Here is a 57,671-nt window from a genome sequence, read left to right on the forward strand (position 1 = left end):
ACCGCCAGATATGTGTATCTTCATCTAGCCCAAAAAACTCGCCGATGAGCTCCATTGCAATCACTTCAGGATCAGAAAGGGAAGGCATAGTCCCTCGTTCACGTAATCGCTGGCCTTTAAGTAAATCATTAAAGGTATCATCAACCCAGCAATAAACTGCTATGATAAACTCTTCTACTGACATCCCCTGTCCCTTTGAATTTGTTTCGGCAAAACAAAGGTTGGGGTCAGGGGTTGTCATTTCAAACTAATAAAAGTCGAGCATCGCGTTACTTTAAATTACTTATGTACAAGACGCTACTAAGACTTAGGTAGTTATATTTGCCTTTGGCAAAACAGAAGGCTCTAGTGAAATATCAATGATTTTTATATCCCATAATGAGCATAGCGTTAATCGATTTATACCTGTAAGTGAATTAATAAAAGGGAGCATTCCTATTAAATACTGATTATCAATGATATGCAAAAGCTAAGCATAACTCTAAGTTATCTACTGCTGCCCTCTTAGTAGTAGCACAATCAATTACAGCAATGGTTAGGAAAATACGATTTGTCTCTCGTCCAAAACTGTAGTTAAAGAAAGTCATAGGTAGCTGGGATAAGAAGTCTGATCTCCCCCACACTAAAAAGATGCCAGTACAATACTCAACGCAAAATGAAGTTGCCTTGATTCAGTTGTAGCTTAAGTATTAACAAGGGGAAACTTTTCAGGATCTGGAAAAAAACAAAAAATGTCGAAGATATCATTTCAACTCAAATCACTACTAAGACGTAGTTTAAGAAAAGTCTTATTCTTATGGGTTAAAACCAGGCACATAGGGAAGTTACCCCTATTACCACCCTTACAGGAAAATGATGGAATATGCTATATTCTCGCCCGCCAGTCCTTATTTGACACACTAGTCCTTGAAGAGATTTGTCAGCGCGAAGGGCTCCCGCCCCCAAACCAAAAACTCATTGTCACGCACAACCAGCTACTACCCAACTGTTTGCATTTAATTCAACAACCCACTATTTGGCGAATCTTTCCGCCACCAAAACCTTCAGAACAATTACACCAGCTTATCACTTTCCTTCAACGTCACCCAGAAAAAAATATTCAACTGATTCCCGTTACGATTTTGTGGGGACGCTCTCCACTGAAAGAACAGTCAGCATTCAAACTGTTATTCACCTATGATTATGCCGTGGGAGGGCGGTTACGCAAATTATTTGCCTTACTGATCCATGGCCGACAAACAATGATTAATTTCAGTACACCATTAGCGACAAGAGAGCTGGTTGATGATCAGCTTTCAACAAGTCGTACGGTACGGAAATTAGCGCGAATTCTTCGTGTCCATTTTCGACAACTGCGTACAGCTTTAACAGGCCCTGAGCTTTCCCACAGAAAAACGCTGGTTAATCAGCTGTTGCATAGTCAACCCGTTAAGCAAGCTATTTTAGATCAAGCGAATGCGACACACGACAATATTAGTCGGCTAAATAATAAAGCGCGTAAATATGCAAATGAAATTGTCTCTGACTTTCGTTATCCAGCAATACGTTTTCTAGATATTGTACTAACATGGTTTTGGAATAAACTCTATAATGGCATTCAGGTAAATCACGTAGAACCCATCCAGCATTTGGCCAAAGACCACGAAATCATTTACGTACCCTGCCACCGCAGTCATATCGATTATTTACTTCTATCCTACGTGCTCTATAAGCAAAATTTAAGCCCTCCCCATATTGCAGCAGGAATAAACCTAAACATGCCTCTGATTGGTGGTTTACTGCGTAGAGGTGGTGCATTTTTTATGCGTAGAAGCTTTAAAGGGAATAAACTTTATACGACTGTATTTAACGAGTACCTGCATACTTTACTGACCAGAGGCTTCTCCACAGAATACTTTATTGAAGGTGGACGTAGCCGAACAGGCCGATTACTACAACCCAAAACAGGCATGCTAGCCCTCACGTTACAAAGCTACTTCAGGGATCAGCGTAAGCCTTTTTGCTTTGTACCTGTATATATTGGCTATGAGCGAGTACTAGAAGGAAATACTTACCTTGGTGAGTTACGCGGAAAAACAAAAAAAGCCGAATCACCTCTTGATATCTTACGTATACTTTCAGCCTTGAAAAAAGAGTTTGGCGAAGTATGGGTGAATTTTGGTGAACCTATTTTGCTTAATCAATTTTTATCGCAACAAGAACCAGATTGGCAATCTAGTATTTCATCAGAATCATCTAGCTACACGCGACAATCGTGGTTTCGCAACCTTACCCAACAGCTGGCAAATACAATTAATTGTCATATTAATGCCGCTGCTGTCGCTAACCCTGTGAACCTCATTGCAACCGCCCTACTCTCTGCACCTAAACAAGCAATGAGTGAGGAATCACTAAAAGAGCAAGTGACATTTTATAATTGGTTACTAGAAAAGCTGCCGTACAGTGAACGTATAATATCGCCTCTCAAAACACCCACTGAGACCATTCTTTACGTCGAAAAATTAGGCTTTATCCGACGACAAACTGACTCTCTAGGTGATGTAATTTATACGGAAGGTAAACATGCTATTTTACTGACTTATTACAGAAATAACACATTACACCTTTTTGCAATACCTTCTCTAATCAGCTGTTTCTTTAATAATAGCTCTCGAATTAAAGAAGCAGATCTTGTTCCGATGTGTAGTCAAATATATCCTTACTTGCGCACAGAGCTTTTTTTACCTTGGCAACCTGATGAGTTTAAAATCCTGCTTAAACAGTGGTTGGACATACTTGTTGAGCACTCAATATTGCAAAGTGAAAATGGCTGGCTACAAAGTCCAAACCCTGACTCTGTCACCTCAGTCACTTTTAACTTTCTGGGTAAAACCATCATGCAAACGTTAGAGCGCTTTTATATGGCACTCAGCTTGTTGATTCGAAGTGGAAGTGAGCAAATAGATAGAGATACCTTGGAAAAGCAGTGTCATGAGCTTGCACAGCGGCTTTCATTTATACAGGGAATAAATGCTCCAGAGTTTTTTGATAAATCACTTTTCAAAAACTTTATAGAAACACTTCGTCAGCAAAACTTAGTTCATTCTGACTCTCAACAAAACTTATCATTTAGCCATAACATCCATGTTATTCTAAATAGTGCACGTTATGTACTTCCCAGTGAAGCCCGACGGGCTATTCAGCAATTAGCAACAGTACACTTAAATAAACAGTAAGTGGTGTATTAAGGCATAGCGCGTTAATGCGGTATGCCTTTTTTTACATAAATATCGAACCGATTAGCTTTTCCCATTAGTTGTAAAGTAGGCTTTTTTGCTGCCAGTAATGGTGCTAACCGTGGTCTTTTCACAACAACTCGATAGCGTGCAGCATTATAAGCATCAGAAAATAACTGGTCAGCATCACTGTCTCCATCTAACAGCTTTTGAAAGAGCTGCATTTCTTTCTTTGACAGTGCCGACTTTTTATCTTGATGTGGAAACATAGGATCAAGGTAAACACAGTCAAAGCTATCAGACTGACATTTTGACAAAAAGGATTTTGCATCTTGAAGCGGTTGTAATGTCATTTGCTCAATATATGATTGAATTTCCTGGCACTGTAATGCTCTTCTTAAACCATCGCGTAATAAACAATATACAACAGATGATCTTTCTAATAGTGTTAGTTGACAACCAAGGGTGGCAAGGATAAATGCATCTCGACCTAAACCAGCCGTTGCATCTAAAACTGAAGGCTTAAACTGTTTTTTAATCCCTATCGCCTTAGCAATAGCCTGTCCTTTACCTCCTCCATGAAGCCTTCGAAAAGCCAGTGGTCCATGGACAAAATCGACATATACTTTGCCCATTTTTTTCTCATGTAAAGCTTCCAAACTGACTTTATCTTGATCAACGACTAAAGCAAGCGTTGTGTCCAAGTCCAGCCCCTCACTGCTCTCCTTTAGCGGGAAAGCAAATTCTTCTGCTAACGCTTTAGCATCAGGTAATCCTTCAGGGGAAGCGGGTAGTACTATAACCTTGTTTTTTGAGCACATAGTGAGGCTTACCTACAAGCATCTTCAAAGAGGGTAGCTGGTTGTTTTTTAATGTGTGCTAAATAATGGCCAGCGAACAAAGAAGTTATAACGGGAGGAAAAGTAACAGATAAATCGACTTAAGGAAATCTACACATAAATATCAATACCAAATAATTCAGTACTACTAGCCTGCTCTAGTTCAAACTCAGCCACTTCCGAGTAAGTACGAATACTTTTAGGGAGGGGGTTAACTTGATATGGACGTGTTTGAAATGGCTGTTCAATTTGATGGCTTTTGTTCACTCGCTGGGTTTGAGCAAGTTTATACATTGCATCAGCTTGTCGTTCACTTTCATTTTGTGATGAATAATGAACATTTGCCACAGGCTGGATAGCTTCTACTGTTTTTGGTGTCGTATTTGAACTACTGGGTAACAGATACTGTGCACCTAATGTCAAATGACCAACACTGGAAACCACACCCCAACTCCTCTCACATTCACTGAACTATTGCTACGTTTTATATGTATACCCTTCTCGAATTAGTTTTATGCACCCATTCCATAGCGTTTACCCTAACAGACCAGCGAAGTTGCTTTAATGTGTTCCCAACACATTTAATTAGAACAATCATTAAAATATATTACATATCCTTACTTAATTTTTTACACCGGTATTACCTTACTAGTAGTATAACAGGTTGCTCAGCAAAAAAATGAAAACAAGCGCCCAAAAGGACGCTCTTAATTAAAAAACTCAGATCTTTGATAAAGCTGCTTATCTCTCATACACTTTATTACACACTAAATGCTTGTGAAGTAAACAAAAAACAATGCTGCGCTCAAAAGTACACGATAAATAACAAAAGGCATCATTCCCATTCGTGCAATCATACTTAAAAATAAATGGATACATACATAGGCACTAATTCCCGCCACAAACACGCCTACAAAAATCGCGTCCCAGGCAACTGGCTCTGTAGCCATTACAAGATCTTTGGTTTTTAATAATCCTGCCGCAAAAATGACGGGTATTGATAATAAAAATGAAAATCTTGCGGCTGCATTCCGGGTGAAACCCAACATTAATCCAGCGGTAATAGTAACACCTGATCGCGATGTGCCAGGAATAATAGCCAGCGCCTGAGCAATACCAATAATTAGTACTTGTTTCCAGGTTATCTCTGTTAGTTGTCGCTGTTGAGTTCCTGTACGATCAGCCCATCCTAGTAAAACCCCAAAAATCAATGTAGTACAAGCAATAATAAAGATTGAACGTAATTGATTTTCAACATCCATAAGGCTAATGGCCAGGCCAAACAATACAGCAGGTATGGTGCCCAAAATAATGTACCAACCCAAGTATCCTTCAAAAGACTTTTGCTTTCCAAACAGTCCTTCCAGCATACCTTTCATTACAGCCCATAAGTCGTCTCTAAAATATAAAACAACAGCAATCAGCGTCCCTATATGTACAGCCACATCAAATGCCAAGCCCTGATCAGGCCAGCCTAGCAGCTGCGCTGGCAGCACCAAATGGGCTGAGCTTGATATAGGAAGAAACTCTGTTAGTCCTTGTATCAACGCCAGAATAATCGCTTGAATCACATCCATAAATGCACTACCTAATCTAAAAACTCAATTTAACGATACACTGGTAAATGTTACACAGTTAAAAGTGTGCCAAACTATTCACTGATAACCTGAAAGAGGCATATAAACCCACAGCGAAGGATTTTTTTGTGTGGCTAATCTGGTCTTTTAAGTTTAGCGCCAACAATAATAGCTGTTTTAAACGTTCTAGCTGGGCCGTCACATGATTCTGATACGCTCCCCCTTTGTAAAACCAAAACATTATATGCCAAGAACTGTAACTCTAACGAAACTTTTTCCCATTTAAGACACGCGCATCAACAGCAAAATCTACAAAGTTCACATTATTAAACCATTGATGCATCAACTCAGATTAATATATTGGGATAGGCACAATAAGGAGATGAAAGATAACCTGGTTGGCTATCTTTCTTGTTTTTTCTTGGCGACGTTGTCACGCAAGTAAACAGGAATCGCTTGTTCTGGAGGTACTGTTTCTCCACATTTCCATGCCAGTTCACCCAACAAAGCAATATCCTGAGCATGAGGCAATATATCTTTGTAAATAACCTCAGGTTTAAAAGGAATTCTTGGCGAGTAGCTCCATCCACTACCTACACCTACCCACCCAATCATATCCTCATAACCTGTTGCATTTTCTGGACTGATGACGGACTCTGGAATGACGAGTGCTAATTTGCCTTCAGTATTTACGGTATAAGCAGCAAAGTAGATCTCATCCATTCTTGCATCTATTGCCGTAAATACCTTTTCATGTTGATAAACCCGAAAAGCATAATGTGCAAGTGCAGCTAAATTTGAGATACCAATAACAGGTAAATCTGCCGCATAAGCCAGCCCCTGAACAATACCTGCCGCAACTCGAACCCCCGTAAAAGCACCTGGACCCTGTCCAAACGCAATGGCGTCTAGCTGTTTTATACCCAGGCCTGCACTAGAAAGTAACTCATCAACCATAGGTAAAATGCGCTCGTTATGTTCTCTAGGTGCAACAACAAACGACTCTTTGACATCGCCCTCAATAAGTAATGCAGCAGAACAAGCTTCTGTTGCTGTATCAATAGCTAATATGCGACTCATAGTGTACCTAAATAATGCACTTATTTAACACGACAATACCCTTTGGGTTGGGCATACACTTAAAAATGAATGACTTCAACTGTGACTAAAAGTACTTTTTCTTAATACACCCGTAAACACTTTTATTTGCAATAATAGCAGAACCCACCTCTATATATCAGATTAGTGCTTTAAAGGGCCAGGTAGCAAACCTATAAACATACACAAACATTTTTAAGATTAAGCCCGTGGGAGAGAAAGAAGAAGAAAGACTAAGGAGTGTATTGAAAGCAAATCTGGGTAGAAGTTTTAGAGTAACTCAAAAAAATATAGATGCCATCCTGGCATCTATTTAAGCTCAAGCTTGTTAAGTACAATAAATTTGTACTTAACCCACCTCTACAAGACTAAGCTTGTTTTTTAGGTGGACGACCACGACGTTTAGTCGTTGTAGTTTTAGCTCTAGTAACTTTTGCTTTAGTGGTTGAACCTGCTGGACGTCCGCGACGCTTGGGTGCTGCCGTGCCAGTAGCGGTTGTTGTAGCAGCTGCTGCCTTTTTAGGTGGGCGACCACGACGCTTTGGAGTCGCACTAGTTGTTGCTGTTGTAGCAGCTGTTGCCTTTTTAGGTGGACGACCACGACGCTTTGGTGCAGTACTCTTAGCCGCGGTTGTTGTCGCTGTTGCTTTTTTAGGTGGACGACCACGACGCTTAGCTGTTGTGGAAGTTGCAGCAGTCGTTTTGGCTGTTGTAGATGCTGGCTTACGTCCCCGTTTTTTCGCACCTGCAGTAGAAGTTTTTTTCTCACCCATTTCCTTAGCTTTAACTTCTACTTTTTTGAGCGCAACTTTCAATTTTTTGTTTTCTGCAACTTCACGCTTTTTAACTTTTGCTTGATCAGCGTGCTCACGGCTTTTCAGCCACTTAGCTTCAAAGTTAGCAATTGCTTTTGCAAGATCTTGTTCAGCTTTTGCTTTTAAAGAGCCTTGATACTCTTCTACACGTTGCTTAGCAGCGTCTTTTAATTGTTCGCCTTTAGCAACAACCTTTTCAATTTCTACAGCCTGTTTTGCTGCTGCAAGCTTCTCACGCATTGCATTCCAATCGGCTTGAGCTTTTTCAATAGCAGCATTAGCGCGCTCTACTGCTTTTTTATTCGTAGCAGTAGCACTTGACTTCAATTTTGTTTTAGCTGTAGCCAATTTAGCTTTGGCTTCATCTACTTTGAGTTTTGCGTTTGCAACTCTTTCAGTTACCTTTTCCAGCTCAGCCATTACTTTTTCAAGACCAGTATAGGTAGCCGTTGTTTTTGTTGCTTTAGCAGCAACTGCTTTTTTTACAGGGGACTTTTTTGCTTTAGTCCCAGGTTTTCTACCTCTCGCCATTTCATTTCTCCTGAGGGGAAATCTAATATTAGAGTTATCAGTTAAAACATAGCACAAAAAACTGTGCATCAACAAACAGTTAGGGGCGAATAATATTTAAATCGTAAAAATTTTTCACCCTCTTTTTACACGAAAGTTGAATCTTTTTAAGATTTGATCACCAAACGACATATATCTTCTTTAAAAACCAGACACAAACTTGAGCTATCCTGCCTATCAATTCTTAGCCTAATCGCAATTTATTTTTGTAGTCAGACTCAATAAATAGCTCGATGAGTGCAGCTAACCTCGTATAGTTAAGATAAATCTGTAGCAAAGAATGTATTCCTCTGTCTTTATCCTAACAAATTTAGAAACATAATTCTAAAATGATAACATATCCATTTATCCGCATCATTTAGAGAGTAACAGACTCCTCATACCCTTTATGCAATTAACATCCTTAATCAAAACAAACAACTATTCTAACATCTTACCGATTGCATTAACCAAAATGATTCAATCAACCTACATGAATTCAATTTCAGGTAGCAACACTAATCTAGCCAGTTTAACCACTTAATTTTACAAAAAGCTTATCTCTCACAGCTCTTTCTTTCACAAGTACGACAGCACCAATCTAAATTGAAGGGAGTATATTCAACATGATTCCTCATAAAAAGACATACTAAACCACTAACAATATAATAAGCTCATTCACAAACTGAATAGGCTGACTTTGAAGTATTTCTCTAGGTAAAAGAAGAAATAACCCGCCACTATCTTCTATATACAGACAACATGTCTTACCAATGTCTTGGGAGTATCAGCCAGACTGTCGCCTTAACCTTCCAGATAACTTAACATTACAGATAAAAAGTACGACAAATTCTCGACACATAAGTCGGTTTGTTGCTATCACCAACAACAAGTTGAGAACAGTTGTGTTTATACTGACAACTTATATCACTCCGACTACTTACTCTTAAACGTCAAACAGAGAGCGATTTAGCCCTGAGGCTTGAATACAATATTATTTTTTCAAATCACATTGATGACCTTATTTCTATACCGCCTACCAGAGCAATGGCATATATTTACTTATAAAACCACTTCTTAAAACACCCCTATAAAGCCTGTATGATGACCGTAAAATGCCTAAATCCTTCTACAGAAACTTGTTTACCGCACTTGTAGCAGAACGATCAACATGAGTTATCGAGTCTTTAGTGGTCATTGGCATACATTGAAGTACAACAGGTGCACATTTAGATATAACAAGAAATAGGATCACAACTATTTATGAAACAAGTGCTAGTAGTATTGTAAACAGTAGCAACGAAGGATGATTTTCTGCTGAGAAAAGAGAAACTAATTAACGGATTGCATCAGCACAGTCACTACTCACAACAAACTATTTTTAGCAATTCAGGTTAATGGGTGATTACAGCCTCACTTACAGTAACCACCCAGGCTCAGTTGTCTTTCGATTAAGCTATACAATCTTGAAAAAACAAATGGATAGGACATGCTTTGTTTAAAAAGATAAACAGGCTCAACAACACCGATGAGGAAGATAATAGTATTTATGGTTAATAACCCTACCGATATCACTTCGTAAATTCACGTTGCATTGACTGTCCAACAATCCTTATTAACATTAAGGCAACAGAGCTATCACAAATAAATTCAACCAGTGCAAACCTACATTTTGCAATCTCTAATGCTTAAATAAGCACTTGTGGTATTTCGATATACGCCATTGGCAGACTACAAATACTAAAATTGATGCGCGGAGGGTATACATTGGAAACACATTAAAAGTAGTGATACTGTTCTAATATGAACTTATTGCCTGTAAAGCATTATTTTATGAATTAAATGCTGAGACTCAAAAAGTAATCGACTCAATAAATGCATTACAGCCACAAAAAGTCACATGAAGCCTTCTATCTATAAAGCATCAAGGGTTTATAGGGCTATACTTTTTGAAAAAGAGATTGGGGGGCAGCGAGTGATAATAATTATTTAAGTTGAGGGGGAAAATCCCCCAACGACTGACTAATATTTACGGTTGATAGGCAGCAAGTGCATCCAAAACAGTAGAACGAATGGTATCAACTGAACCTTTACCATCAATACTGACATACTTTGGTGTGCCTTGAGAGGCTTCAGCTTCCTGATAAAAGGTGACTAATGGAGCCGTTTGAGAATGGTAAACTGCTAGGCGCTTGCCAACGGTTTCTTCAGTATCATCATCCCGCTGAACCAGAGGCTCACCAGTCTCATCATCTAACCCAGGTTGTTTAGGTGGATTAAACACAACATGATAAACCCGCCCACTGCCTTCATGAATTCGTCGGCCTGTTAATCGTTTGATAATTTCTGCATCATCAACTGCTATTTCAACAACACAATCAATACTAACACCCGCATCCACAAGCGCCTGAGCTTGAGGGATAGTGCGAGGAAATCCATCAAACAAAAAGCCATTCTTACAATCATCCTGCTGAATTCGTTCTTTGATGAGATTAATAATGATATCGTCAGAAACTAAACCACCTGACTCCATTACCTCTTTCACTTGCAAACCAAGTGGTGTGCCCGCTTTAATCGCTGCCCGTAACATATCCCCAGTAGAGATCTGAGGAATATTAAATGTGTCCATAATGAACTTAGCCTGGGTTCCTTTTCCCGCCCCAGGTGCCCCCAACAAAATAACACGCATGAATGCCAGCTCCTTTAATACGCTTTAGGCGGTATATGCTAAAAAATCGCCGATTCTATAACAAATAAAGCCGCTGCAAAACGCTTCTTGTACTTATTTCAGCTTTGCAACAGCCAAGATCAATCAAAAGTAGCAGGTAAGATACACAGGTCGGTTGTGATGCTCAAGTTAAGCCTTTATTGTGCAACCATTGCGAAGCAAGTTTAAGCAGCTTGGGTAAATGCAAGCTGATCAGTCCGAGGATAGTCTTTAGCTACCTGCGTAAAATGCTGATCAACTAAGTCGAGTGATAACCCTAAGCAGGCAAACGCATGCTCCGGATAGTCAGAAAGTGTCGCATAGCTGACGCGGTGGCACGTTAACATATAATTTACCACCTGTAACATATGCACTAAGGGAGTTTCTGAGTGGCTGAGAAGTTGATGGCTTACCCCTTGGATCACTGGCTGGTTTAATCGCCAGCGTTTTAGTAACCACCCACCAAGCTGAGCATAACCAAACCGAAGAATCTCATGCGCTTGACCAAGTCCAACAAGTCTCTGTTCAAAGTCACTTAAGCAAATATGAGGCTGACAAGTAACCCACTTATTCAGCATGATAAACTCTGGTCTAAAAATATGCCCTAGAAGCAATACCCCCACATGCTGCAATAAACAAGTTAAATGTAGGTTTGTGAGCTTCTGCTGATGATGTTTTGGTACATGTATTAACAGTGACTCCGCTAGAATACTACTGTATAGCGCATGCTGCCAAACACTGTTAAGGCCCAGAGGGCCACGCAATGGAACCCGAAAAGATAAGATAATGGCGCAAGCAAGCGCTAAATCGTAGGTCTTACAACCTCCTAGATGCTCAATAACCTCATGAGAACAACTGCATGGCTTGTGGCTGATAGCAGACCCAACCTTACAAAGTTGTCGGCTTATCAGTCCATGCTCATCGAGAAATGAAAGCAAAGCCACTTCATCTTCTCTTAGTTCCTGATGCCTAAGCAGCGCATTTGCTGTTGCTGAAGTCTCAGGCACCGCAGCTAAAGGCATAATATGATCCAGCTGATCATGCTCACTTGCGGTTGCAGTACCCGGAAAAATAATCAGCTCGCTATTATCTGTCGATGTTGGTAGTTGCTCGAACTCTGGCCACTCAAATAATTGAGCATGAGGGTGGAGAAACAAATACTCATCACTATCAACCCCTACTAATATCGATGGACAGCCAGAGACAAAATACACCTTGTCTTTTCTCATTAACGACTTATCAAGCATGCAGGGTAATTGATAGGGGACCGCTAAAGCGGGTTTGATACCTGGAGCACAATCCGAAAATAGTTTGTCAACGTCATGATGTGGCACTAAGCGGATCGGCTCATGCAGCACATGTGACAACTGGCCACATGAAAGCACCCGATCAACACTTGTTACAACCATCCACTGACCTTGTCTGCGGGAAATAAGTATAGGTACAGCAACCTGAGAAGGATCAATGCCTATTTGAGACACGGCCTGAGAAAGTGATACACCACAATTTAACTGATACAACGCATAGGGAACGCCTTTGGCGGCTAAATAGCGCTTGATCCGGGTAGCAATATGCATCCCAGTTTCCCCCTGGCCTAAGCCATAAACATACTTATTAGACATTAACGTAGCCAAATCCTTTGACCCTTTTTATCAATTTTATAAACTCAAACTGAATCAGCTTATTACCATAACCCATAGTAGAAGTTACAGTGGCATCCATTAAGTTTCATTATAGTTAGTTAAAACTGATTAGTTTGCAGAATTTATTACTTTTTATTAAATACGGAGGGATCATTTTTAATAATTTTTTGCCAGCCAATTAATTGTTAACATTCGAGTGGTGACAATCTACGACATAAACTCCATTTATACCGTCGTCTATTTATAGCGTTTCAACCTTCAGCTAATCTACTTCAGTTTCTTGTGTAAAACTCGCCTGCAGCCTCCTTCGCTGCAGACAGTTTCATCTTGATTAGCCTGTATTTCTCATTCCTGCTGCAATACCGGCAATGGTGACCATTAATGCTTGTGGAATAAACGGCTTAATATTTTCTGCATCATGGCGTAAACGAAACAATAATTCAGCCTGCAATACATTGAGTGGGTCAGTGTAGGGATTTCTCAAGGCTATCGACTGTTGAATCCAAGGTTCATCGCTTAATAATTCATGCACTTTCTTCAAATAACGAACCACTTCAACAGTACTGGCTAAACGGTGGCGTAACTCTGTCCCTAAAGCTTGCAGAGGCTCAGGAACAAGTCGTTGTTCATAGTAGGCTGCTAATGATAAATCCGTTTTCGCAAGCACCATCTCCAACATATTAACCCTGGCTCTAAAAAACGGCCATTCTGTCATCATCTCTCGTATTAATGTCTCCTGCTTATTATCAAGCGCCTGTTGAAGTGCTTCGCCACTTCCCAGCCAAGAGGGCAACATCAGTCGGTTTTGCGTCCAGGCAAATATCCAGGGAATAGCTCTCAAGCTCTCCAGTCCTCCAGATGTTTTTCGCTTTGCAGGACGACTACCCAGTGGCAACTTCGCAAGTTCTTGCTCAGGCGTTGCTGCACGGAAATAGGGAACAAAATCAGTATTTTCTTTGACAACACCGCGATAAGCCTCTAACGATGTTTCCGTCAAACTGTTCATCATCTCTCGCCAGCTGTCTTTAGGAACAGGAGGCGGAATCAGCTTAGCTTCTAATGCCGCATTGGTATACAGCGCAAGACTTCTAACCGCAACATTGGGTAATCCAAATTTGAAGCGAATCATCTCACCCTGCTCAGTGATTCGCATTCTTTCGCCAATTGAGCCTGGGGGCTGTGACAAAATAGCTGCATGAGCTGGGCCACCACCACGACCTATACTCCCACCCCGGCCATGGAATAAGGTCAACTTCACACCAGCCTCAGCACATACTTCCACCAGTTTTTCCTGTGCTTGATACTGCGCCCAAGAAGCCATCAATGTGCCAGCATCTTTTGCAGAGTCAGAGTAACCAATCATTACTTCTTGACTACCTTGAATATAATCACGGTACCAACTGACACCCAGTAAGTTCTTGATTACGTCATCCGCATTTGCCAAGTCATTAAGTGTTTCAAATAGCGGCACAACTGGCACTCGATGCTGAACACCACACTCTTTCAGCAATAAAATAACTGCTAGCACATCTGACGGCTGTTTCGCCATGGAAATAATATAGCTGCCAATCGCATGTGGCTCATGCCGACTAAGTACACGACATGTGTCTATAACTTCTTTGACCTCAGCGGAGGGCTGCCACTGGTTAGGCAGTAAAGGACGCTTACTGGCTAATTCCCTTAATAAAAAGGCTTGTTTTTGCTCCTCGGACCAAGTCTGATAATCACCCAATTCTAGATAGTTTGTCAGTTCTGCCATCACATCACCATGACGACTACTGTCTTGACGTATATCCAGTTTGATCAGATTCAAACCAAAACAGTGTGCTCGATATAATGTATCTAGCAATGGCCCATCAGCAATAACATGCATTCCACAGTCCTGCAGAGACTGATAACACAACTGTAATGGTGCTAACAAACCTTCCTTGTAAAGCAATACCTCCTTGGAGGGTTCAATATAGGTATGTGCAGCACTTTCAGCCCAATCGCGCGTTGCCCGTAACTGGGCTTGTAATTTTTTCAGGAGTACACGATACGGTTCACTCTGGTTGCCAACTTCTTTCAGTAAACGTTGGCTACAGTCATTCATTGACAACTCACCAATGAGTGTATCCATATCCCGTAAATATAAATCAGCTGCCATCCAGCGACTCAACATCAATACCTGATGAGTCACTGCGGCTGTCACATTAGGGTTACCATCACGGTCTCCCCCCATCCATGAAGCAAATCGAACAGGGGAAATATCTATAGGTAATCCCCGCTTAATACGCTGCTTTAACTGTTGATTCAGTTGGCGTAAAAACCGTGGTATGGCGTACCAGAGGGAGTACTCTATTGTTGAAAAACCCCACTTAGCTTCATCTACAGGAGTGGGCCGCTCCTCACGGATTTCATTTGTATGCCAGGCTTGACTGACTAACTGTTGTAAACGATGTATCAGCTGCTCTTCTTCAGCTCCGGATAAGTAGTGGTGATCTTTTACATATAAACAGTTAGCAATTTCCTCGTACTTTTTAATCAGCGTACGACGCGTTACTTCTGTTGGGTGAGCGGTTAATACCAATTCAATTTTTAGCTTTGAAAGGTTCTCAATAATAGCGTCAGCACTGAACTGTCGTGCAAGTAGCTGATCCAGCAATTCAGCAATAGGGTTTAACTCTAGAGGGCACTGTTGCGAGTGCTTGGAAATGGTATGGTATTGTTCTGCAATATTCGCCAAATTCAAAAATTGATTGAATGCACGTGTTACAGGCAGTAACTCGTCATCCGTTAATCCTTTTAGTTCCGTCAATAGGGCTTCCTGACCCGCCTTACTGCCGGCCCTACTCGCTTTTGCGAGCTGCCGAATCAACTCAATTTTATCTAAAAACTGCTCCCCCATATGCTCCTTGATGGTATTACCTAATAACTCACCAAGAAGGTGCACATTATTACGCAGCGCAGCATGTGTATCGGGCATTAACCTTCCCCCAAACAAACAGCAATCTGGCTTACCCAAAAACAAACCAGGTGACTAATTACAGAAAAAAACATTCCCCATCGTGAAGGGCACTTACCCAAAAATACGGATAGCTAGCATAGCCTAAAGGAATCTGTGTACTAAAGATAGTCCCCAACTATTAAGCAACGTCAGAGAAATAAGGAACACACTACACAGTGACTTAGGTTAGCTATAACCTACAAGCTTCTCAGTCAGTTATTAATTGACCATAGTGAAAGATAGCTTTCATATTACATTAAAGGATTAACGAGTGGTTATGACATAGCCGTATTATAAGCTCAGTTTCATAAAGACCATGTGTAAAGCCATATCATTTCTATACAATCACTTTACATTCTAAATCAATAAGTTTATCCAACCCTTTTTAAACGCAATTATGACTATAATTCCTTTACTATCCCTTTGCAGACATTTCAGAGAAACATTTTAATTTTGTCTGCCGTTCGGTTAACATACACTTAGGATTGAGTCGATAAAAATTTCTAAAACAAATAATAGTGGTATATCTAAAAAGCTTTTTTCGCCAGCATAAACACTAGTGCACGACGCTAACCTTAGGGAGATTAAAAAGCCTTTTTAGACAAAACCCGTATGATTAAAGTGAACCATACAATGAGCATTAAAGATTTAATTAATGAGTGGGAAAGCTCTGCGCGAGGTGCGGTTACTCATGACGCATTCTGTATCAAACTGCCCCTAGAAGATGCCGCTCGCCTTGCAGCACTAAGCGAAATGTACCCTCGCCGTCATATTGAAGAAATCATTCGAGACTTACTACATGCATCTCTGGATGAATTAGAACGATCCTTCCCTTATCAGCAAGGTCAACTTGTCGTAGCCGAAGATGAAGAAGGCAACCCACTCTACGAAGATATTGGCCCTACGCCCAAATACCTCGAATTATCCAGAAAGCATTTAAAGACATTTAAAGAAAACTTGCCTGATACCCACTAAGTAAATGGCTTCATAGCAAAAACAGTCAAGTAAAAAAACCAGTCACTTTCTCGTTAAAGTGACTGATAAAACAGTGTTGCTTTGATCATACCCACCTTTAAACACAAACGATAAAAGCACCTAAAGTCCTTTTTCTTTGGCTTGCCGCCATAAGTAATCCATTTCCACCAGCGAACTACTTTTACAGTCTTGCTCATTAACAGCAAGCTGCTCCTCAATATAATGAAACCGCCGTGTAAATTTTGCATTACACTGTCGTACTGCTTGCTCAGCATCAACCTGTAAATGTCTTGCTAAATTAACACAACAAAAAATAAGATCCCCTATTTCATCCTGAATATGTTCTTCTTTGCCTGTTGCAATCGCTTGTTCAACTTCTTTGAGTTCTTCTTTGATTTTATCAATCACAGGCTTGTGATCAGACCAGTCAAAACCTACTTGGGCAGCTCGGTGCTGTAATTTATGCGCTCGTTTTAAAGCAGGTAAACTCAGTGGAATATCAGCCAGCAACTGCGTCTTATTCTGCTGAAGACGTTCCTGCTTTTTAATTTGCTCCCAACTTGCTTTAACATCCAGGTCAGAGACATTAACTTGTTCAGTCTCATCTTTTTTTACCTTGAGTTCACCACTAGGAAAAACATGAGGGTGCCGGCGTATTAATTTTGCCACTAAATTATTTACTATTTTGGCAAAATCAAAATAACCATTTTCCTCCCCCATTTGCGCATAAAAAATGACTTGAAAGAGTAAGTCTCCCAATTCATCACAAAGGTGTTGAAAGTCCTCCCGTTCGATGGCGTCTGCGACTTCGTAAGCTTCTTCTATCGTATAATTAACAATAGTAGAAAACGTTTGTTTAATATCCCAAGGACAGCCAGTCTTTGGATCACGCAACTGCGTCATTAAATACAGCAAATCATCCATTGTGTAATGAGGCATAAATGACAGTTCCCCTAAATACTGCTTAAAGTACATATTATGTACGCTTAACCACAAAGAATGCACGACATCAAGTGTGTAGTATTAGTGATTTTTCAGTCGGTGGCGATTGGCTTCAATGACATTAGGCAGCTGGTTTATTCGTGTAAGCACGCGTCCAAGCATTTGCAAACTAGGCACCTCGATGGTGAGTTGCATGCGTGCTAAGCTATCATGCTTACTTGACTGAGTATTAACAGCTAAAACGTTTACCCGCTCATTCGCAAGCACCACCGTAATATCCCGCAATAATCCTGGTCGATCATAAGCAAGAACTTCGACATCTACTGGATAGGTTTCTTCATATTTTCCACCCCAGTCCACTTCAATCATCCGTTCAGGCTCTTGTTCTTGCAGTTGAACTGCATTAGCACAGTCCATACGATGGATGGTTACACCTCGGCCAAAAGTAATATAGCCAATGATGGCGTCTCCAGGAACTGGATGACAGCAACCTGCCATATGCGTCAATAAATTACCAACGCCCTGTACAACCACCCCCGCATCCTGGCTTTTATGTGGTGTTGGTTGTCTTGGGGTTAAGAACATAAACTCTTTCGCTTCATCAGGAGCCAAAATACGTTGCGCAGCATTAATAACATGAGCAACTTTTAAGTCCCCTGCTCCTACAGCCGCAAACATATCAGGCGCAGTTTTATAGTTAACCTGTTGAGCAAGCTCTTCATAGTTAATTTGACGCAAGGCTAACCGTTTAAACTCTGCTTCTAATTGATGACGTCCAGCCAGCTCATTTTGTTCTTTGTCTTGCTGCTTAAACCAGTGGATTACTTTCGCTCTAGCCCGTGAAGTGGTGAGATAACCCAGATTAGGGTTTAGCCAGTCTCGACTTGGGGTAGACCCAGGCATAGTCATGATTTCAACCTGATCACCCGTCTTTAGCTTATGAGTCAAAGGAACTATCTTTCCACCGACCTTAGCCCCTCGACAGGTATGGCCCACTTCAGTATGAATACGGTACGCAAAGTCCAATGGTGTAGCACCGACCGCTAAATCTACCACATGACCATCTTTGGTAAATAGATAAATACGGTCTGCTTCAACCGCTGCCTGCCACTGATCAGGTAGACCTTCAATATCGCCAAGCTCTTCTTGCCATTCTAAAACTTGTCGTAACCAGGCCAGTTTTTCTTCATAGCTGTCTCGATTAGAACCTAAATCCGTTCCTTTATAACGCCAGTGTGCACACACACCAAGTTCAGCCTCTTCATGCATATCATGTGTGCGTATTTGCACTTCCAGGGTTTTACCTTCAGGGCCAATCACTGCAGTGTGAAGGGATCGATAGCCATTTTCCTTAGGCGTTGCAATATAGTCATCAAACTCCCGGGGAATATGCCGCCACAGAGAGTGGACAACACCAAGGGTTGCGTAGCAATCTCGAACATGAGGAACCAAAACACGAACTGCCCGAACATCATAGACATCTCTAAAATCAATGCCTTTACGGCGCATCTTGCGCCAAATACTGTAAATATGTTTGGCCCGACCGTTAACCTCTGCCTTAATACTCATTTCAGACAGTGACGATCGAAGTTGACCTACGACGTTTTTTATATAGTTTTCTCGGTCGATTCGTTTTTCATCAAGCAGCCGAGCTATTTTTTTGTAGTCCTGGGGTTTCAGGTAACGAAAGGATAAATCTTCCAGTTCCCACTTGATATAACCAATGCCTAAACGGTGAGCGAGAGGGGCATAAATGTTAAAAACTTCTTGAGCGACCTTACGCTTTTTGTCCTTAGTGGCCTGCTTCACTGCACGAATAGCACAAGTTCTCTCTGCAAGCTTAATGAGTGCTACACGCACATCATCAATAATTGACACCAGCATTTTTCGGACTTTTTCAAGCTGGCCCAGCCGATCCCCCAATACCGCACCACCACTCCGGGGCTGAACAGCCATAATGGCCGCCATGCCAAGTACACCCTCAATTAATTTGGCAACCCTTTTACCACACTCTTTTTCTACATAATCCAGTGTGAGCTTTTCCTCTCTCACACCTCGATACAGCACCGCAGCTATTAGCGTTTCCTGGTCAAGCTTCAAACCTGCTAAAATTTCAGCCATCTCCAGGCCAGTAATAAAACTACTGCTGCCTTCCCAACTATGATGACTGTCTTGGCTTTCTCTTTCTGCACGCTGACTTATTTCACACGCCTTGCGCAAGGCTGTATCATCTTCAGCGGCAACCTCTGCTTGAATACGTTGCAACCATGCATCCAAATCAACTGTGCCATCAGAGTGGACAGGATGTTCTTCTCTAACCTTAACCATATTCGCCTTGTGGTTTTACGGGTTATTGTTTGGAATCGTTCTTATCATTTTTACATTAAGGACCTGTTTACAACACCAAATACACTAAAACGCAGGCCCCAAAAATACGATTTACCCACCTCAACAGCAGCCAGTATGAGCAGTTATCGGGTAAACAACGCCATTGTTTCTATATGGGCTGTGTGTGGAAACATATCAAGTACCCCCAACTGTAGGAGCTTATAACCATGCTTTACCAGCACAGCAGTATCCCTCGCGAGGGTTGCTGGGTTACAGGAAATATAGACCACCCGCTGTGATTTTAATTCTGCTATTTGATTAACCACCTCTAGAGCCCCTGCACGAGGAGGATCTAACAAAATCCCAGAAAACTCCTTTCCTTTTAAGCTACGAGGCAAGGGCTTGGCTACAGATAAGTCAGCTTGATAGGTTGTAACATTAGTCACCCCATTAAGCTGGGCATTATGCAGGCAACGTTTAAGTGCAGACTTACTGACCTCAACCCCCGTAATATCAGCGCCAGAGTCCTTTGCTAAAGGCAGGGTAAAATTACCAATACCACAAAATAAATCGAGTAATGCCCCTCCAGCAAAGGGCTGCAACCAGTCAATAGCTTGCTTGACCATTGCCTCATTAATATATGGGTTTGCTTGAATAAAGTCTGTTGGTAAGAAATTTAATCTAATTTCCTCGTTATACAACGAATAAAATAATGTCTCTGGTTGCTCTGCACGAAGAGGGACAAGCTCATGGTCAGGGCCATAATTCAACCAAACACACACATTATGCTGAGTTGCCCAATGCTCAAGCTGCTGTAAATCCGTTTCAGGTAAAGGCTTAACCAGCCTTAACGCTATCCCCAACGTAGTGTTCCCTTGAGCCATATCAATATGGCCAATACTGTGCTTACCCTTCAGGCTTGATAACCTATCTTGAAGCGGACCAAGTAGTTGCCGCAGTTGAGGTACCAATGTCAAACATTGGGTGACTTCGACAATTTGTTCAGACTGTGAACTACGAAAACCTAAATGTAACTGCCCCTTCACCACTCGACAGGCAAGCCTTGCTCGGTGTCTATATCCCCAAGGTTGACTACCAATCACTGGCGCTACTGTTTTAACCTCAGTCTTCGCGATACGTTGAATTTGCTCGATGACTGCCTGCTGCTTCCAAAGCAGCTGCTGCTCTGCCTCCACAAACTGCCAATGACAACCTCCACAGCTAGCAAAGTGCTGACATTCAGGTGAAATACGGGCTGGTGCAGGCTCTATTAATGTGGTTACACTTGCCTCAAAAAATCGTGCTCGGCTTGATGTAATGTCCACCTTAACCAATTCACTGGGCAATGCCCCATTAATAAAAACAGGTTTATTCTGCCAGTAGGCAATACCACGGCCATCATGAGAAAGCTTTTCTACACGGAGTGCAGGTACTAAAAGTAAAGACTTTGATTGCTGGCGAGCTGAACGAGACGAATAAAACTGGACAGAGGTGCGTTTTTTCATGAGTGAGTAAGCTTAAAAAGCAGCTATTCCCAATACAATTATCATCACTACCCGCACTGAGAAGATATTACAAGGTATATGTGCAGCAACTGCTGTATTCTCACACCACCATAAAAGGGAAGAGCTCTAATCATCGCGGCCTGGTCTAGCACTTAACATTATTCTTAATGCAAACACTATCTATGCTATTAGCTGCATCATTATAAACTAAAATAGCTCTATGAGGCAGCCCTTCACTCATGGCCCCGTACACCTTGACTCGTCAATATACTTATACTTGAAACTCTCTTCTACTTTAGTTAAAGATACCTGTTGATAAATAACGATCCCCTCGATCACAAATAATCGCGACAATAGTTGCATTTTCTACTTCTGACGCAACACGTAAAGCCCCCACAACAGCACCACCAGACGATATACCACACAGTATTCCCTCTTGCTGAGCTAAACGTCGTGTCATACTTTCTGCATCTTGCTGAGCAATATCCAGTACTCGATCAACCCGAGAGGCATCAAAAATTTTGGGTAAATACGCTTCTGGCCATCGTCTAATGCCAGGAATGGCAGAGCCTTCTTCAGGCTGCAAGCCAACAATTTCTATCGCTGGATTTTTTGTTTTAAGGTACTTTGAAGTACCCATTATTGTACCTGTTGTTCCCATAGCACTGACAAAATGGGTTATTCGTCCTTGGGTCTGCTGCCAGATCTCAGGACCTGTTCCCTGAAAATGGGCAAGTGGATTATCTTCATTGGCAAACTGGTCCAATACCACGCCTTTTCCTTCTTTTTTCATTTGCTCAGCTAAATCCCTGGCCCCTTCCATACCAGCCTCTTTGCTAACCAGAACAATCTCTGCGCCATAAGCAACCATTGCTGCACGCCGCTCAGCGGTCATATTTTCTGGCATTATTAACACCATGCGGTAACCTTTGATCGCTGCGGCCATGGCCAGTGCAATACCTGTATTGCCGCTCGTGGCTTCAATCAATGTATCACCAGGACGCACAAAGCCACGCTGCTCAGCCTCATTAATCATGCTCAATGCAGGTCTATCTTTGACTGAACCCGCAGGGTTTTGTCCTTCCATTTTCAATAAAATGGTGTTGTTATGACCTGCATTTAACCGTTGCAAGCGAATCAATGGCGTATTGCCAATCAACGAGTCAATGGTGGGATAGTCACTCTGCACAACCAAAAGTCCTTCTGATAACTAACACAGTTCTTCAGCTAAGCCGTTACAGCAACAAAGCCTAACCGACAATACTACAAATGGTACCCACCCAAGTCTTTAAATGTTAATACTGATTAACTATATGATTATTCTTCTAGGCTATTTAAAACACTATAGTTGGATCATTTTGATATATCTACCTTTTAAGCTATGGCAACACTTACCTCAAACCGGCTATCAAAAGTTATAAACTTGCACCCTTTTTAGAGTCATGGCTTAATCCACGCTCAATAACGCTATACTCCAATTGCGACCTAATCGTTGATCACCTATCACCTGTAAACTAATACACAGGCTTGGTAGATAAGCAGTGTGATCAAACATTGATCCCCAAAGGGTTATTTATGCTTCGTAATAAGGGCTTAAAAAGTAGAGTTTTCGCTTTAGCACTACTACCAACCATTACCATATCACTGGTATTAGGCGTCTTTTTTACGATTGCCCGTTTAAATGACCTAGATACCTTATTACTAGAGCGCAGCCAGGCCACGGTTGAACAACTTATTCCTATGAGCGAATATGGCTTACAGCTTGAAAATAACAAGCTGTTACAGCGCCTTGCCAGCTCGGCATTAGAAAAAAACGATGTTCGTTCAATTACACTTTACGCACACAATAAACAACCGGTGATTCATGCGGGACCAAGAATGCTCACACAGCACTTGTCCAACATGAAGCATCCTCCTAACAGCCAGCAAATTACGATTCAGAAAGATACAATACACATTGCGCTTCCAGTTTTTACTCGGCAGACTCATACGATTAATCAAGACTTGCGGAGCAATGCCCAACCCTCAAGTAAGCGCGTATTTTTAGGTTGGATTGAGGTCGAGTTTTCAAGAGCAAATACCGAGTTAAAAAAATATCAAACTATACTTGCCAGCACCTTGTTAATTATTTCTGGAATATTAATTAACTTATTTCTTGCCTTCCGTTTAGGGATTCATATTACGGAGCCATTACAAAAAATTATTAATGCCGTTGCTCATATTCGCGACGGCAATCTTGATACACGTATTAACTCCGAAACAGCTGGTGAACTCAAAACACTCGAGTCAGGCATAAATGCCATGGTTGCATCCTTGCAACGGGCGCATTTAGAAATGCAGCAAAACATTGAGCAGTCCACTAAAGACTTACAGGAAACGCTAGAAACTATTGAAATTCAAAACATCGAACTGGATATGGCTCGAAAAGAAGCCTTAGAAGCCAGCCGTATTAAATCAGAGTTTTTAGCTAATATGAGCCATGAAATTAGAACGCCACTAAATGGCATTATAGGCTTTACAAATTTATTACTTCGCTCCAAAGTGAATGAGCGTCAACGTGAGTATTTGTCGACTATACAAAAGTCTTCAGAAAACTTACTGGCTATTATTAATGACGTATTAGATTTCTCAAAAATTGAAGCAGGTAAACTTGAGCTAGAAAGCATTCCAATGAATTTGCGAGAAAGTATTGAAGAGGTATTAACCATTCTCGCCCCTGCTGCCCATGAAAAATCTCTTGAACTTGTCCCCTTAATTTATTCTGATACACCCACTCAGCTTATCGGTGACCCACTTCGCTTAAAACAAATTCTCACCAACCTTGTCAGTAATGCGATTAAATTTACCAATGATGGCTCTATTGTTATTCGTGCCATGTTAGAAGATGAAAAAGATAACAAAGTAACCATAAAAATCAGTGTAACTGACACCGGTATAGGTCTATCCAAAGAACAGCAAAATGAGCTTTTTAAAGCATTTTCTCAAGCCGATACCTCAACTACAAGAAATATTGGTGGAACTGGATTAGGGTTAGTTATATCCAAACATCTCGCACAAAAAATGCAAGGCGAAGTGGGCGTTGAAAGTGAACTAGGTAAAGGCTCCTCTTTCTGGTTTACAATCACAGTGCCCATTGCCAATGAGCCAGCAATTAAAGAGCATTTTCCTGCCTTGTCTGGTAGCAGAATTATTATGTATGAGCATCATGAACTTGCAGCACAAGCAGTTATGCACCTGCTGCGTGATTTTGATCTGGATGTTACGCAATGTCATGACCCAAATGAATTAACGCAGCTTCTTGAACAAGCACGTTATGATCGCAATCCTTATGATATCGCATTAGTCAGTCATCACCCTTCATATACTGACTTAGATGTTATCCGGCAATTATTAAAAGCTACAGCAAACCGAAGTACACATTTAATTATTTTGGCTAATACCAATAAAGAAGCCTCCATTAATCGCTTATTGGAAAATAACAATAATGCTTTGTGTATCGTAAAACCATTATGCTATAACCGGTTATATCGTGCTTTATCCTATTTCATTGTAGAGCAACCTAACAGCTCTGGTAATCAGCACCAGCATGTTGCCAAACGAATTAACCAGGCTATTACTCGACAGCCACATATTTTGGCAGTCGATGATAATCCCGCTAATTTAAAATTAGTTTCAGCATTACTTGAAGACTTAGGAGCAAAAGTCACTGCTGTTGATTCTGGAACAAAAGCCATCATAAAAACAAAGCAATATCATTTTGACTTGATTTTTATGGATGTACAAATGCCCGGCATGGATGGACTTGAAACCACTAAACGTATCCGAGAACGCGAGCTTGGTGAGCGTCGAATTCCCATCATCGCCCTCACCGCACATGCTTTAGCCGAAGAAAAAAAGCAGCTTTTACTGGCAGGCATGGATGACTACATGACTAAGCCAATTAATGAAAATCAGCTGCAACATGTCATTAAAAAATGGACCGGGTTACATGTTGCACCACTAGAAAACAGTGATGAGCAAATAGCCTCGGCACACCATTCGGGTGATGATAGCTCTGGCATCGTCGATATGGCCCAAGGTATTAAGTTAGCCGGAGGCAAAGAAGATTTAGCTCAAGATATGCTGAATATGTTACTTGCAGGTTTAGAGCAAGATAGAAACGAGATTCGTGCACTTTATCGGGAAAAAAACTGGGATAAATTACTTGAACAGATTCATCGACTTCATGGTGCTACACGTTATTGTGGCGTTCCATTCCTTCGCCAAGCCTGCCATGATATGGAATCTATTTTAAAAGCTGCAGAAAACAATAAAGAAGAACGAAGGAAAGTTGCCAGTGCAATGGAAGAATTAATTGAACAAACAGAACAGTTATTACAGTGGAATAAACAACACCAGTCTACTTAAGAAGACTCTACCGACCCTGTAAATATTTCTGTGTATCCGCCCAGTTTTAAATCTAGGCTCATGGGGCTTCGTCACTCGATGGCCACATCTAAAAACCATTCGTATTGGGTATATTAAATAATAACTGAAAGCAGCGTACTTTTCGCTATCATGCACTCAATACAACAAATGCAACCACATAATCCTGCTCATCGGCAAGAGAAACATGACAGTGCTTGCCTCCCAGCTTTTCCATAGTGACTAATGCCTGTGCAGAAAAGTTTAAGGTAGGTGCTCCCAAATCATTATTGTTAACATGAATATGTTGCCACGAAACCCCCTGCGCTATACCCGTCCCTAATGCTTTAGCAGCAGCCTCTTTAACTGCAAATCGCTTGGCTAAAAAAGCCGTAGGTTTAGGGTGAGACTGATAACGTTGTAACTCAGTTGGAGTTAAAATACGTCGAGCAAAACGAGCGCCTAGGCGTTGTTCAACATCAGCAATACGCTCAATTTTTACAATATCAGTCCCTACCCCAATAATCATGCCTTTACATATCCTCGCGCTTGTAACATTAATTGTTTCATTTCCGTCACAGCACTTTTCAACCCTGTAAATAAAGCACGAGCAACAATACCATGCCCAATATTTAATTCGTTTATTTGAGGCAACGCCGCAATAATTTCAACATTTTGGTAGTTAAGGCCATGACCTGCATTAACAATTAAGCCCTTATCTGCCGCATATTTCGCCGCTTGCTTAATTCGTTCAAATTCCTGCTGTTGCACACCATTGCTAACAGCATCAGCATAAGCACCTGTATGCAATTCGATTACAGGCGCACCACATTCAATGGCTGCATCAATTTGCGCTATATCTGGATCAATAAACAACGAAACTTCACTTTGGTGGATACCAAGTCTCTGACAGGCCTGCTTCACCTGATCAAAATGCTTAACAACATCTAATCCACCTTCTGTTGTTAATTCTTGTCGTTTTTCTGGCACCAAACAAACATGCTCTGGCAAAACCTGTGCAGCAAAAGCTAACATTTCCTCGGTCACAGCCATTTCCAGGTTCATTCGTGTTTGCAAAACTTGTTTTAAGATAGCAATATCTCTTTCCTGAATATGACGTCGATCTTCCCTTAGATGCACAGTGATGCCATCAGCCCCTCCTTCCTCCGCCAGTAGTGCAGCCTGCACCGGATCAGGATAACGTGTACCTCTTGCCTGACGTATGGTGGCAATATGGTCAATATTTACGCCTAACTGTATTCGTTGAAATGGAATCACTGCTTTATTCCTTATTATTTACGCTTCACTGGAAACAGCGCTCGACTATTGAGTGGCTTATCACCTAATAACTCCCTTAAAGCTAATCTCATCAAACGCTTTGCAGATTGGCGTGTACTTTTCTGCAGATAATTATCCTCTGCAATAGCCAGCAACTCCCTGCCTGAAAAGCAACGATACGCTTGTTGAGACAACTCATTTTTTGTTGCTTTTATAAAGCCTAATTCTGGTACAAAACAATAAACCTTAGCAGGCTCAATAAAAGCATCACTTTCCGCTTCATATAACAGTGGTAAACCATACCCTAGAGCAATGAGTAACTGTTTTTCAAAACGTCGTAATACTATATCTAGTGTATTCTTGGCAATAGTAAGCGAACTCAAGGTCTGCGTATACAGCTGAAAAATATCAGTTGAAGTATCATGAGTGGGAAGTAAACGATACAGAAGTTCATTTAAGTAAAAAGCACAATAGAGGGTATCGCCATTTAACTCAAAAGGAGATGCATTGTTTTCCCACTGATAGCAACTTAAAAGTGTCTGTTGTTTTTTTAGCTGCAACCAATAGGAAACAAAGGGTTGTAAGGTCGGAAGTGTTTGACGTTTTTGTTTTTTTGAGGTTTTACAAATAACCTTTAAGCGTCCCTGCTCTTTAGTGAATAAATCAACCAAAGTGCTATTTTCCCTATAGGGACGCTGATGAAGCACATAGCCAGATACTAACTCAACCGTCATTTACTGCCTGAAGTCATCATACCCTAGACTGCGCAGCGCACGCTCGTCATCAGACCAGCCACCTTTGACTTTTACCCATAAATTGAGCATTACCTGGCTATCAAACAGTCGCTCCATATCTAGCCGTGCATCATGTCCAATAGACTTTAAGCGAGCACCTTTCGCACCAATGACAATGGCTTTTTGCCCATCTTTTTCAACAAGGATCAGGGCACTGATATGAAGCACTTTTCCGTCCTGTTTAAACTCTTCTATTTCAACAGTAATTTGATAAGGAATTTCATCACCCAACTGACGCATAACTTTTTCTCTCACAAGTTCTGCGGCAAGAAAACGTGAGCTACGATCAGTGAGCTGATCTTCCTCATAGAAGTGAATACTTTCTGGTAAGTGTGCGGCTACTGCTGCTTCCAGTTGCTCAATACTTGCCCCGGTTTTGGCCGACATTGGAATTAATTCTGCGCTAGGCATACGCTTAGCAAGTTCCTCAAGTAAAGGCAGCAGTTGCTCTTTATCAGTTACTTTATCCACTTTATTAATGGCAACAATAAGTGGGCATTTCATTCCTTGTAGTTGGTCAAGCACCATTTGATCTTCATCTGTCCAGCGGTTACGGTCAATCATGAAAATGACCACATCAACATCGTTAATAGCTGAACTTGCTGCTCGATTCATGTAACGATTGATCGCCTTCTTGCCACTTTTATGAAGTCCTGGCGTATCAACATAAATGGCTTGTACATCACCTGCTGTCTTTATTCCAATAATTTGATGACGCGTCGTTTGAGGCTTACGCGAGGTGATACTCAGCTTTTGTCCTAGAATACGGTTCATTAATGTCGATTTACCCACATTAGGTCGACCGACAATAGCCACAAATCCACACCGGCTACTTGTACTAGAATGATTGCTATCAACCATTAGCTTTGTCTACTCCTAAGTGTTCAAGCGCTTTTCGAGCCGCTTGCTGCTCAGCTCCACGGCGGCTGGAACCAATACCAATGGTTTTGTCTTGCAACATGGAAACATTACACTCGATGGTAAATGTCTGGGCATGTGCTTCACCTTCAATACTGATGACATCATACTGGGGTAAAGCTTCCTGACGTGACTGTAAGAACTCCTGCAGTCGTGTTTTAGGGTCTTTCTGGGTGTCTTCCAACGTCAGCTGGTCAAGTCGAGACTCAAACCACTGAAGTACACATTGTCTGCAAGCCTCCATCCCGCCATCCAGGTACATAGCACCGATAATGGCTTCTAAGGCATCAGCCAGGATAGACTCTCGGCGAAAACCGCCACTCTTAAGCTCTCCAGAACCTAACCTTAGGTAGTCCCCTAAGCCAAACTCCTTGGCAATTTCTGCCAAGGTTGCGCCACGCACTAAGCGTGCACGCAGCCGACTTAAATGCCCTTCCTTCGCTTCTTGAAAGCGACTAAAGAGCTCTTCAGCAATTACAAAGTTAACAATAGAGTCACCCAAAAACTCCAAACGCTCATTATTCTGACCTCCAAAACTGCGATGGGTTAATGCCAGTAATATGCGTGACGGGTCGTTAAAGTGATATCCGAGCTTTTTACAAAGTGGTGTTAATGACTTCTTCACTTAGTCTGCGTATTCCAATTATGTTCAAAGGTTAAAACAACATAAATATTTGCCAACAGGTGCTCACGCTTTTCATAGTTAATGACAACATTAACAACGCCACCTTGTCGCTTCACTTTAACAGCATCGTTAGGAATATCTCTAATACTGTTAACCTGAAATCCTCGGCTAATTAAATCTCTAATTTCACTAGGAGAAGCAGAACCTATATCTGGTCGGTCTAAATTCTTCAGCACCCTGCCAATAGACATATCATCCAGGTAGTGAGGCAGCATTTTAAGTGTACACAACACAGCAAAGCCCCCTACCACAAATACAAATAACCAGCCGGCTAGCGTCATTCCTTGTTGTTTATGCATTAGCTTCATAGCACCATCTCTTTTTCAATGATTGAACCAAAAATAGTTAATCTGTAAGGTCTATTACAAAAATAGACCCATTTCGCAAATTTTATGCTATGAGCACTAAACTTCTTTTAAAAAACTACTCGGGAGTCAACGCCATAAGACGAATGGCACCATATTATTCAATAGCACCATTATTTTTAAAGCTCGGCAACTGTCCCCAGCTAGGCCAGTGCATCCAAATATAAATAGCTTTACCTACAACATTAGCATCAGGCACAAACCCCCAGCTTCGGCTGTCATTACTGTTGTCGCGATTATCGCCCATCACAAAATAATGACCTTCAGGCACAGTCCACTCACCATCTAAACGCCTTAGTTGGATTTGCATCCCAACATTTTCTCGAATTTGATGCTTTACCCCCCCTAAATTTTCTTCTAACAGCTTATAGGGAATGTTTTGCTCATGAAGTTGAGCGATAAATTGCTCTTCAACTAGCTCACCATTAATAAACAGCTGTTTATCTTTATATTGAATCGTATCGCCAGGAAGACCCACTACCCGTTTGATAAAGTTAATCGTAGGGTTAGCAGGCTCTTTAAATACCATCACATCGCCACGTTGAGGGTCATTAACATTGACAACTTTGGTACCAATCACGGGTAGGCGTATTCCATAAGCATATTTATTCACCAATATGAAATCACCAATAGCCAATGTTGGTTTCATAGAGCCTGAAGGGATTTGAAAAGGCTCAAAAAGAAAGGAGCGAACTACCAGTACAATGAGTAGTATTGGAAAAATTGACTTTGCCGTTTCAAAAACAGCTGGTTCTTTGGTGATTTTTAAGACCACCTCATCATCGACATCACTGGTAGACGCTTTATATTGGTCAACCGCAAGACGACGACGAGGCGCTAATAAAAAATAATCACATGCAGCCAATACACCCGTCAGAAAAACTGCAATGACTAAAATAAGTGGAAAGTTAAAGTCCATAATTATTTCTCTACTTTTAGTACAGCAAGGAACGCATCCTGTGGTATTTCTACCCGCCCAACTTGCTTCATCCGTTTTTTACCTGCTTTTTGTTTTTCAAGCAGTTTACGTTTTCGGCTCACATCTCCGCCATAGCATTTTGCGGTTACATTTTTACGTAGTGCTTTAACTGTTTGACGAGCAATAATATGCCCTCCAATAGCCGCTTGAATGGCTACATCAAACATCTGCCGTGGAATTATTTCTTTCATTTTTTCTGTCAGGAGACGACCACGGTGCATAGCATGATCTTTATGAACAATAAGCGCTAAAGCATCAACTTTTTCACCATTGATCAAGATATCCAAACGGACCAAATTGGCCGCCTGAAAGCGCTCAAAACTGTAGTCTAGTGAAGCAAACCCACGACTTACTGACTTCAAGCGATCAAAAAAGTCCAGTACTACCTCACTCATGGGAAGCTCATAGCTCAATGACACTTGTCCTCCAACAAACTGCATATCCTTTTGCACACCCCGCTTCTCCACACAAAGAGAAATAACATTACCTAAATAATCTTGTGGTACGAGGATATTTGCTTGAACAATGGGTTCACGCATTTCATTGACGACAGAAGGGTCAGGTAACCGAGAAGGATTATCCACATAATGAACAGAGCCATCCTTGTGTTCTACTTCATAAATTACCGTTGGGGCTGTGGTGATGAGGTCCAGATTATACTCACGCTCTAGACGTTCCTGGATAATTTCCATATGGAGCATACCCAGAAAACCACAGCGAAAACCAAAGCCTAACGCATCTGAAGATTCAGGCTCATAAAACAAAGATGCATCATTAAGCGACAGCTTACCCAGTGCCTCACGGAATGATTCAAAATCATCTGAGCTAATAGGAAATAATCCAGCATAGACCTGGGGTTTAACCTTTTGGAAACCAGGCAATGCAGGAACATCCCCCCCAGAAGATAGCACCAAGGTGTCACCAACGGGGGCACCGTGAATATCCTTAATGCTTGCCACAACATAGCCTACTTCACCAGCACGAAGAACACCGGTTTCATGACGTTTTGGCGTAAAAATACCAACACCATCAACGACATGCACATCCCCAGTAGACTTAACTTTTACCTTATTGCCCTTATGTAAACTACCCTGAACAACACGGACTAAAGACACAACACCCAAGTAGTTATCAAACCAGGAGTCAATAATCAGGGCCTGTAACGGCTTATCATAGTCGCCTTCAGGAGGTGGTATTAATTGAATCAGGCGCTCTATAACATCTGAAACACCCAATCCACTTTTAGCACTACATTGCACTGCATCTGTCGCATCCAAGCCAATTATGTCTTCAATTTCTTGTGCAACACGCTCAGGTTCAGCCTGTGGTAAATCAATTTTATTGAGTACAGGCATCACCTCCAAACCTTGTTCTATCGCAGTGTAACAGTTTGCGACTGACTGTGCTTCAACACCCTGTGCGGCATCCACAACCAGCAATGCGCCTTCACATGCTGCAAGTGAACGAGAAACTTCATAGGAAAAGTCCACATGCCCTGGAGTATCAATAAAGTTTAGTTGGTATCTTTTCCCATCCAAGGCTTCATAGTTTAGGGTTACACTCTGCGCCTTAATGGTTATCCCACGCTCACGCTCAATATCCATGGAGTCTAACACTTGAGCGGCCATTTCACGATCAGACAAACCTCCACAGGTTTGAATAAAACGATCAGCCAGCGTGGACTTACCATGGTCAATATGGGCAATAATGGAAAAATTGCGAATATGGCTTAAATCACTCACGATACTTTGTGCCACCAATTGTCACTGATAAAAAAATGCTAGCCCTTATATTTACTTTCTTAAAGGGCTGCAACAGAACAGTATATCTACTTTGAAATCAAAGATTGACAGAAAGGCTGAATTCTAACGTATTTATTACCTTCCGGCTATGCTGACAGGGTTGAGGAGGAGCTAACCTGTCAGCCTTTTATCCTTACTACTTAGTTATCTGTAAGTTTAAATGTGATATAGCCTGGCTTGCCATGACGGACCAAACGCATAGGGATGGATTTATTTGCAGGTAATTTGTCCACCACATCATAAAAGCTTTCGGCGGAATCAACTTTCTCGTTATAGATATCAGTAATGAAGTCACCTGAGCGCAAACCAACATCACGACCAGGGCCTTCAAGTACCTTACTCACAACCACACCATGGGCCAGGTCATGCTGCTCTTTCTCATCAGCTGTCAGCGTTTTAACTGTAACCCCTAGTCGATTTGACAAAGCTTTAGGCGTGTTTTGCTTGCTATCAACAAGATGTCGTTTATCTGGAAGCTCACCAATCATGACTGAAAGCGTTTGTTTTTCTCCCTTACGAAGTATATCAACCTCAACTTGCTTACCTACTGGTGTCCGGCCAACAATATAAGGCAAATCCGATGATTCTTTAATCTCTTGACCACCAAACTGTAAAATAATGTCGCCACTCTCAAAACCTGCTTTTTCTGCAGGGCTATCTTCAAGAACCTCTGCCACAAGTGCACCCATCGGTTTTTCTAAGTCAAATGACTCAGCAAGTTCCTTGTTCATAGCCTGAATCATAACCCCTAGCCAGCCTCGCGAGACATACCCCTTCTCTTTGAGCTGCTTAACCACATCCATAGCAACATCCATGGGAATCGCAAAAGAAAGCCCCATAAACCCTCCAGATCGAGTATAAATCTGAGAGTTAATGCCAATCACCTCTCCATCTAAGTTCAGGAGTGGACCACCAGAGTTACCTGGGTTAATAGCAACATCCGTTTGAATAAATGGAACATAATTTTCACTAGGCAAGTTACGTCCTGTCGCGCTCACAATTCCTGCGGTTACAGATGCTTCAAAACCAAATGGCGAGCCAATTGCCACAACCCACTGGCCAGGTTTAATCACTGCTTGAGTATTTACTTTAACAACAGGTAAGTCTGAGGCCTCAATTTTAAGCAGTGCTAAATCTGATCGCTCATCAGCACCAATGACTTTTGCTTCAAGCTCTCTTCGGTCTCGCAACCTAACTATTATTTCGTCAGCCCCAGAAATAACGTGATTATTTGTTAATACATAACCATCTTGAGAAACAATAAAGCCTGAGCCTAGTGAGTGAGCAGGCGTTTTACTATCTTTACCAGGGGGGAATGGCTTTCCAAAAAAATCACGAAAAATATCAGGTAAATCTTGGTGAAACTCACGAAACTGGAGCTGCTGTCGCCTTTTAGGTTCCTGTCGTGTACTAATATTAACAACAGCAGGAGAGGTATTCTCGACTAGCTCGGTAAAGTCCGGATAAGATCCTGCACGAGCGGTGGAAAGTGTTATCACTGTTGATAAAACAAATAGCCAAAGAAAGCGAACAGTTAGTACAGTTCTCATAAGAAACCAAAACCCTTAAAATCTGTTTATTATTTATTCAATTTAGTGGTTTTAACTATTCAAGAAATTGCTTGAGCTGCTAGCTTCACACGTATTACTACAGGTAATGTTTTTTTCTGAACAAAATGCTTATGGCTATAGTCCCTCACCCCAACAAATGTCAGCAGTAATAAAGAAATCGCTACCCCTAAGCTTGCTAATTCATGTAACTGCCACCAATGACCTAAAAATAGTCCCAATAAAAGCGCACAGAGAGGCAGTAAGTAGACTAAAACTGAAGCATTAACTAGGGTATTTTCCTCGATACCAATGACTACCTCATCACCAACCTGTAAGGAGTAGTTATCACTAAGTGCTTTGATATAGGCATGTTGGCGATTGGGAATCAGCTTTTCCATAAGGTTATGTCCGCACCCTGATTTAGCCTGACATTTGCCGCATGTAGTTCGCCGAATGGTTTGGACCCACACTGCACCAGGCTCGACAGCCATTACATGTCCTTGTTCTTCTATCATATTAGCTGATATCTTTTCTCTGATTTAAAACGTTAAACTTTAGGTAATATTACTTTAACGCTTATTTAAAGCTGACTGCACTGAAACTGCAATTTTTTCAGCTGTTTTTTCAGGGACCTCACCGACAACAGTAACCAGATAAATGTTGTTGTTATCCTTTAACATTCGAGAAATAGCCGTCATTGCTCCTCGACGACTCAAGGCTTGTTGGGCAGCTGAACGCTCATCACCTTGCTCAACAAAAACAGAAAAGCCTGCCAGCCCATCTGAAAACATCAATGAGGCAATCGTCATACCATACCCTGAATGCTTACGCTCATCATGCCTCGATAGTTCAAAACCATCAGGTACCCAGGATACATGCCAGCTTTGCAGGGTATCACTTGGTTGACGGCTAACGCTCTGGGTTGAAATAACTTGTTCAACCGCATTTTCATCATTTAATGATGAAACCAGGCGCTCTTCTGCAATAGCCTCTCCAGTTTGAATGGAAGTAAACTGCAAACGTTCTAGTAGCTTGCCTTTGTTATCCAGTAGCACCGACTTTAATAAAAGTGCAGTATCCTGATCTAACCATAATCGATAACCATATCGATGCTGATCATTTGGCACGACATTAATCACAGTAGTCGACCGGTTTGCAATACGGCCGTGACCGTCTAACTCCAGCTTGTATAGCGAAGCAATTTTACTGAGGTTTTTTTGAAAAGCTTGAGCGAAAAGAATAGGTGTTCCTTGATGATCAAAACGGATTACTTCGTTTTTAGGGGTCACACATATTACTTTGTCCCCATAACGAATAACCTCTCGCGGCGGTCCATCTAAATACACCAACCGCTCACGAACCTGTCCATCTTGGTAAGCATGAGCGATAGACATAGTGGTCAATCCGCGACTATGTTCGTACACAAATTGACCTTCATAATTCAGCTGTTGAGTAGCGACAACCATAGCTTGCAGCCAATCCAGTGCTGTTCTTTTTTCAGTTGCAGCAGCACTAAAGCTCGCCAATAACATAGCCACCGTGAGAAGAGTTTGACCTAAGCCCAGACGAACCCGCATACGCATATTACTTTGTCTCAAACTCATGGACTCTGGCAAATGGTAAAATGCCTTGATTAGCACTCAATGAACTGTATTCAGCATGCTGCAACATATAAGACTGAAAGCGCGTCTGTGCAGCCATCTCAGCTAGTTGTTTCGCACGTAACGCTGCTTCATGCTGATCCACACGAAGTGGTACGCGGTATGTGGGTTGATCAGGATACCCTGCTAGCATAGGAGCTGCCTGCCCTGTCACCAGTGGTGACTCTCTAACAACTGGGGAGGCCGCCGACACAGGAATAGTGTTTGTTGTAGCTTCAGCTTGAGCAGTCAGCTCTGCTTCCAAATTATTATTTGCAGAACGATTCACTAAATTTGCACCTAACAGCACAGCCAGGGTAACTGTTGCAGCAACAGCTGCACCACCCGCAGGACGCAACCATCGCGACCAACCATGAGCTACTGATACAGCACCACCCAAAACAGTTTGATCACTCATGGCCGTTTCATAGGCAGGCTGGTGATGTTCATGCATTGGCTCTGCATCAATAGCCGTACTTATCGCTGCAGACAAGTCAATGTGTGAAAAGTCATGAGTCTCTTTCCGCATGACTTCACCCACTAACTGGTATCGAAACGCCTTTGCTCGTGTTTCATCATTATCATGAAGATGCTTCAATACCCGGTGCAACTCCAGCTCATTCGCCTCACCATCCATGATGGCTGATAATGACTCGTAATTACGATCATCACTGCTCATAGAGGCACCTCATTGCACTGGAAAACATCAAGATCTGCTCTCATTGCCACACCATCCGTTCCATATTAAAAATCAAACGCCGTATTATCAAAAATCATTTCTTATCACTGTTAAGTCTCAGCCAGCAGCGCTGGATAACAGAGGCTGCACCTGTTTATCAACAGCTTCTCTTGCTCTAAAAATTCTTGAGCGCACAGTACCTACTGGGCACTGCATAACTTCAGCAATCTCCTCATAACTTAACCCATCAAACTCTCGAAGGGTGAGCGCTGAGCGTAAGTCATCAGGCAGACCTGCAATGGCTTTATACACAACCTTTTCAATTTCATCACGAAGTAGACGGTTCTCAGGATTTTCAATTTCCTTTAAGGGGTTATGTCCCTCAAAATATTCAGCTTCTTCACTATCGACATCTGTATCAGGTGGACGTCGGCCTTTTGATACCAGGTAGTTTTTCGCTGTGTTAATCGCGATACGGTAGAGCCAGGTATAAAATGCACTTTCACCACGAAATTTATCTATAGCTCGATAAGCTTTAATAAACGCCTCTTGAGTAACATCGTATACTTCCTGATGGTCATGCACATAGCGGCTGACCAAGCCAAGAATCTTATGCTGGTACTTTAGAACCAGCAGATCAAAAGCACGCTTGTCCCCCCGTTGGACTCGATCGATTAATTGTTGATCAGAGTCTTGCGCACTTACCATACTCCCTCCGCTGTTCCCAAGAACAACAGAGCGTTCAGGCATTGCCGGGTGGTTAAGTTATGTTCTGTTGTGTAGACCATATGGATAAATAAAAGTTCTCAACAGTTAGCTTGAGGTTATTGGCGGAAATCACAAGATGTGATCATAAGTCAACATCCCATTTCGAAACGTTCAAAAGCAGCTCTAAGTAATGTAGCCAAACTCTTTGAATTCAGTTCACTGATGGTATATCAACTGGTCTGATTTCAATGAAAAAACGCTTATATGCGCTTTTTCGATAAAATAAAGCCACTTCCTTTAAGATCCAACTCAACACTACCAATAACAGTCTAGATGGAGTCACATACTTAAAATTGGTTCCCAATGACAATTATTCAATAGCGAACAAGTCACACTGCCAAACAAAATTAATCACAAATACTTGTGAGGCAGTCAGTCAGTTTAATTCTTCACTCAACATAAATCTCCTTGAGCAAAATCAAACCAGCCCATGATCTTCCATGCCAAGACTGCCTATTCGAGTAGGCATACTATATACTTCACCTCCTGCATGTTATGCGTAAAAAACCTGCAATCGTAAGTAAATGACGTTAGATTAACGCTAAAATTTAATTGGCGTCTGCAAAAATCAAGGATTCCTCATGCCTCACGCATATCGCTATGATGTACTTGTCATTGGTAGTGGCGCTGCAGGGTTAACCTTAGCGTTAAATCTTGCTGACCACGTTAAAGTTGCTGTACTGAGTAAAGCCGAGCTTGTTGCAGGCTCAACTTATTGGGCACAAGGTGGTGTTGCAGGTGTTATTGACAAAAGTGATACTATCGAAGCGCATGTCAGCGACACCCTGACCGCTGGGGCAGGACTGTGTAGCGAAGATGCTGTTCGGTTCACTATCGAACACAGCAAAGCAAGTATTGATTGGTTGATAAGCCAGGGTGTTCCTTTTACTAAAGCGCAAATGGCGGATGGCCACGAAGACTATCATCTAACCAAAGAAGGTGGCCATAGTCATCGTCGAGTGATCCATGCTGCCGATGCAACAGGCCAGGCAATTTCTCAAACACTTATTGAACGAGCCTTAGCCCACCCTAATATAGAAACATTATCAAACCGCCTAGCCGTTGACTTAATCACATCTGAGAAACTCGGCATACATCCAAACCGCTGTGTAGGTGCTTATGTCCTTAACCTGAAAACTGATGAAGTTGAAGTATTTCATGCCAATCATGTCGTGCTTGCTAGCGGTGGGGCTAGTAAAGTCTATCTGTATACGAGTAATGTCGATGGTGCAACAGGCGACGGTATAGCAATGGCCTGGCGGGCAGGGTGTCGAGTAGCCAATATGGAATTTAACCAATTTCACCCAACATGCCTGTTTCACCCACAAGCAAAGTCATTCCTGGTTACTGAAGCAATTAGAGGAGAGGGTGGATTACTCAAGCTTCCTGATGGCAGTCGCTTTATGGCTAAGTTTGATAAGCGGGAAGAGTTAGCACCAAGGGATATCGTCGCCAGAGCAATCGACCATGAAATGAAGCGACTAGGTATTGACTGTGTTTATTTAGATATCAGCCACAAGTCTAAAGAGTTCATCTTAAGTCACTTCCCCAATGTTTATCAGCGCTGCCTGAGTTACGGTATTGATATTACTCAAGCCCCCATACCTGTTGTACCTGCTGCACACTATACCTGTGGTGGGATTATGGTAGACACTGCAGGGCGTACAGATATTAGAAACCTCTATGCCATTGGTGAGTGTAGCTTTACTGGCCTGCATGGTGCTAACCGATTAGCCAGTAATTCATTATTAGAGTGCGTGGTTTATGCGCTGGCTAGTGCTGAAGATATCAAGAAGCGTTTATCTGTACCTCTCACCCCCGTAGATATTCCTGACTGGGATGAAAGCCAAGTTACTGACTCTGATGAAAATGTCATTATTGCGCACAACTGGGATGAGCTGCGGCGCTTTATGTGGGACTATGTTGGAATTGTAAGAACGACTAAACGGCTGATGCGAGCCAGACACCGCATCAATTTGCTGCATCAAGAAATTTACGAGTTTTACAGTAACTATAAAATCAGCAATGACTTAATCGAACTACGCAACTTAACAGTGGTTGCAGACCTCATTATTTCGTCCGCGATGGCCCGAAAAGAAAGTCGGGGGCTTCACTATACGCTGGACTATCCAGACTCACTCAGCAAAATTGAAGATACCATTCTCTACCCAACCAACTACCATCCTTATGCGGACCGTGAACCCTCTAGCTAAGGAAAAGTCGAGGCCTTTTCTTCAGACGATGACCAGCGCAGCACAACACGGAGAGTGCGTAGCTGCTCTTGGTTAATAGCATCAGCCATAATAACAACAGGTAAAGGGCGAGCTTTACCACTAACGTTAAAATTCAGTACAACCAGCTTTGCCATTACCAACGTATCGAAGTGAAGTGCTGCCTCTAATAATGTGCAATCCCTAAGCAGCAGCAACCAGCCCGAGGGTGTCTGCTGAATCTGCACCACACTTTTAGCTGCTGTTCGCCATACATGAAACCTTAGTAACCACAAGCAAGACCCAGCCATCATTATTAACAGCGTTAAATCCAGCCACCATAGCCATGGTGAAATAGTTAAGCCTAGTGCAGCTAAACTATGACTAAAAATCATCCAAGCAGCCAGGCAGCGGGATGGCTTTAGAGAAATAAAAAGGAGACCATTAGCTTGATGCAGGGACATGGTTCAAAATCATCTCAACAATAATCGCCAGCTCCGGATCATCAGGCTGCTCTTTTTGCATAAACCAGCGAAAAAGGTCTGGATCCTCACAGTCAATCAGCTTCTTGTAACGAGCCTGGTTTTCCTCACTTAATAATGGAAAAGCTTCTTTAACAAAAGGCACTAAGAGTACATCTAATTCCAGCATACCGCGTCGGCTTCGCCAAAAAAGCCGATTATGTTCAGCCACTGATAACATCTTGATCCCTTACTCAAACATCACTTTCTACAGGTCTGCCCACAAGTCGAAGTATAGTGGGGCAATCATCTTGCACAAAATTGCTAAGCTGCTGTATTGTCGGTTACTTATTTCTATTCTTGCAAGTCAATTTGGTTAATTGGAATCTGGAAAAACACATGAGTACATCATGGTCTGAATTTTTAGAAGCTCAAGGGGCACAGTTTAATGATGATCAGGTTTTAGCTTTTCCACAACCGCCCCTTTCCTCGCAACCTACCCTCGTTGATTTAACGCCAATGGGTATTATTCATATCTCTGGAGAAGGCAGTGACAAGCTACTACAAGGTCAACTCACTTGCGACATAAATCAAGTAAGTGAATCACAAGCACAATTTGGAGCATACTGTACTCCCAAAGGCCGAATGATTGGTAACTTCTGGATATGGCGAGTTGATAATGACTTTCTGCTTTTTTTAAGTCGTAACGTCATTGAGCATTTTATTCAAACCCTTAGCAAATACGCTGTTTTTTATAAATGCAGTATCAGCAACCACAGTCAAAAGTGGGTTCAACTGGCGATCCTGGGTAATGAGGCAAATACAACGCTTAGCCAGACAGGACTGCCAACCGCAAATGATACATTACAAGTAACTACTCAAAATCAACTTCAAATAATCAGCCTACCAGGGCAGCAAGGCTATCTGATCAATTGCCCAATAGATCAAGCTGAGAATTACTGGCTCACCTTCAGTAAACACTGCTCACCTGCTGGCTATGGTTACTGGCAGCATTATTTAGTAGATCAAGGGATAGCTTGGATTAATCAGCAATTTCAAGAGAAATACATTCCTCAACAGTTCAATATGCAATTTATTGAGGGCATTAGCTTTAAAAAAGGCTGCTATACAGGACAGGAAATTGTTGCTCGCACCCAATACTTAGGCAAATTAAAAAGCCGCTTATATCACTTAAAGCTTCCAGATAATGCCACAGCTCTTCCTGGACAGCCATTATACTCACCTGCACATAACAGCTCAGTGGGTGAAATTATCAGTTTAAACCACCCTACCCACTCAACTGAAGCACTTGCTGTTCTCATGACGAAAGCAGTCAATAACGACAACGTATACCTTGATCAAGATTTATCAAAAAAAGTTCAGCTACTTAGCTTACCCTATACTATAACTAATGAAGGTTCTTGAGCTTAAAACCATTAATGACCGACAACTTTTGCGGGTGAGCCACCCGCCCGTTGTTACCCATAAATCAATCAAGAACAAGATTTCGTTGTTAAAAATAAGTTAAAGGAAGCAACATGGCTAATCTTGCTGAGCAGATTTTAAACGAGCTTACTGAGGCCATCGAAAATGAAGAGCTATTCATGCCTACGTTACCAGAGGTTGCTCTAAGAATTCGCGAAACAGCAGAGGACCCAGATGTAGATGTGCCCACACTGGCTAAAGTAGTCGGTAATGATGCCGCTATTTCGGCAAGGATAATTAAGGTTGTTAACTCACCCTTAATGCGCGCATCCAGAGAAATTGACAATATTAATATGGCTGTAAACCGGCTGGGTATTACCTATACCGCCAACTTAGCGACAGGGCTGGCCATGGAGCAAATGTTTCAGGCGACGTCAGATGTCGTAGATAAAATTCTTCGCAGTGTTTGGCAGCACAGCACCGAAGTTGCAGGCATCAGTCACGTCTTATGTCGACACTTTACTCGGCTAATGCCTGACCAGGCGACACTCGCAGGTTTATTGCATCAGATAGGCGTGCTCCCTATTCTGACCTATGTAGAAGAAAGAGGCTCAATACCCGACAGTATCAGCCTAAGCAGAGTTATTGAAGAAATTCATCCCAGGCTTGGTACACGCATTTTAAGAGCATGGGACTTCCCTGAAAATATTGCTGTCGTTCCCTCACAATACACTAATTTTAGCCGTGACTCTGATAAAGTTGATTATGTCGATATTGTCATGGTTGCCAATCTGCAAACCTTAGCAGGCTCAGGCCACCCATACACCAAATTGGACTGGACTCAAATAAAAGCCTTTGAAAAACTGGGTATAAATCCTGAAGATGAAGAAGGTGAAAGTGAAGACTTGACTGCCGAAATGGATGCCGCCATGTCGCTACTGCAATAATCAATCTGCATACGAAGCAAACATGGCAAAAGGCAACAAATGTTTTATAACGTAAGATTTATTGGCTGACCTCCTCTAACATCGTCAGCTTTTCGCCCAGCCAGTCGGCCGCCTCATCAAAATCAAAATTATCAATAAATCCTTCCAGCTGACTTAGTTCATTAGGCGCCAGCACTGTTGCAAAATCATGCTGATTGCGCTGGAACATAGCCATTACCTCGATATCACCCGATGCCAGTTGCAACTGAAGCTCCTTGAGGCAATGTAGAATTTCGTTAAACGGTAATAATGATGTTACTGTTTTCTCATCCTGAGGGGATTCCGGCTCCGGTAAAGCAGGCAAATCCAATAATCCCGGCTTTAACCTTTTTACACTTTCCAAAAAATTATCCCACAATGTCTCTGTCAAATTATCAGGCGTTTCACGTAATGCTTTTTCCAGTTCATGGGCAGTTCGTTGTAATTGAATGGCGCCAATATTACCTGCCACACCTTTTAATGTATGTACCTGATATAAAATTGTTTCCCAATCATCATTCGCATAAGCATGTTGAACAGTGCTTTCTGCATCATTCAACTGCCGAACAAAATCATGTAATAACTTAAGGTATAGCCGACGGTTGTTAACTAACCGGGACAAACCAATTTTAATATCAATGCCAGGCAGGGACTCAGGCAATATGACTTGATCAGCCTCTTGGTAAACCTCACCTTTGCCACTGCTGTGATGACTACCAAGCCAGTAACTCACCACTTGGGCCAATGCATCAGGGTCCAATGGTTTTGGCAAGTGATCATCCATCCCCGCAGCAATACAGCGCTCTTTATCCCCAGCCATGGCATGGGCTGTCATCGCGACAATAGGCAACTGCTGATACTCTGGATCATTGCGTAAGTAAGTTGTAGCCTGATAACCATCCATCTCTGGCATTTGAATATCCATAAATACCAAATCAAAGGTTTTTTGCTTAACCGCATTGATGGCTTCTAATCCATTTCCAGCAATCGTCACCGTCAACCCCATACCTTCTAACAGCTCTTTAGCCACTTGCTGATTGATATCATTATCTTCCACTAATAACACATTGCCTGAGCGCTGCAATGTCGCATTCTCTGGGGTTAAACTTCGCTGACGAGGATGGGTTTGCAGTTTTCCTTTACCAAAGGTTCGTAAAATAGTTTCTAATAATACCGAAGGGCTAACCGGCTTGATCAAAAAGGCATCAACTGTTTCCTGTGCCTGGCGCATTACCTCCTCACGACCATAAGCTGTCACCATAATAATGACAGGCGTATGCACAAGCTGTTGCATTTGTTTAATATGATACGAAGCATCAATGCCATCAGTATCAGGCATCCGCCAATCCATTAACACCAGTTCAAAGCAGTCACCTGCTTGACTATTAGCTTCAGCAAGACGTTCATAGGCTTCCTCTGCACAAGACACAACTTCAGCACGCATCGAAATTGATTGGAGCAAATCAGTCAACACCGTTTGTGAGGCTTTATTGTCATCAACCACCAAAACCCGCATGTCTTTTAATTCATCACTCATTAGCGCCAATTTATTATTAAACTGCTGCTGACCGAGGCGAACCGTAAAATAAAACTCACTGCCTTTTCCTAGCTCACTTTTAACCCAAATAGAACCTTGCATCATGCTGACAAGTTTTTTACAAATGGCCAGTCCTAGTCCAGTCCCTCCAAACTTGCGAGTGGTTGAGCTATCTACTTGGGAAAAAGAGTCAAATAAATGCGCCAGATGATCACTACTGATACCTATCCCAGTATCTTTAACTAAAAACTCAAGCTGAACATGATCCTGCTCCCAGTCCACCAACTTAACATATACTGAAACTGAGCCTTTATTAGTAAATTTGATGGCATTATGAGTTAGGTTAATCAGAATTTGTCCTAAGCGTAATGGATCACCCTCCAAGTGTCGTGGAACGTTATCGGCAATGTGATAATGAACTTCAATATTTTTTTCTTCTGCTTTCACCAGCATGATATTACTTAAGTTCTCAAACACTTCATCTAAATCAAAGCTGATGGATTCCATTTCCATTCTTCCTGCTTCAATTTTTGAAAAGTCGAGAATATCATTAATTATTCCGAGTAATGCATGAGAAGCGGACTTAATTTTACTAATATAATCAAACTGCTTTTCAGATAAATCCGTCTGTAATGCCAAGTGACTCATACCAATAATTGCATTCATGGGTGTTCGAATTTCATGGCTCATATTGGCTAGAAAATCACTTTTCGCGCGATTAGCTTGATCAGCAATTTCTTTTGCTTTATGCAAGTCTTCTTCCGCCTGTTTGCGATCCGTAATATTACGCCCAGACATAAACACATAGCCTTCCCCTTCGTACTCCATTAAGTTAGCGGTCACTTCAACAGGATACTCAGAGTTATCTTTACGCTTGCGTAATGTCTCAAAGGTAATCGCCTTTTCACGCTTTAATAATTTCCATAACCGATTCCAGGATTTTTGATCCACATTAGGGTCAATTTCCGCTAACGGTTTATTGATAAGTTCTGATAATGAATAATCTAATGAACGACATAATTCACTGTTGGCATAGCTTAAATGCCCCTGCTGGTTAACCCACTGAATTTCATCCGCAGAGTTATCCAGTGAAAAGTGAGCCAGTGATAACTCTCGCTGTCGACTTAACTCCTCACTGATGTCAACATGAGTACCTACTGCACGTAATGGTTTGCCCTCTTCATCCCTAAAGACCACCTTACCTTTGGTTCTGACATAACACACACTGCCATCTTTACGAAAACAGCGATAAACGCGCTCAAATGACTCATTGCAAGTAGCCAGCATATTACGCAGGAAATCAATCATATCCCCTTTATCATCTGGATGAATGAGTGCCTCCCATGCAGCTGGTGTGCCTGCAATCTCACCGGGCTCATAACCAAGCATTCGCGCATAACGAGGACTTAAATAGATAGTTTCTTCAGGAATATTCCAATCCCACAAACCATCTGTCGCAGCATCCATAGCCAATTGATAACGCTCTTCACTCACCCGTAATGCTTCTTCAGCATCTTTTTTGGCGCGACCAATAGCAATCAATTCCCCAACCCGCCGTAATAGCGCAACCTCATCATGATTCCAGTGTTTATTTGTCATCACTGTCGCTTGCGCGAAACAGCCAACAACTCGCCCAGATAAAAGCATTGGTACATGAATAACAGACCTGAGCTTTAACTCACTCAACAGCGACTTCATATCATGATCTTCAGCGCCTAACGTCCGTACACTGCTTTGCAAAGTACTTCCTTGTTTAGCCCGGTCAGCCAATAAAGGATACTTATCCACTAAGTAACTACGCTGAGAGGCTATAAATGCAGGCAGATCAGAGGCATACCATTCATGGGTCATCAATGCCTGCTGACCTCTAATAATTAATACATAGCCCCGATCAGCCCCCATAAACTCACCCACGACACGTAAGGTGTAGTTCACTGCCTCATCTAAATCACGATCCATAAACTGGCGGGTAATATTGCTTAACAAACGGTCCATCTGCGCACGCATACGCAATGCTTTTTCTGCTTTTTGTCGTTCCGCAATTTCTCGTGATAACCGCCAGTTCCAATAAATAATTAATAAAATGATGGCCAGTGTTATAACAACACCAATAATAAACTCTTTGTTTGGACGCCAAGGTTGTGTTTGAATAGAAATCCAGTGGCGTTTAATTTCGTCTTTTTCCCGAGGTGTTACGCCACTCAATACTTTATTTAAAATGGTATTAAATTTATCCCAGTGCTTATGGGTCGCCATACGGAAACGGTAGTTATAACCTGCCTCCGCAGCAATTCGTAAGTTGGTGATTTTGGTACGCTCAATTTCGTGACTCGCAGTCGCCATGTTTACAATCATGGCATCCAGAGGCCCTAAAGAGACCTGTTTAAAGCCATCAGCAAAATCTTTGACATTGACAAAATCAATATCTGGATACTGTTTTTTTATAAAATCTGTAACTGCAAACTCAGGTAAAGTAGCAACTTTTTTACCCGCGAGATCTTTAATGCTGTTAATACTGTCATCAGTATTGCGAGCAATAATAACCGTTTGTACTTCCCAGTACGGCTGCGTAAATGCAAAGCGTTTCGCCCGCTCTTCATTCCAGGCAATAACAGGCAGTAAGTCCACTTCTCGGTTACGTAACTTAGCAACCGCATCACTCCAGCTTGTTGAAGGGATATAGTTAAATGTTATGCCCAAACGTTTTTCGAGTATTTTGATATAGTCAGCTGCAACGCCTTGATAGTCACCGTTTTCATCAACCGTCTCAAAAGGAGGATATCCAGGGTCTCCCGTAAATGTAATCACCGGATGATTGTGCAGCCACTCTTTTTCTTCCTCAGATAACTCAAGGGGAGATACCTCATCAGAAAAAAAACGTAATTTGGGATCAACTAACCAACGTGCTTCCAGTTCAACGCGCTCTTGATGGTTAATTAAACTTAAACCATTATTAATTAATTTCAGTAAGTCTTTTCGACCTGTGAGCACCCCCGCATAAAACTTTTCTTTATATAAATTTTTTCCCCATTGCTTAACCTCGCCTAATAACCCCAGTCGATTCAGTAAAATATTGACTGAAATAGGCTCTGCAATAAAAGCACGTATTTCACCATCGAGCAGTGCCCGGATTAACTCTTCATTATTGTCATATTCTGTTAAATAGGCTTCTCTGATATTTTCCAGAACATACAAATACTGCGATGTTCCCTTTACCACCCCAATGCGAGACCCCGTCAGATCATCAAAGCTTTGCACTGGAATAGAGTCCGTTGCATAAAACAATGCAGAACTCATTTCATAAAAAGGTTGCGAAAAGTCCATCCATTCTTTTCGCATAGGTGTTTCTGATACACCTGAATGAATATCAGCTTCACCATCTTTAATGGCTTCCAATGTATCGTGCCACTCACTGGCCCTAAAACGCACTTGCTTCTTTGTCTTTTCAGACCAAAGCCGCCAAAAATCAACAAAAAAACCTGCAGGACGTCCTTTTGAATTAATAAACGATAAGGGTGGAAAGTCTGAGTCAATAGCGATAATCAATGCATCACTTGAATATGCACGGGTCTGCTCCAACCACTTTCCTTCCAGCACTTTACGATCAACCAAACTGATTTTTTGCATTCCATTACGAATAACTTCATCCAGCCCTGATTGAACTTCATTAACTGCAGCATACAACGTACGCTGAAATAAAGGTTGCTCAGACTGATAATTAAATTCCTGAAGAGCACCCCGTGCCGCCATTAAGTATCGAAGTAAAGGGCCCTCTCCCACAAATACTCGAATATCCCCACGTGTGGCCGCATCCAGTAATTGTCGATAGCTGTTATAAGTGACCACCGAAGCATTCGGTACATTCTCTTCAATATATTGCTCAGCTTCTTCCCCGCGAATTACACCTATTTTAAACCCAGCAAGATCTTCTAATTTTTTTATATCCAGTAAGCTTTTATGGTAAAAGAAGTAAACGCCACTTTTTGCCAATGGTGTGCTGTATTTCAGTCTCTTATACTCATCTCGTCGATACACCCCAGCCAATACATCCGCATGACCACGATTTACCATGGTTACTGCTACTTGCTCAGGCGCACCTAAAAACTTAACCTTAATGCCTGTCTGGTTGCTCCATTCACGCCAAATATCAATTAAATAACCCGCAGCTTTACCTTCATCATCACTAAATTGAAAGGGTTCTTGCCCTGTAGCGTAGGCAACAATCACTTGCTCAACAGGGGGCAATGACGCTGTTGAAGTATCAGATTCTTCAGAGCAAGCGTATGAGTTCCACAAGAGGATAAAACCAAACCAAATTGCAAATAGGCGCTTCATGGCGTAACCGTTAGACAGCGAGTCTTTTTATAATTGAATTTTATGGCAATAGCACAAGGTATTTTACCCCAAGAAGATGGGTATATACGCCATTATACTGACAGAACAGGCTAAGCCAATGTTAAAGTACTAACATTGGCTTAATGTTGGGGTGAAAAAGTTAACCTAGGGTGCTCCAAAGATATTTTCGTTTAGAGTACCCGTATTCTGCGCTCAACCAAACTACTCATCAATATGTCGTTGGTAAAGCTGCATGATGCTTGAAAAGTCACGTGCATGACTGCCTTGCGCAGAATGAATACTGTATAGATTCCGAGCCAATGCTCCCATGGGCGTGCGGCTTGTTTGGGAAAGTGCCATTTGCTCAGCCAGGCCAAGATCTTTCAGCATTAGCTCAACTCGAAATCCACCCTGATAATCATGGCTAGCGGGCGCTTCTGGCATTACTCCAGGATAGGGGTTATAACGTTGTAACACCCAGTTACCACCCGAGCTGTTATTCATAATATCAGCCAAGACCTGTGGATCTAGTCCCTGCTCAACACCAAGCTGCAATGCCTCAGCTGTTCCTGCCATAGTAATCGCCAGCAACATGTTGTTGCATATTTTGGCGACCTGACCTGCGCCATTGGCACCTGCATGAAAAATATTTTTACCCATAACCTGTAATATAGGCTTAGCCATGGACACAGCATCAGCTTCTCCACCCACGATAAAAGTGAGTGTGCCGGCTTGGGCACCCGCTGTTCCCCCTGAAACAGGTGCGTCCAGCATTCTTATACCTCTTTTTTTTGCTTCAGACGCAACTAGTCGTGCACTATCCGGATCAATCGTACTGGAATCAATCACTAAAGTTGAAGTATTAATACTATCCAGTAAATTACTCTCTAAATACAACTGCTTTACGTGCTCCCCTGCAGGCAGCATACTAATAACCACATCAGCATTTTCTACTGCCATATGCGCGGTATGTGCAGCCTCCGCTCCTTCTTTTACCAGTAAATCAACTGCATTTGGAATTAAATCATAGACACGAAGTCGGTGGCCTGCATTTATAAGGTTTTTGGCCATTGGGCAACCCATTTGCCCCAGCCCAATAAAACCAATGTCCATTTTTTATTTTCCTCTTATTTTTATTTATGAGTCGCTTTTTTAATTTTTATAGCGGTAATTTAAAGTCTGTTGTCATTTAGTCAATTAATTGCCAATTATTCCAGGCTATACCTTATGCCAGTGATGCTAACGGATGCTGATCTGTAGGCCATAACGATTCAAAGTGTGTCTCGACCCAGTCTTTGGGTACATCTAATACAGTCGTGTAACGCCATTTAGGATTGTTATCTTTATCTACTAACCGTGACCTAACACCTTCCACTAAATCACCATGTAAGCAACACTGAACCGACAACGTTAATTCCATTTGAAAAACTTCTGGTAATGACAAGTGCCTTCCACGTTTAATTTGTTCCCATACTAAGTAAGCGGTGGTTGGACATCCATGCAAAAAGCCTTTTATAGCTTTTTCCAGCCAACTATCTGTCGAGTCCCAACTGCCTGTCGACTCATAGTGTAGCCAGTCATGATAGATTTCGACCAAATTATCATGATCCATTAAACGTTGAATTTGCTTACTGTGCTGCTGTAAATTACTTTCAGGCAGTAACGTTTCAGCAGCTTTAGCAAAGCGCCGGAGAATTTTGCTCACAATAGCATGGTTGGCTTCTGGGTCTTTTTCCCAGTTTGACAGACGCAAGGCATCAATGACTTCTTGCTGCATACTGTGCTGTAAAAAACGATCAGCTAAACCCGCATAAAGGGCATCACCGGCATTTAGTGCACAACCTGTTATACCACAGAATAAGCCTGTCTTCCCTGGCATCCGATTGAGAAACCAGGAGCCTCCGACATCAGGATAAAGTCCAATTGCCATCTCTGGCATTGCCATTCGGGTGGTTTCTGTCACCACTCGATGACTGCCTCCCACCATTAAACCCAATCCACCGCCCATGACAATACCATGGCCCCATACCACAACAGGTTTAGAGTAAGTATGTATTAAATAATCCAGGCGGTACTCATGGGAAAAGAATTGCTCAGCCTCTTTTTGTCCTAGCTTAAGATCTTCACTTAATGCGGTAAACAACTGTCGTACATCACCACCAGCACAAAATGATTTATCCCCCTCGCCTTTTAGTATAATGCAAGCAATACGCTCATCATGCTGCCAAGCCAGTAACTGCTCATAAAGACAATCAATCATTGGCTGATTAATCGCATTTAAACTCGACGGCCGGTTAAGTGTTAACACTCCAATTTGCTGTCCACCCTCACAAGAAAGACAACTCACTACAATGGCATCACTCATATCATTCTCATCTTCACAATCTTATTTAATCTCCTACAACAACATCCTAGAGGGAGACTCACGCTTTTTTTCATGGCACTCCCTCCATTGCTGTAGACAGTTATTTATTTGTTTTGCCAGACAGCAGGACGCTTTTCTAAAAAGGCATTAACCCCTTCTTTTTGATCCGCCGTTTCAAATAATTCCAGGAAGGCTTCGCGCTCCATAGGAAGTACCGTGTGGAACGGTTGATGCTGTGCTGCAGAAATAAGTTCCTTACAGGCTTTCACGCTACAAGGGCTTTGTTGTGCCACTTGGCCAGCCAGTTTGAGAGCTAAAGAAACAACTTCCCCGCGTTTAACAACTTGCTCAACCAAACCAATTTTCAATGCTTGTTCAGCTGTAAGCCGCTCACCGCATAAAATCATTCGCTTAGCCCAGCCTTCTCCGACCAGCCAAGGTAAACGCTGCGTCCCGCCAGCAGAAGGTAATAGACCCACACTGGCTTCAGGTAGAGCAAGCTGCGCATGCTCTTCAGCGATACGGATATCACACGCTAGAGCACACTCAAGGCCACCGCCCATGGCATAGCCATTAATAGCAGCAATGGTTACTCCCCGATAAGCCGCCAGGGTTTCAAATGCCCGCCCAAATAAGCTGGCCATTTCCTGAGCTCTTCCCGTATTTCCATCAGCAAAAAGTTTTAAATCAGCCCCTGCAGAAAAAAACTTTTCACCTTCTCCCGTAATCACTACGGCATAAATTGAATCCACTTTATTTAAGGCATGCATTAATCGCTGCAGCGCAGCTAGATTTTCCTGATCCCATGTATGCGCAGGCGGATTATTCAATCTCACGAGCAAAGTATGCTCATGTTGTTCTAATTTGAGCTTATCCGTATCAACCAAGCTCAATAATTTTGCTAACTTCATTGCTAATCATCGACCTCTTTTACTGAAAATAAAAACTGTCAAAAAATTATTTTCTAAACTAATAAAAACAATTAACCAAACAGATGATGCGTATCTCCTTGCAGCAATTGACGAGAAATAATGACACGCATAATTTCGTTGGTACCTTCTAAAATTTGATGAACCCGAGCATCTCGAACATAACGCTCTAATGGATATTCTCTGATATAACCATACCCACCATGCAGTTGTAAGGCATCATTACAAATCGCAAAACATTCATCAGTGGCAAACTGCTTAGCCATTGCACAATAAAGAGTGGCATCTTTTGCTTTTTTATCTAAACGACTGGCAGCTAAGCGAACCATTTGCTGTGATGCAACAAGCCGTGTAGCCATATCCGCCAGTTTGAACTGTAATGCTTGAAATTGAGCCAAGGGCTTACCAAACTGAGAACGCTCATGCATATACTGTTGTGCATCTCTTAATGCAGCCTGGGCAACACCCACTGAGCAAGTGGCAATATTAACGCGCCCTCCATCCAGACCTTGCATAGCAATTTTAAAACCTTGGCCTTCATCTCCTAGCCGGTAATGAACTGGAACAGTGACATCACTGAAGGTAATGCTTCGGGTCGGCTGGCTGTTCCAACCCATTTTGCTCTCTTTTCGACCATAAGTAATACCTTGGCTATCCGCAGGTACTAAAAAGCTGGAAATACCTTTCGCACCTTCACCACCTGTTCGAGCCATAACCACTAAAACATCGGTTGCGCCCGCGCCCGAAATAAACACCTTACTGCCGTTTAGTACATAGTGATCGCCATTTTTTACTGCCGTAGTTTTCAGAGAAGCCGCATCAGAGCCAGCATTGGGTTCTGTTAAACAGTAGGAGCCTAATTTCTCGCCCGTTACCATCAAGGGGCACCACGCTTTACGAATTTCTTCCTGGGCATAGAGACTGATTATCCATGTCACCATATTATGTATGGTGAGATATGCTGTTGTTGATGTACATCCTTGGGCGAGCTGTTCAAAAATAATTGAAGCATCTAATCGTGATAGTCCCAGCCCACCCTCATCTTCGGCACAATAAATACCACAAAATCCAAGCTCACCAGCACGCTTGATAACATCTACAGGAAAGTGCTGTTTTTCATCCCATAAAGCAGCGTGAGGAGCAAACTCCCCCTCAGCAAAGGCCTTTGCTGTGCGTTGGAATGCTTGTTGCTCTTCAGTCAACTCAAAATCCATTGGGTACCTCCTTAATGGCTGACGCTTAAGGGTCCTCTAAAAAAAGTGCATTTCTAGGGATACCCTTAACAATGGATGTATTACAACGAGCTATTAATTAACGCATCTGAATTGTCATATTAGGTGTAGCCGCCATACCTGGGTCAAACCAGCGCGCCGTAATCGTTTTAGTTTCAGTGTAAAACCGCACAGCTTGTTTACCATACGCATGATGATCACCATAAAATGACTGCTTCCAGCCAGTAAACGAAAAGAAAGGTAGTGGTACTGGAATCGGCACATTAATGCCTACCTGTCCTACTTCAATGTAATGCTGAAAGTGTCGTGCAGATAAGCCTGATGAAGTAAAAATTGATGTGCCATTACCATAAGGGTTTTGATTAATAAGCTGAATAGCATCATCTAAAGAATTAACATGCATACAAAGCAACACTGGCCCAAATATTTCTTCTCGGTAAATCGTCATGTCAGCTGTTACTCCACTAAACAACGTGGGTCCAACCCAGTTACCATCAGGGTAATCAGCTACCCGGCAATCACTTCCATCTAAAAGGCACTGTGCACCTTCATGCTTACCCTGTGCAATCAAACCTAATACCCGCTCTTTTGCCTGGGGTGAGATTAGTGGGCCAAACCCTGCGGACTCATCGTTCCAAAAGCCTGGTTTTACTTTCGCCATCGCTTGTTGTAGATCAGTTATCCAGTCTGCACTCTCACCAACAAACACAGCAACACTAATCGCCATACAGCGTTGGCCTGCTGCCCCTACAGAAGAACCCACCAAATTACTGATCACTTGTGCTTTATCCGCATCAGGCATAACTACCATATGATTTTTTGCGCCTGCGAAAGCCTGTACCCGTTTCAAGTGAGAAGTACCTGTCCGGTAAATATACTGAGCAACAGGTACTGACCCAACAAAGGAAAGTGCTTTAATCAATGGATGTCGTAATAAATGGTCTACCTGTGCCTTTCGGCCATGGACAACTTGTAGCAGCCCTGGAGGAAACCCAGCCTCAGCAAATAGTTCAGCGATACGCATTGGCGTCATTGGATCTTGCTCAGAGGGTTTAAGCACAAACGCATTACCACAGGCAATTGCCATTGGGAACATCCACAAAGGAATCATTGCGGGAAAGTTAAAAGGGGTAATCCCGGCACATACGCCAAGAGGTTGCATATAACTGTAGGTATCAATACCTCCCGCAACATTTTCAGCAGTTTCACCCATTAATAAAGAAGGAATATTGCAAGCCTGTTCAACAACCTCAATACCACGCCATACGTCACCTTTCGCATCCGCAAAGGTTTTTCCTGTTTCTTGGCTCAGTATTTCTGCAAGCTCATCGTGATGACTTTTTAAAAGTTGCTGAAAAACCATCATCAACCGTGCACGTTCTGGTGGGGGTACATCTCGCCACTGGTAAAAAGCATTTTGTGCATCATTAATCGCTTGTTCCATTTCCGCATCAGTGGCTTCTGGGACCTTCGTTAAAACTTCTTGGGTCGCGGGATTGGTCACAGGGATTGACTGGTCTGACTGGCTTGCAACCGATTCATTATTGATAAAGAGAGGCAGGTTAGCTGAAGGCATGACAACACCTTTTTTCATTAATTATTGTTAGTGTTGATACTCAGAGACTACAGAGTACCCTGAAAAATCACTGATAAAGATGGCCAGTTGTACCATGCAATTGTTACAGTAAGGATGGACAATATTATTATGTGAATGGACTTTTATACTGTTGTGTCAATTGCAAGCTATGCCTTAACCTCAAACTGGCCACTCAGCCAAACCAGTGTTCGATGGATCATTCCTGATGCCACCATCAAGCAGCTCAGCACGCATCCCTTGAGCCAAGATTGCTTTCCCCTTGGCTATGGTCATTACCCTTCCGCCAGCTGTCACCAAATGGAAAGAAGCTCACCTGTCGATCATCTGATTATTTACTGCCATCAAGGTAGTGGCTGGTTACAAATCAACCAGCAAAATGTTCCAGTCGTTGCAGGTGATGTTTTACTATTACCGCGCAGTATTCCTCACGCCTATGGTGCTGATAAGGCCAATCCTTGGAGCATCTTCTGGGTTCATTTTGAAGGGAAAAAGAGTGATGTTTTTATGGACTACCTGCAAACAACGTTGCTTTCAGCTAAACCTAGTCCTCATCATCACTACTGTAAACCTTGTGGTTTATCTAGCTATTTACTTGCACAGTTTGATCAACTGTTAAGCGTTCAAGATAGTGGTCAGCAATGGCAACGTTATATCTACAGCACCAAACTTTTGCAGCAGTTACTCAGCTATCTCCCTATTCTTCAAACCAAGCCAAAAAGTCCTACAGGAATCAACCTGACGACATTACAACTTTATATGGAAAGAAACATTCACCGAGGACTTACCCTGAAAGCACTGGCACAGCAGGTGAATCTATCACCTTCACACTTTAGCCGACAATTCAAAGCCTTGACTGGTTATGCGCCCTTACATTATTTCAACCAGTTAAAGGTTCAACGGGCATGTTACCTATTAGATGTGAGTGACAAACCCATTGCTGCTGTAGCCCAGCATGTTGGCTTTAATGATGTGTATTATTTTTCCCGACTGTTTAAGCAGCACACAGGAATTGCACCCAGCCAATACCGTCAACTACAGCGTCAATCACTACAGCAAGAACAAACTACGCCTGTGCATAGGCCATCTGCTCCATCTGTATAGGCAGCTGCCAGTCTATTGGTGTCTTACCTTGCTGTTGCAAGTAGTGATTAGCCTGAGAAAAGTGCTTGCACCCCAAAAAGCCTCGGTGTGCTGAAAGTGGTGAAGGATGGACTGATTTCAACACTAAGTGCTTTGAAGTATCAATGTAGCTTCCTTTCTTTTGAGCATAAGCTCCCCAAAGCATGAACACGACACCTTCTCGAGACTGGTTAAGCACACTAATCGCATGATCAGTAAACTGTTCCCAGCCTCTTCCCTGATGTGCTGCAGCACGCCCCTGCTCAACGGTTAGCACACTGTTCAAAAGTAATACACCCTGCTTAGCCCAGCCTTCCAAACAGCCATGTTGTGGTGGTGTTATACCAAGATCTGCTTGCAACTCTTTATAAATATTGATCAGTGAAGGCGGGATTTTTACTTTAGGACGGACTGAAAAGCATAAGCCATGAGCTTGTCCAGGCCCATGATAGGGATCTTGTCCTAAAATAACGACTTTGACTTCTTCAAATGGTGTTAACGAAAAAGCTTGAAAATACTCACTACCTTTTGGATAAATCGTTTTACCCGCTTGCTTTTCAGCAACTAAAAAGGCTTTCAGTTGTTGCATATAAGCTTTGTTAAACTCACCACCTATTACTTTTTTCCAGGACGGTTCTAACTTTACTTCCGTCATTAATCACCTCAACTGAATCAACAAAGCTGCTATTATACGTTTATAATCAAAAAGGAATGAAGTATTGGGCTGTTTAGGTGAAAGCCTACTCACCCCCCCCACGACCTAAACCCACTAAAAAATGAAAGCTCAATAATAAATTCCAAGGATGAACGACACAAGAAAGCTAATGCAAGTTGTCGCTTTTAACTATGACGATCTTGGCTGTAAACAAATAAGGCAGTAAGAATTTGTATGGTTTCGTTGGATGTTATTGAAAAAGCCTTAACAAAGAAGTTAATTGAGTCACCTTTTAACTTTCCACAACTACCTTATCATACCCTTACGGTTAGACAGCTGGCAGCTAAAAGCAGCGTTCATTTAAATGAAATTGTTTTACTTATTGAGCAAGATAAAGGGCTTAGCCATCATCTGGAAAAGCTGGCCGACTCACCACTCTACCGACAACCTGTCCCCCCATATGATTTAAAAGGCGCGATTGTTCGCATTGGCATTAAGGCGACCAGTAATGTCATTCTCACCTACGTACTTAAAAATCTATTTCCTTGCCACTCGTATTTGGCCCGCAAATACCAAGGTGAAATCTGGCAACAAAGTCTAGTCTTTGCGGCGCTTAGCTCAATTTTAGCGAAACATGTAGGCTCTATTGATACAGATCGAGCACTACTCAGTGCATTATTGCAAGATGTAGGTAGCCTCTTTTTAGTCACGCAACTCGATGACTATCCAGACTGTATTAGCTCTCCCCAAAATGTACGCGCTATTTGTAACCAACTGAATCGGGTAGTAGGTTCCAAGTTGATAAACACTTGGCAACTGCCCAATGCCTTCAGTAATGTTATTAAAACTAAAGATTTATGGACTTTCTCAGTAAGTGAAAAATATAACTTAATTGATCATTCACTCATAGCGCGTTTTCTATTTCTATATCAGAACCCAAGGACTAAACCTACAACTGAGTTATCTTCATTGCCCAGTTTTCTTAAGTCTCCTTTTCAATACTGGCGTCACGCCGATGCCATGCGCATTTATGCAATGCTATATGAAGAAACCTTACAGCTTGTTGATATGCTTGGTGGCAATGCAAAAGGTATTCTAATACCGCCACCCCGCAGTGTACTGGGAAAGTAGTAGCACCACTTTCTAACCTTCCTGATGTCACTAACAACGCACTGCTCGCTGTTTTCGATCAACCAAGACACCAACATTATCCTTTTGTTTTTTATGGTGTAATAACAAAACACCTTGCACACACTGAGCAGAATAATCTGCTGGTATATGCGATAGCTTTGTCTCAGTCGACTCTGTGGATTGCTTGATTAAATTAAACTCAGCTAGATAAATTGAATCTTCTTCTGATGAGTGCCGTAAATATCCATTTTTGTCTAAGGTAATAACGGTAACGATAAGGGTTATTAATGCAACACCTATTAACTGCCAGGAATGATTTATTTTCACAAATAAACACCTCTTAATACTGCTCTTTTCTCTTGACAATATTTATAATTACTTACTGCGCAAATAATAGCACTGCTGTAAGCATTCCCTAAACCCAAAAAAATCTTACTTAATTAAAGCTCAACAAATAGCTCATTAATTTTCACCCATATCGCTACCACCACGAGCAGGTGCATGCGCCAAAATACGATCAGCTAAGCGTGAAAAAGGTAAGCTCTGCAACCAAACACTACCTGTACCAGATAAGGTGGCCAACACAATTCCTTCTCCACCAAACAGCATACTTTTTAAACCGCCACTTAGCTGAATGTCATAATCAATACCGTCAGAAAAAGCCACTAA

At 42.0% G+C, this 57,671-nt stretch carries 44 protein-coding genes and 1 pseudogene (1 of these 45 running past the window's edge); 8 read left to right on the forward strand and 37 right to left on the reverse strand.

Translation table 11 applies throughout. The annotated features are described in order from the left end of the window. Positions 1-184, reverse strand: a pseudogene (locus F607_RS27990) (IS982 family transposase); the annotation flags it as partial. Between the two features lie 547 nt (positions 185-731). Between F607_RS27990 and plsB the strand changes: the two are divergent. Further along, positions 732-3,215 (forward strand): glycerol-3-phosphate 1-O-acyltransferase PlsB, encoded by a 2,484-nt coding sequence (gene plsB / locus F607_RS0103435; RefSeq protein WP_027706932.1) that lies wholly within the window; start codon positions 732-734, stop codon positions 3,213-3,215. Positions 3,216-3,238: 23 nt separating this feature from the next. On the opposite strand, the gene F607_RS0103440 is transcribed toward plsB, so the two are convergent. The 8 genes from F607_RS0103440 to ppc all read right to left on the reverse strand — a co-directional run bounded on the left by F607_RS0103440 (position 3,239) and on the right by ppc (position 15,408). After that, positions 3,239-4,036: a class I SAM-dependent methyltransferase gene (locus F607_RS0103440; protein ID WP_027706933.1), complete on the reverse strand. Its 798-nt coding sequence runs from the start codon at positions 4,034-4,036 to the stop codon at positions 3,239-3,241. Positions 4,037-4,165: 129 nt separating this feature from the next. Beyond that, positions 4,166-4,498: a hypothetical protein gene (locus F607_RS0103445; protein WP_027706934.1), complete on the reverse strand. Its 333-nt coding sequence runs from the start codon at positions 4,496-4,498 to the stop codon at positions 4,166-4,168. Between the two features lie 323 nt (positions 4,499-4,821). Then, entirely contained in the window at positions 4,822-5,631 is an 810-nt protein-coding gene (locus F607_RS0103450; RefSeq protein WP_027706935.1) for an undecaprenyl-diphosphate phosphatase, read from the reverse strand. Positions 5,632-6,033: 402 nt separating this feature from the next. After that, positions 6,034-6,711, reverse strand: a complete 678-nt coding sequence (tsaB, locus tag F607_RS0103460) for a tRNA (adenosine(37)-N6)-threonylcarbamoyltransferase complex dimerization subunit type 1 TsaB (RefSeq protein ID WP_027706937.1) — start codon at positions 6,709-6,711, stop codon at positions 6,034-6,036. Positions 6,712-7,097: 386 nt separating this feature from the next. Continuing rightward, a complete protein-coding gene (locus F607_RS27995; RefSeq protein WP_051310808.1) occupies positions 7,098-8,075 on the reverse strand; it encodes a hypothetical protein in 978 nt (325 codons plus the stop codon). Positions 8,076-10,122: 2,047 nt separating this feature from the next. Next, entirely contained in the window at positions 10,123-10,782 is a 660-nt protein-coding gene (gene adk / locus F607_RS0103470) for an adenylate kinase (RefSeq protein WP_027706938.1), read from the reverse strand. A 203-nt stretch (positions 10,783-10,985) separates the two neighbouring features. Beyond that, the gene (locus F607_RS0103475; RefSeq protein ID WP_027706939.1) at positions 10,986-12,422 is read right to left on the reverse strand and encodes an HDOD domain-containing protein; all 1,437 of its coding nucleotides are present in this window, start codon (positions 12,420-12,422) and stop codon (positions 10,986-10,988) included. A gap of 352 nt (positions 12,423-12,774) precedes the next feature. Then, complete coding sequence (gene ppc / locus F607_RS0103480) at positions 12,775-15,408, reverse strand: phosphoenolpyruvate carboxylase (protein ID WP_027706940.1); 2,634 nt, start codon at positions 15,406-15,408, stop codon at positions 12,775-12,777. Between the two features lie 654 nt (positions 15,409-16,062). Between ppc and F607_RS0103485 the strand changes: the two genes are divergently transcribed. Beyond that, a complete protein-coding gene (locus F607_RS0103485) occupies positions 16,063-16,404 on the forward strand; it encodes a hypothetical protein (protein WP_027706941.1) in 342 nt (113 codons plus the stop codon). Positions 16,405-16,524: 120 nt separating this feature from the next. Here F607_RS0103485 and mazG read toward each other — a convergent pair whose 3' ends face one another. The 4 genes from mazG to cysM form a co-directional block, all read right to left on the reverse strand. Beyond that, the gene (gene mazG, locus F607_RS0103490) at positions 16,525-17,343 is read right to left on the reverse strand and encodes a nucleoside triphosphate pyrophosphohydrolase (RefSeq protein WP_027706942.1); all 819 of its coding nucleotides are present in this window, start codon (positions 17,341-17,343) and stop codon (positions 16,525-16,527) included. Between the two features lie 84 nt (positions 17,344-17,427). Beyond that, a complete protein-coding gene (relA, locus tag F607_RS0103495) occupies positions 17,428-19,674 on the reverse strand; it encodes a GTP diphosphokinase (protein ID WP_027706943.1) in 2,247 nt (748 codons plus the stop codon). Between the two features lie 143 nt (positions 19,675-19,817). Continuing rightward, complete coding sequence (rlmD, locus tag F607_RS0103500) at positions 19,818-21,179, reverse strand: 23S rRNA (uracil(1939)-C(5))-methyltransferase RlmD (RefSeq protein ID WP_027706944.1); 1,362 nt, start codon at positions 21,177-21,179, stop codon at positions 19,818-19,820. Positions 21,180-21,474: 295 nt separating this feature from the next. Next, positions 21,475-22,368 (reverse strand): cysteine synthase CysM, encoded by an 894-nt coding sequence (gene cysM, locus F607_RS0103505; RefSeq protein ID WP_157365370.1) that lies wholly within the window; start codon positions 22,366-22,368, stop codon positions 21,475-21,477. 386 nt (positions 22,369-22,754) lie between these two features. On the opposite strand from cysM, the gene barA reads away from it, so the two are divergent. Further along, the gene (gene barA, locus F607_RS0103510; RefSeq protein ID WP_027706946.1) at positions 22,755-25,586 is read left to right on the forward strand and encodes a two-component sensor histidine kinase BarA; all 2,832 of its coding nucleotides are present in this window, start codon (positions 22,755-22,757) and stop codon (positions 25,584-25,586) included. Positions 25,587-25,734: 148 nt separating this feature from the next. Here barA and acpS read toward each other — a convergent pair whose 3' ends face one another. The 13 genes from acpS to rpoE all read right to left on the reverse strand — a co-directional run bounded on the left by acpS (position 25,735) and on the right by rpoE (position 36,981). Continuing rightward, a complete protein-coding gene (gene acpS, locus F607_RS0103515; protein WP_027706947.1) occupies positions 25,735-26,112 on the reverse strand; it encodes a holo-ACP synthase in 378 nt (125 codons plus the stop codon). Then, positions 26,109-26,861, reverse strand: a complete 753-nt coding sequence (gene pdxJ / locus F607_RS0103520; protein WP_027706948.1) for a pyridoxine 5'-phosphate synthase — start codon at positions 26,859-26,861, stop codon at positions 26,109-26,111. Before pdxJ ends, acpS begins: the two co-directional genes overlap by 4 nt. A gap of 14 nt (positions 26,862-26,875) precedes the next feature. Beyond that, positions 26,876-27,595 (reverse strand): DNA repair protein RecO, encoded by a 720-nt coding sequence (gene recO, locus F607_RS0103525; RefSeq protein ID WP_027706949.1) that lies wholly within the window; start codon positions 27,593-27,595, stop codon positions 26,876-26,878. Beyond that, positions 27,596-28,516, reverse strand: a complete 921-nt coding sequence (era, locus tag F607_RS0103530; protein WP_027706950.1) for a GTPase Era — start codon at positions 28,514-28,516, stop codon at positions 27,596-27,598. Then, positions 28,509-29,198: a ribonuclease III gene (rnc, locus tag F607_RS0103535; RefSeq protein ID WP_027706951.1), complete on the reverse strand. Its 690-nt coding sequence runs from the start codon at positions 29,196-29,198 to the stop codon at positions 28,509-28,511. Before rnc ends, era begins: the two co-directional genes overlap by 8 nt. Further along, entirely contained in the window at positions 29,195-29,566 is a 372-nt protein-coding gene (locus tag F607_RS0103540; RefSeq protein ID WP_027706952.1) for a DUF4845 domain-containing protein, read from the reverse strand. Before F607_RS0103540 ends, rnc begins: the two co-directional genes overlap by 4 nt. 154 nt (positions 29,567-29,720) lie before the next feature. Beyond that, the gene (gene lepB / locus F607_RS0103545) at positions 29,721-30,542 is read right to left on the reverse strand and encodes a signal peptidase I (protein WP_027706953.1); all 822 of its coding nucleotides are present in this window, start codon (positions 30,540-30,542) and stop codon (positions 29,721-29,723) included. A gap of 2 nt (positions 30,543-30,544) precedes the next feature. Continuing rightward, positions 30,545-32,344, reverse strand: a complete 1,800-nt coding sequence (gene lepA, locus F607_RS0103550; protein ID WP_027706954.1) for a translation elongation factor 4 — start codon at positions 32,342-32,344, stop codon at positions 30,545-30,547. A 200-nt stretch (positions 32,345-32,544) separates the two neighbouring features. Continuing rightward, positions 32,545-33,954, reverse strand: a complete 1,410-nt coding sequence (locus F607_RS0103555; RefSeq protein WP_027706955.1) for a DegQ family serine endoprotease — start codon at positions 33,952-33,954, stop codon at positions 32,545-32,547. A 59-nt stretch (positions 33,955-34,013) separates the two neighbouring features. After that, positions 34,014-34,469: a SoxR reducing system RseC family protein gene (locus F607_RS0103560; RefSeq protein ID WP_027706956.1), complete on the reverse strand. Its 456-nt coding sequence runs from the start codon at positions 34,467-34,469 to the stop codon at positions 34,014-34,016. 54 nt (positions 34,470-34,523) lie between these two features. Further along, a complete protein-coding gene (locus tag F607_RS0103565; RefSeq protein ID WP_169719760.1) occupies positions 34,524-35,531 on the reverse strand; it encodes a MucB/RseB C-terminal domain-containing protein in 1,008 nt (335 codons plus the stop codon). A gap of 7 nt (positions 35,532-35,538) precedes the next feature. Then, a complete protein-coding gene (locus F607_RS0103570) occupies positions 35,539-36,273 on the reverse strand; it encodes a sigma-E factor negative regulatory protein (protein ID WP_027706958.1) in 735 nt (244 codons plus the stop codon). 117 nt (positions 36,274-36,390) lie between these two features. Continuing rightward, a complete protein-coding gene (gene rpoE / locus F607_RS0103575; RefSeq protein ID WP_027706959.1) occupies positions 36,391-36,981 on the reverse strand; it encodes an RNA polymerase sigma factor RpoE in 591 nt (196 codons plus the stop codon). Between the two features lie 641 nt (positions 36,982-37,622). Here rpoE and nadB point away from each other — a divergent pair. Continuing rightward, a complete protein-coding gene (gene nadB / locus F607_RS0103580) occupies positions 37,623-39,254 on the forward strand; it encodes an L-aspartate oxidase (protein ID WP_027706960.1) in 1,632 nt (543 codons plus the stop codon). Here nadB and F607_RS0103585 read toward each other — a convergent pair. Together F607_RS0103585 and F607_RS0103590 are read right to left on the reverse strand one after the other, a co-directional pair. Further along, positions 39,251-39,715 (reverse strand): protein YgfX, encoded by a 465-nt coding sequence (locus F607_RS0103585; RefSeq protein WP_027706961.1) that lies wholly within the window; start codon positions 39,713-39,715, stop codon positions 39,251-39,253. The two genes, nadB and F607_RS0103585, sit on opposite strands and share 4 nt — an antisense overlap. After that, on the reverse strand, positions 39,696-39,953 hold the full coding sequence (locus F607_RS0103590) for an FAD assembly factor SdhE (protein ID WP_027706962.1): 258 nt from the start codon (positions 39,951-39,953) through the stop codon (positions 39,696-39,698). The genes F607_RS0103585 and F607_RS0103590 overlap by 20 nt, the downstream gene beginning before the upstream one ends. Before the next feature lie 158 nt (positions 39,954-40,111). On the opposite strand from F607_RS0103590, the gene ygfZ reads away from it, so the two are divergent. Next, positions 40,112-41,137, forward strand: coding sequence for a CAF17-like 4Fe-4S cluster assembly/insertion protein YgfZ (gene ygfZ / locus F607_RS28000; protein ID WP_051310810.1), 1,026 nt, complete (start codon positions 40,112-40,114; stop codon positions 41,135-41,137). A gap of 113 nt (positions 41,138-41,250) precedes the next feature. Beyond that, positions 41,251-42,084, forward strand: a complete 834-nt coding sequence (locus tag F607_RS0103600) for an HDOD domain-containing protein (RefSeq protein WP_027706963.1) — start codon at positions 41,251-41,253, stop codon at positions 42,082-42,084. Between the two features lie 58 nt (positions 42,085-42,142). Here F607_RS0103600 and F607_RS32500 read toward each other — a convergent pair whose 3' ends face one another. The 6 genes from F607_RS32500 to F607_RS0103630 all read right to left on the reverse strand — a co-directional run bounded on the left by F607_RS32500 (position 42,143) and on the right by F607_RS0103630 (position 54,076). Beyond that, positions 42,143-47,974, reverse strand: a complete 5,832-nt coding sequence (locus tag F607_RS32500) for a transporter substrate-binding domain-containing protein (RefSeq protein WP_051310812.1) — start codon at positions 47,972-47,974, stop codon at positions 42,143-42,145. Between the two features lie 222 nt (positions 47,975-48,196). Beyond that, positions 48,197-49,087 (reverse strand): 3-hydroxyisobutyrate dehydrogenase, encoded by an 891-nt coding sequence (gene mmsB / locus F607_RS0103610; RefSeq protein ID WP_027706964.1) that lies wholly within the window; start codon positions 49,085-49,087, stop codon positions 48,197-48,199. Between the two features lie 112 nt (positions 49,088-49,199). Beyond that, complete coding sequence (locus F607_RS0103615) at positions 49,200-50,339, reverse strand: enoyl-CoA hydratase/isomerase family protein (RefSeq protein ID WP_027706965.1); 1,140 nt, start codon at positions 50,337-50,339, stop codon at positions 49,200-49,202. A gap of 104 nt (positions 50,340-50,443) precedes the next feature. Continuing rightward, on the reverse strand, positions 50,444-51,250 hold the full coding sequence (locus tag F607_RS0103620) for an enoyl-CoA hydratase (RefSeq protein WP_051310813.1): 807 nt from the start codon (positions 51,248-51,250) through the stop codon (positions 50,444-50,446). A 71-nt stretch (positions 51,251-51,321) separates the two neighbouring features. Continuing rightward, the gene (locus F607_RS0103625; protein WP_027706967.1) at positions 51,322-52,482 is read right to left on the reverse strand and encodes an acyl-CoA dehydrogenase family protein; all 1,161 of its coding nucleotides are present in this window, start codon (positions 52,480-52,482) and stop codon (positions 51,322-51,324) included. 97 nt (positions 52,483-52,579) lie between these two features. Beyond that, positions 52,580-54,076, reverse strand: coding sequence for a CoA-acylating methylmalonate-semialdehyde dehydrogenase (locus F607_RS0103630; protein WP_027706968.1), 1,497 nt, complete (start codon positions 54,074-54,076; stop codon positions 52,580-52,582). 153 nt (positions 54,077-54,229) lie between these two features. On the opposite strand from F607_RS0103630, the gene F607_RS28010 reads away from it, so the two are divergent. Next, positions 54,230-55,198, forward strand: a complete 969-nt coding sequence (locus F607_RS28010) for an AraC family transcriptional regulator (protein ID WP_169719761.1) — start codon at positions 54,230-54,232, stop codon at positions 55,196-55,198. Here F607_RS28010 and ung read toward each other — a convergent pair. Further along, positions 55,161-55,871, reverse strand: a complete 711-nt coding sequence (ung, locus tag F607_RS0103640; RefSeq protein WP_027706969.1) for a uracil-DNA glycosylase — start codon at positions 55,869-55,871, stop codon at positions 55,161-55,163. The two genes, F607_RS28010 and ung, sit on opposite strands and share 38 nt — an antisense overlap. 234 nt (positions 55,872-56,105) lie before the next feature. On the opposite strand from ung, the gene F607_RS0103645 reads away from it, so the two are divergent. Beyond that, entirely contained in the window at positions 56,106-57,002 is an 897-nt protein-coding gene (locus tag F607_RS0103645) for an HDOD domain-containing protein (protein WP_027706970.1), read from the forward strand. 30 nt (positions 57,003-57,032) lie between these two features. On the opposite strand, the gene F607_RS0103650 is transcribed toward F607_RS0103645, so the two are convergent. Together F607_RS0103650 and F607_RS0103655 are read right to left on the reverse strand one after the other, a co-directional pair. After that, positions 57,033-57,329: a PA3694 family proteiin gene (locus F607_RS0103650; protein ID WP_051310819.1), complete on the reverse strand. Its 297-nt coding sequence runs from the start codon at positions 57,327-57,329 to the stop codon at positions 57,033-57,035. 135 nt (positions 57,330-57,464) lie between these two features. After that, positions 57,465-57,671, reverse strand: the 3' portion of a protein-coding gene (locus tag F607_RS0103655) for a TIGR00266 family protein (RefSeq protein ID WP_027706972.1). 543 nt of this gene lie beyond the right edge of the window; 207 of the gene's 750 nt are visible here — the last part of the coding sequence; its start codon lies beyond the right edge, outside the window; the stop codon is at positions 57,465-57,467.

This window comes from Zooshikella ganghwensis DSM 15267, assembly GCF_000428585.1.
Lineage (GTDB): Bacteria > Pseudomonadota > Gammaproteobacteria > Pseudomonadales > Zooshikellaceae > Zooshikella > Zooshikella ganghwensis.

What these genes read in the sequence shown, in the direction of transcription:
- plsB (WP_027706932.1), top strand. Translation starts at nt 732, where the DNA reads ATGTCGAAGATATCATTTCAACTCAAATCACTACTAAGACGTAGTTTA.
- F607_RS0103440 (WP_027706933.1), bottom strand. Translation starts at nt 4,036, where the DNA reads ATGTGCTCAAAAAACAAGGTTATAGTACTACCCGCTTCCCCTGAAGGA.
- F607_RS0103450 (WP_027706935.1), bottom strand. Translation starts at nt 5,631, where the DNA reads ATGGATGTGATTCAAGCGATTATTCTGGCGTTGATACAAGGACTAACA.
- tsaB (WP_027706937.1), bottom strand. Translation starts at nt 6,711, where the DNA reads ATGAGTCGCATATTAGCTATTGATACAGCAACAGAAGCTTGTTCTGCT.
- F607_RS27995 (WP_051310808.1), bottom strand. Translation starts at nt 8,075, where the DNA reads ATGGCGAGAGGTAGAAAACCTGGGACTAAAGCAAAAAAGTCCCCTGTA.
- adk (WP_027706938.1), bottom strand. Translation starts at nt 10,782, where the DNA reads ATGCGTGTTATTTTGTTGGGGGCACCTGGGGCGGGAAAAGGAACCCAG.
- F607_RS0103475 (WP_027706939.1), bottom strand. Translation starts at nt 12,422, where the DNA reads ATGTCTAATAAGTATGTTTATGGCTTAGGCCAGGGGGAAACTGGGATG.
- ppc (WP_027706940.1), bottom strand. Translation starts at nt 15,408, where the DNA reads ATGCCCGATACACATGCTGCGCTGCGTAATAATGTGCACCTTCTTGGT.
- F607_RS0103485 (WP_027706941.1), top strand. Translation starts at nt 16,063, where the DNA reads ATGAGCATTAAAGATTTAATTAATGAGTGGGAAAGCTCTGCGCGAGGT.
- mazG (WP_027706942.1), bottom strand. Translation starts at nt 17,343, where the DNA reads ATGCCTCATTACACAATGGATGATTTGCTGTATTTAATGACGCAGTTG.
- relA (WP_027706943.1), bottom strand. Translation starts at nt 19,674, where the DNA reads ATGGTTAAGGTTAGAGAAGAACATCCTGTCCACTCTGATGGCACAGTT.
- rlmD (WP_027706944.1), bottom strand. Translation starts at nt 21,179, where the DNA reads ATGAAAAAACGCACCTCTGTCCAGTTTTATTCGTCTCGTTCAGCTCGC.
- barA (WP_027706946.1), top strand. Translation starts at nt 22,755, where the DNA reads ATGCTTCGTAATAAGGGCTTAAAAAGTAGAGTTTTCGCTTTAGCACTA.
- acpS (WP_027706947.1), bottom strand. Translation starts at nt 26,112, where the DNA reads ATGATTATTGGGGTAGGGACTGATATTGTAAAAATTGAGCGTATTGCT.
- recO (WP_027706949.1), bottom strand. Translation starts at nt 27,595, where the DNA reads ATGACGGTTGAGTTAGTATCTGGCTATGTGCTTCATCAGCGTCCCTAT.
- era (WP_027706950.1), bottom strand. Translation starts at nt 28,516, where the DNA reads ATGGTTGATAGCAATCATTCTAGTACAAGTAGCCGGTGTGGATTTGTG.
- F607_RS0103540 (WP_027706952.1), bottom strand. Translation starts at nt 29,566, where the DNA reads ATGAAGCTAATGCATAAACAACAAGGAATGACGCTAGCCGGCTGGTTA.
- lepB (WP_027706953.1), bottom strand. Translation starts at nt 30,542, where the DNA reads ATGGACTTTAACTTTCCACTTATTTTAGTCATTGCAGTTTTTCTGACG.
- F607_RS0103555 (WP_027706955.1), bottom strand. Translation starts at nt 33,954, where the DNA reads ATGAGAACTGTACTAACTGTTCGCTTTCTTTGGCTATTTGTTTTATCA.
- F607_RS0103560 (WP_027706956.1), bottom strand. Translation starts at nt 34,469, where the DNA reads ATGATAGAAGAACAAGGACATGTAATGGCTGTCGAGCCTGGTGCAGTG.
- F607_RS0103565 (WP_169719760.1), bottom strand. Translation starts at nt 35,531, where the DNA reads ATGCGGGTTCGTCTGGGCTTAGGTCAAACTCTTCTCACGGTGGCTATG.
- F607_RS0103570 (WP_027706958.1), bottom strand. Translation starts at nt 36,273, where the DNA reads ATGAGCAGTGATGATCGTAATTACGAGTCATTATCAGCCATCATGGAT.
- rpoE (WP_027706959.1), bottom strand. Translation starts at nt 36,981, where the DNA reads ATGGTAAGTGCGCAAGACTCTGATCAACAATTAATCGATCGAGTCCAA.
- nadB (WP_027706960.1), top strand. Translation starts at nt 37,623, where the DNA reads ATGCCTCACGCATATCGCTATGATGTACTTGTCATTGGTAGTGGCGCT.
- F607_RS0103585 (WP_027706961.1), bottom strand. Translation starts at nt 39,715, where the DNA reads ATGTCCCTGCATCAAGCTAATGGTCTCCTTTTTATTTCTCTAAAGCCA.
- F607_RS0103590 (WP_027706962.1), bottom strand. Translation starts at nt 39,953, where the DNA reads ATGTTATCAGTGGCTGAACATAATCGGCTTTTTTGGCGAAGCCGACGC.
- ygfZ (WP_051310810.1), top strand. Translation starts at nt 40,112, where the DNA reads ATGAGTACATCATGGTCTGAATTTTTAGAAGCTCAAGGGGCACAGTTT.
- F607_RS0103600 (WP_027706963.1), top strand. Translation starts at nt 41,251, where the DNA reads ATGGCTAATCTTGCTGAGCAGATTTTAAACGAGCTTACTGAGGCCATC.
- F607_RS32500 (WP_051310812.1), bottom strand. Translation starts at nt 47,974, where the DNA reads ATGAAGCGCCTATTTGCAATTTGGTTTGGTTTTATCCTCTTGTGGAAC.
- mmsB (WP_027706964.1), bottom strand. Translation starts at nt 49,087, where the DNA reads ATGGACATTGGTTTTATTGGGCTGGGGCAAATGGGTTGCCCAATGGCC.
- F607_RS0103615 (WP_027706965.1), bottom strand. Translation starts at nt 50,339, where the DNA reads ATGAGTGATGCCATTGTAGTGAGTTGTCTTTCTTGTGAGGGTGGACAG.
- F607_RS0103620 (WP_051310813.1), bottom strand. Translation starts at nt 51,250, where the DNA reads ATGAAGTTAGCAAAATTATTGAGCTTGGTTGATACGGATAAGCTCAAA.
- F607_RS0103625 (WP_027706967.1), bottom strand. Translation starts at nt 52,482, where the DNA reads ATGGATTTTGAGTTGACTGAAGAGCAACAAGCATTCCAACGCACAGCA.
- F607_RS0103630 (WP_027706968.1), bottom strand. Translation starts at nt 54,076, where the DNA reads ATGCCTTCAGCTAACCTGCCTCTCTTTATCAATAATGAATCGGTTGCA.
- ung (WP_027706969.1), bottom strand. Translation starts at nt 55,871, where the DNA reads ATGACGGAAGTAAAGTTAGAACCGTCCTGGAAAAAAGTAATAGGTGGT.
- F607_RS0103645 (WP_027706970.1), top strand. Translation starts at nt 56,106, where the DNA reads ATGGTTTCGTTGGATGTTATTGAAAAAGCCTTAACAAAGAAGTTAATT.